Genomic DNA, 41,594 nt, shown 5'->3' on the forward strand with positions numbered 1-41,594 from the left:
CGTTTTGTACAAACGCAAATCATAAGTACCCAAAAAACATCCGTTTACGATAAATTCAATCCAAGTTTCAGGAAGCTTTCGTGCATCAATCGTTATTTCATTCGGCAATTTGCTTTTGTGCTGATGAATCAGCGTTCTAAAAGCACGAATAATTTCTGAAGAATTGGATTTTTTACCCAAACCCAACAAAATAACTTTTTGATTATCAGTCGAATAGAATGAATGTATTTCCTTCAAATCCGCCTTAAAATCTGATTGAAGTAAAAGAGCGTCAATTCCAAACGTTTCAGCAATCTGCGCTAATTCAACTGAAAGTTCTTCTGTTTGAAGTATCGGCAAAATAATAGCTTTATGTTCAGGCTGGAATTGAGCGACGAGTTTAACTTTAATATTATTCATGTTAATATTCAGTTATGGTGAAATGAAATTAGGTATCAACAAAAAGTGCCACCCTCAACAGGTGGCACTTCGTGATAACTCTTAATATCCAATGCTAATATTCATCTTCATTAAAGAAGAAATCATCTTTAGTAGGATAATCTGGCCAGATTTCTTCGATGCTTTCATAAGGTTGACCATCGTCTTCCAATTCTTGCAAATTTTCAACTACTTCAAGTGGCGATCCAGTACGGATAGCGAAATCGATTAGTTCATCTTTCGTGGCAGGCCATGGAGCATCTTCTAGGTAGGATGCTAATTCAAGTGTCCAGTACATATTATATGAATTTGATTACAATTAATTACTAATTTTAAAAATAAAATCCTGAAAATAAGATACTTATCAGCTTACTTTTTAGCTTTTTTTATTCCCTTTTTTCTCAGGATTGCAAAAGTATGCGTTTTTTATTTACGAAAAACTTTTTTCTGAAAAATCTTGTGTTGAATTAACTAAATTTATTTGAAAAAAGTACACTTAAAGCTATAATTATTTACAATTTTGTACCCAAACTCATTTATTATCCTGAAATTCAACAAAATACTTAATTCTTACTTTAAGAGATTAAATAAACATTAAATTTATTACAATGAAGTCCCCCAACCTTACTTTATCTAAAAAAACACTTGTAGAAGTATGCGCTTATTCTTTTGAATCGTGTATTGCAGCCGAAAAAGCCCAAGCCAACAGAATAGAACTTTGTAGTTCAATGTTTGAAGGCGGCACTACTCCTTCGGCTGGTTTAGTGAAAATGGTTACTCAAAAAGTAAACATAGAAGTACACGCTATGATTCGCCCACGTGGTGGAGATTTCTGTTATAGCAACGAAGAAATTGAAGTTATGAAAGCTGATATTCTTTCAATGAAAACACTCGGTTGTGCTGGCATCGTTTTAGGAATTTTACAAACAGACGGCAAAGTAAATATTCAACAAACCGCTGAATTAGTAAAACTAGCGGCACCTTTGCAAGTAACTTTCCACAGAGCAATTGATATGACGCCCAATTATGCTGAAGCATTAGAAGCCATTATTGAAGCGGGTTGTACAAGAGTTTTAACTTCGGGACAAAAAAATATCGCCATTGATGGCATCGAAGAAATTGCTAATTTGGTCAAACAAGCAAACGGTAGAATACAAATCATGGTGGGAAGTGGCGTAAACCTAAACAATGCCCTAACAATTGCTCAAACTGGCGTTGATGCTATTCATTTAACAGGAAAATCTACCAAAGATTCAGCCATGATTTATCGAAAAGAAGGCATCGCAATGGGCGGTTTGCCAGCAGTTCCTGAATATGAAATTGCCTATTCTGATAGCCAAAAAATACAAGCGGTTGTTCAATTACTTGACCAAGCTTATCAGCCAAACGAGTAAAGAATCTCCAATTTATCTTTCTTGAAAAAAGCAAGAAGAAGTATTTCTTTTCGATATACCTAATGATAAATATATTCGTTTTAGGCTTGATACAATATTATTCAACAACGGATAAACAGATTTTACTTAACTTTGAAGAAATAAAACCGCTGATATAGCCAAAACACTTTAGCAGTATTTTATTTCTTCAATATGCTACATACTTAATGATGACTTTCAATCTTCGATATATTACTTCTTTGCTCGTTACTTTCTTGGTAATTGCGCAGTTTTCGTATGCTCAAAAACGTGAATCTTCTAAGAAAAAAGAAGGAACATCGCAAGCACAATTGCTTGAAGCCGAATCGTTTTTTACGGAAGGGATGAAATTCTATATGATGGAAGATTATGACAAAGCTATTGAAGCTTACGAAAAAGCGTTGGCCATCGTTCCTGATAATAGTGGTATTTTATATGCTATGTCGAACAATTATTTAAAATTGAAAGACGAAAGCAAAGCCATTGTTTATGCAGAAAAAGCTTTTCAGCAAAATTCAACAAACGAAACTTATGGAGAATTGCTGGCTGATTTGTATGTTAGAAAACAAAAATATGATGCTGCAGCTAAAATCTATCAAAGTTTAATTGCGCTGAATCCTTCAAAATCTGAATTTTATGTAGCGCAGGCTGCCGTTTATATTTTTGATAATCATTTAGACGAAGCGATAAAATCGTATAATCGTGCAGAGAAAATCATTGGTATTAACGAAGAAATTACTCGCCAAAAACAAATGGTTTTGGTGAAAATGGGCAAAGTAGAGGACGCCATCAAAGAAGGTGAAAAACTTATTGCTTCAGACCCAGAAGAGATTGATTATAATATCGACCAAGCAGAATTGTTGATGTCTAACAAACGCAATGATCAAGCTATTCCATATCTTGAGAAAATATTAACAATGAATCCTGAAAATGCACAGGCACATATTATGCTGGCGCAATTGTATCAGGAAAAAGGGGAAATTGAAAAATGTAATCGTGAATTAGAATTAGCTTTTGCCGATGCCAGCCTTGATGTTACGACGAAAGCTCGTATTTTGATTGGTTACATGAACACGGCGAAAGATGAAAAATCAAAAGAAACTGCTTTCAATTTGGTAAAAATCTTGGTGAAGACCAATCCTCAAGACCCAAAATCTCATGCGATTTATGGCGATTTACTTTTCCAAAAAGGCGATGAAAAATCAGCAAGAGATGAATATGTGAAAGCCGCAAGATTAGATAAATCTATCAATGAAGTTTGGGGAAATATCATCAATATTGATTTTAAATTAAGACAAATCGACAGTGCCATCGTTCACAGCGAAGAAGCAATTGAAGTATTTCCAAATCAAGCAGCATTTTGGTATTTGAATGGCTCGGCATATTATCAAAAAAGAAATCATAACAAAGCCGCAGAATCATTAGAAGAAGCCAGACGACTCACGCCTGAAGGCTCTGAATTAGTTCAGCACATCAACGCACTTTTGGGCGATACATATAATAGTTTAAGCAAGTATCAAAAATCAGATGAAGCCTACGAAGCTGCCCTAAAAGTTGACCCAAATAATGACCATGTGTTGAATAATTATACCTATTTTCTATCCTTGAGAAAAGAAAAAATGGAATTAGCCGCAGAAATGGGCGCTCGACTTGTAGAAAAACATCCCGACAATGGGACTTATTTGGATACTTATGCTTGGGTACTTTATGTAATGAAAGACTACAACAAAGCTCGTATTTATTTAGAAAGAGCTGTTGTTCAAAATAAAAGTAACAGTGGCACGATTGTAGAGCATTATGGAGATGTGCTTTTTCAATTAGGAGAGAAAGAAAAAGCGGTAGAACAATGGAAAAAAGCAAAAACCATTGGCTCAACCAGTACTTTAATCGATAAAAAAATTGCAGAAATGAAATTAATAGAATAAGGATTTTAATCATCAAGCTATTAATTACATAATCTTAAAATATGAAACATTACTCATTAATTCTTTTAGCGTTTACATTTTTTATTGCTTCTTGTAAACGTCAGCATATCAGTAAAACTTCCGATATTCAAGTCATAGATTCGCTAAAATTAGCCGAATCTAAACCTATCAATGATTCGCTCGTTACACAACCTGTAATTACGCCACCAGTTGTAGCTACAGAAACAACAGACGAAGAAAAAGTAAAAATTGATGAAATTGACTTCAAATATTTAAAGGCAAAAGCAAAGGTTTCGTACAAATCGACAAAAGATAATCAAAGCTTTACAGTTGATATCAGAATGCGTAAAGACAGTTTAATTTGGATGAATGTTTCTGCATTCGGCATTACTGTGGCTACTGCACTTTTCAACGATAGTTTGGTGAAACTATACGATAAATATCATGGCGAATACAAGGAATATTCCTATTCAAGCTTTGCAGAAAAATTCAATTTCAATGTAAATTATGATATTCTTCAAGCCTTGGTGGTGGGAAACCGTCCTTTCAAAAAGAATAAATCAAGAGTAACTCGTAGCAATGAGTACTACTTATTAAAACAACAAGAAAACAAAGTATTGATTGATAATTACATTGGTGAAAATAAAAAGCTAAAAAAAATCCTACTTACTCAGGAAGATACAAGTAATAAATTAACTTTAGACTTTGATGACTTTACAACCTTGAATCAATTTTTGTTTCCTCAGTCAAGTTTAATTACTTTAGATTATCAATCGAAAGAAGATCAAAAAATGTATCAAACGCTTGTGAACATTAAACATACTAAGGTTGAACTACTAGATACTCCGCTGGAATTTCCTTTCAGAGTACCTGAAAAACTATTAAATAAAAATTAATCTTTTATCAAAAAGTTGAATTTACATATCAAGCATCATCAAGCAGCCCTGAAATTCGTTTCAGGACTGCTTCTTGTTTTGTTATATTTCGTTCCGAACCTATCGACTGCTCAGGATAAAAAGAGAAAATTAGAAGCAGCAAAGCGAGAAAACTTGCAGAAAATTCAGGAAATCAATAAAATCATTGAAAAGACTGAACAAAAAAAAGAAGCAAGCGTGGGCAAACTCAACGCATTAGGCGAAAGAATTGATAAGCAAGCCAAACAGATTGACATTATTTCTGAAAATCAACAATTACTTCAAAACGAAGCCGAAGAGTTAAAAAAAGCGACAGGAGAACTTTCGGGCAACCTCGAAAAACTAAAAGCAGAATATGCTAAAATGGTTTTTACTGCAGCAAAAACCAGTAATAAAGTCAATAAACTTAGTTTCTTGTTTTCTTCAAGTAATTTCAATCAATTAATTCGTCGTTATAAATATCTTCAACAATACTCTACCGCTCGTGAAAAACAGGCACTTTTAATTCAACAAGTACGCTCTGAATTATTGACTGAACAAGTAAAGATTTTACAAAAAAAGCAAGAGCAAGATGCTGTTTTGCGTGAAAAAATCACAGAAACACAAAACCTACAAGTATTAAAAGGCAAGCAAACTGAAGTTGTAACAGAATTAAGCCAGAAAGAGAAAAAATTAAGAGCGCAACTAGAAGCCAATAAAAAAGTAGTAGAACGTTTGGAAACAATGATTGCCAAAATTGTAGAACGTGAAATTAAACGTTCGCAAGAGCGTGAATTATTGGCAAATAAGCGTAGCCAAAGTAACAAAAAAGTACCTTCAAACAGACAAGCCATTGCTATGAATGTTGAAGAAACAAGATTGGCAAGTTCCTTTTCAGCCTTGCGTGGCAGAATGCCTTGGCCAGTTAATTCCGGTTTTATTGCTAGTCGCTTTGGCGTGCATAATCATCCTGTTTTAAAAGGAGTAAGAACCAACAATAATGGTATTGATATTCAGACAAGTGCAGGCAATGATGTAAGAGTAGTTTATGATGGTGTAGTGCAATCTGTCGTTTCAATTCCGGGTACTTATATGGTTGTAGCCGTTCAGCATGGCGACTATTTTACCATTTACAGTAAACTTTCAAATGTTTCGGTAAGAAACGGACAAAAAGTACAATCTGGACAAAAAGTTGGGGAAGTAGCTTCAGACACAGATGGAACTTCCGAATTAAATTTTCAAGTTTGGAAAACATTTGACAAACAAAACCCAGAAAACTGGCTTCGACAAAAATAGTTTTCAACACCTTAATTCAGCAGAATTGCAGTGTTTAAGCGAAAAACTTGGGCAAATAATTCATTAATTTCCATTATTTTAGGTAGTTTTGAAATTAGCCTTGAAAAGATTACACAAAAACCTTTAAAGTTCCAAGAGATTTCCTAATTTTGCAATCCGATTTTGAAGCTAGTAAAAAATGATTAGTTATTTGCTTTGTAAACTCATTATCAATCCATTATACAAAGACAAATAACCAACAACAAATAAAGATAAAAACCAACAATGACAAAGAAAGACGAAAAAACACCCCTCGAGTTTTTGGAAAGTGCAGAAGGATTGAAAACTGAGTTAGGAAACGATCTTGATAAAGTACAACACGTTGTAGATAACAATAAAGGATTATTTGCAGGTGTTGCTGGTGTATTAGTCGTAGTAGTATTAGGATACTTTGGCTATAAATATTATGCTACTATTCAGGATGAGGAAGGTCAAGCAAAATTATTCAATGCAGTTTATCAATTTGAAGCAGATTCAAATAAAGTAGCAGCAAAAGAATTGACTAAAGTAGCGGATGATTTCGGTGGAAATGCTGGAAACTTAGCCAACTTTTATGCAGGTGTTGCCAACTTGAAAGAAGGTAAATACGATGCAGCAATTGATCAATTAAAATCATTCAGTAGTTCAGATTTATTGGTGCAAGCTCGTGCTTATTCTTTAATCGGTGATGCTTATACAGAGAAAAAAGCATACAGTGATGCTATTGATTATTACAAAAAAGCGGCTGAATATAAAGCCAATAAGTTCTTTACGCCTACTTATTTAATGAAGTTGGCTGCTGCTTACGAAGCAAATAAAGAAGAAAAAGAAGCTTTAGCTGTTTATACAGAAATCGTAGAAAAATATTCAGAGTCATCTGAATCCATCAACGCTAAGAAATATAAAGCGGTGTTAGAAGGCTCTGTCTCTGAATAAAGAAATCAATCAATATATTGATACAGAAGGGATAAGAGCATAAGGTTCTTATCCCTTTTTTTGTACCATTTGTCCATAAGCTAAAGCTTAGTCAATAAAAATGCCTAAAGTTTATAGCCTAAAGCCCGTATAAATCATGTCTTCAGCACATAAAAATTTAAGTATTTTTTCCACTGAAAACTTACCAGATGTAAGTGATAAAAAATTTGCAATGGTAGTAGCAGAGTGGAACGAAGAAGTAACAAATGCACTAGCGGCAGGAGCGCACAAAACACTTTTAGCCTACGGAGCAAAAGAAGAAAATGTTATCCGAGTAAACGTTCCTGGTAGTTATGAATTGACTTTTGCAGCACAAAAGATGGCTCAAAAATCAGACATTGATGCGGTGATTTGTATTGGCTGTGTAATTCAAGGAGAAACAAAGCATAATGATTATATCAATAATGCTGTAGCTCAAGGACTTACCACTGTTAGTTTAAAATACGACAAACCTGTTATCTTTGGTGTACTTACTCCAAATACAGAACAACAAGCACTAGACCGTGCAGGAGGAATCCACGGAAATAAAGGCGATGAAGCAGCCATTACGGCGGTGAAAATGTTGGCGTTTTAAAGAGTATGTGTGTTTTTATAATCAAGGCATAAGATTGATTCTGTTTTTATTATTCACATTAATTAAATCGAAATTATGGTACCTGCTCAAAAACTCACGAATCTTCAATTAGAATTAGTAAAGTTGTTTAGCTACAAAATTGCTGATAGTCAATTAATTGAAATTAAACTGTTACTTGGCAATTACTTTGCTGAGAAAGCAAGTGAAGAAATGGACAAACTGTGGGATGAAAATAACTGGACTGAAGATACAATGAAAGAATGGGCAAACGAACATCTAAGAACGCCTTATGAATCATGAGAATTATCTTAGATACAAATGTTTTACTCGTTTCAATTGGAAAAAAGTCTCAGTATAGACCTATTTTTGATGCATTTCTAAAACAGAAGTTTACTCTTATTATTAGTAATGATTTACTGCTAGAATATGCTGAAATCATTGAGCAAAAGACAAATACTTTTATTGCAGACAACATCATTGAAATGTTGCTTGCACAGCCAAATGTAGAAAAAAATGAGATTTTCTTTAAATGGGGACTTTTAGAAAATGATTATGACGACAACAAGTTTGTAGATACAGCAATAGTCGGAAATGTAGATTTTATCGTCACGAATGATAAGCATTTCAACTCATTAAAAGACATTGATTTTCCCAAAGTAGAAATCATCGACATAGATACTTTTTTAGAAAAAATTAAAAATATTATTTAAGAAAACAATCGTTTAGAAAATGCAAGTATGGAAATTTGGGGGAACTTCCGTTGGGAAGCCCGAGCGAATGCACTCAATTAAAAATTTGATTACTGAAGATGGTAATCGTAAAATTGTCGTTTTGTCTGCCCTTTCGGGTACTACAAACGCTTTGATTTCTATCGGAGAATCCCTAAAAGCAAATAATGATGCAGAAGCAACTCTGAAAATCAATGAGTTGTATGCTCACTATGAATCTTTTATCAAGGAGCTTTATAGTACAGAAACGGGTTATGCAGAAGGAAAAGCAATCATTGAAAAAGAGTTTTCGTTCATTCGTTCTTTAGTAAATATCAAACCATTTTCGGTAAAACAAGAAAAAGAAATCGTAGCAGAAGGTGAATTGCTTTCTACCCAAATGTTTGAAGCATACTTGCGTGAAGAAGGTGTAAGTGCTGCCTTATTGCCTGCTTTAGACTTTATGTTGATTGATGCCGACAATGAGCCAGTTTTGAAATTTACTGAAGAAAATTTAGGTTCAATTTTATCTCAATTAACAGACAAGCAAATATTCATTACTCAAGGTTTTATTTGCAGAAACCCTCGTGGAGAAGTTGATAACTTGAAGCGTGGTGGTTCTGATTATACAGCCTCATTAATTGGCGGTGCTATCGTGGCAGAAGAAGTACAAATCTGGACCGACATCGACGGAATGCACAACAACGACCCACGAATCGTAAAGAAAACTTTCCCAATTCGTGAGTTGACTTTTGAAGAAGCAGCAGAATTAGCGTATTTCGGTGCAAAAATTTTACACCCAAGTACTATTACTCCTGCCAAAATGAAAGGTGTTCCTGTTCGTTTAAAAAACACGATGGAACCAGCAGCTTATGGTACTTTGATTGCCGATAAAACATCTGACCGTGAAATTAAAGCCATTGCTGCCAAAGATAATTTAACAGCTATTTACATTCACTCAACCAGAATGTTGAATGCCTATGGTTTTTTGCGTAGAGTATTTGAAGTATTTGAAAAATACAAAACGCCAGTTGATATGATTACAACTTCGGAAGTATCCGTTTCTGTAACCATTGATAACGACGAACATTTAGAAGAAATCATGGCAGAATTACGCCAATTCGCTGATTTAGAAGAATGTGATAAAGACCAAACTATCGTTTGTATCGTAGGAAATTTCTCTGCCGACAAAGAAGGAATTGCCTTAAAAGTATTAGAAGCCATGAAAAACATTCCAATCAGAATGATTTGTTACGGAGCTTCCGAGCATAATATTACTTTGTTGATTCATGGCAAAAACAAAGCTGCGGCTTTGAATGCTTTGAACGAACGTTGCTTTTTATATGAAGATGCGATGAAAGAAATTTTCTCCGCTCCTTAATAATAACGACATCGCTGAATAGCCGTGTTGTGAAACCTGTTTCCAGCACGGCTATTTTTTTTATCTTTGTGGAAATAAATTTTATACGTCATGAAAGCATTATCAGTAAATATTCCTGATGGAATTTATCTTGCATTCACGAATGCTTCTGAAAAGGAAAAAGAATCGGCTATGATAGCCATTGAAAATCTCCTAAAAATAAGATTCGTAGATTCTTTAAATCAAAACTTGTTAGAAAGCTCCGACGCTTTAAGACAAGAATCCTCCCAAAATGGATTAACGAATCAAATGCTTGATGAGCTTTTAAAAGAAATTGATAATGAATCACGTTCATAAATTCGTGTTTGACACCAATACACTTTTAAGTGCTGTTATTTCACCTGATGGAAAAAGTATTACAGCACAAGCATATCAAAAGGCACTTGGCAATGGAGTTTTATTGGCTTCTGAAGAAACTTTTGCAGAACTTGTCGATGTACTTTTTCGCAGAAAATTTGATAAATACCTCAGTGACGAAACTCGATTTGGTTTTTTAAGTAGTTTTAGAAAAGCAGCACTTTGGATTCAAATTGAAAACCCTGTTTTTGATTGTAGAGATTCAAAGGATAACAAATTTTTATCTCTTGCCATAGCAGCTAAAGCAAATTTTATCATTACGGGCGATGAAGATTTATTGGTGCTTCATCCATACCAACAAATTCCAATACTTAATGCAAGACAATTTTGTGAGTTAGATATAGAATAAACTTATGTTACAAATACAACAAATTAAAGAAAACAAAGCCACTACAATTGAAGGCTTGAAACGCAAATACTTCAAAGACGCCGAAGAAATTGTTGAGAAAGTATTAGTTTTAGACGAGAAACGTCGTGAAACACAAGTTGAGTTAGATACAACTTTAGCCAAATCGAACGCCTTAGCCAAAGAAATTGGGGGCTTGATGAAAGCTGGTAAAAAAGAAGAAGCTGAAACGGCTAAAGCCGAAACCAGTGCTTTGAAAGTTCGTTCTAAGGAGTTAGAAGAAGTTTTGAAAAGTACCGAAGCTGAATTATATGAAGTATTGGTTACATTGCCAAACTTGCCTCATAGCAGTGTTCCTGCTGGTAAAACACCAGAAGAAAATGAAGTAGTTTTAGAAAATGGAACAATTCCTACTTTACCAGAAAATGTACAACCTCACTGGGATTTAATTAAAAAATACGACATCATAGATTTTGAATTAGGTAACAAAATTACGGGTGCAGGTTTCCCTGTTTACAAAGGAAAAGGTGCAAGAATTCAACGTGCTTTGATTAATTTTTTCTTAGATGAAGCTATCAATGCGGGTTATACAGAAATTCAACCGCCAATTTTAATCAATAAAGAATCTGGTTTTGGAACAGGTCAATTGCCTGATAAAGACGGACAAATGTATCATGCTACCGAAGATGATTTGTTCTTGATTCCTACCGCAGAAGTACCTATTACCAATATGTACCGTGATGTGATTTTACAAGAAACCGATTTACCAATTAAAAATGCTGGTTATACGCCTTGTTTCCGCCGTGAAGCAGGTTCTTGGGGAGCTCACGTTCGTGGTTTGAATCGTTTACATCAGTTTGATAAAATTGAGATTGTTCGTATCGAAAAGCCTGAGAATTCTTACGCAGCTTTAGAGGAAATGTCTTTACATGTACAAAGTATTCTTCAAAAATTAGAATTGCCTTACCGAGTATTACGTTTATGTGGCGGAGATATGAGCTTTACGTCTGCCCTTACTTACGATATGGAAGTTTGGTCTGCCGCCCAAGGTCGTTGGTTAGAAGTAAGTTCTGTTTCAAATTTTGAGACCTATCAAGCCAACCGTTTGAAATTAAGAATGAAAACCGAAGGGAAATCTCAGTTATTACATACACTCAATGGCTCAGCTTTAGCTTTACCACGTATTTTAGCAGCGATTCTTGAAAACAATCAAACTGAAACAGGTATCAAAATTCCAAAAGTACTTGTTCCTTATTGTGGTTTTGAAGAGATTGCTTAACATAAATATTTTTCGCATTACCTTTTTATAGTCATGATTTACAAAAAATAATCATGACTATAAATCTATAATATAAGCCCTTACTTACCTTAATTAATCTACTTGAACCTAAACGTATGAAAACCCTCCGTTGCATTGTTCTTGAAGATGAAGAACCTGCCCAAAACCTCATTAAAAACTATTTATCACGAATTTCGTCGATAGAACTCCTTCAAGTGTTTGATAACGCCCTTGAAGCCTCCAATTTTTTAACCCACCAAACTGTTGATTTAATCATTACTGATATTTCAATGCCTCATTTATCTGGGCTAGATTTTATCAGGATGCTCTCACCAAGTCCACACGTAATCATTATGACAGCCCATGCTGATTATGCCTTAGAAAGCTATGATTTGGATGTAATTGATTATCTGAAAAAGCCAATCTCATTCGATAGATTTAAAAAATCTATCGAAAAAGTTGAACGTTTATACAGTGCTACAAACAATGAAGACAGTCATAATTCTTCAGACACTATGGTGTATGTAAAAGAAGGCAGTAAAATGATAAAGGTAAATTTCAATGAAATTATTTATGTAGAAGGGTTAAGAGATTATATCAAAATCATTACTGATAACGAACGACCAATTATCACACATATTACCATGAAAAAGATGGTAGAGATTCTTCCTCCTCAAAGTTTTATGAGGGTACACAAATCTTATATCATCGCTACCGACAAAATATCTGCCATTGATGGAAGTAACAGTTTGATAGAACTCAAAAACAACGTAATGATACCTATGGGACAAAACTATAAAGAAACCCTAATGAGTAAGATAAAACCTATTAATTAACATGGAAAAAATTACAGAGTTATTTTTAAAAATTTATCCTATTGAGGGGGTATCCATTAAGAGAAGAATTTTACTGCATTGTGTTTTTTGGGTGGTAATGTTTATGGGCTTGTGGAAAGTATGGACGATACCCGCTTCAGATTTAAGGTACAATTTCATAACTGTCTTGTACTTTGTAGTTCTTAATATGATTTATTTCTATCTATTAATGTATAAAATAATTCCCCTCTGGGAAAATGATTATCAGCATAAATATTTAGCTACAATCATAAGTATCATTATACTCATTGCTAGTATTGTAATTATTTTTCGTATTAGGGTTCAATTTATTTTTGATAATCATTTGATAAAAGATACTAAAACAAACCTTATACATTTGGAAAAAAAATTCAAAGACTATCTGTATCTTTTTAAATATCCTAAGTTTCTTTTTGCAGCCATACTTGGAAGCTTACTTAACACCTTACCTGCATTCTCTATCAAACTCACTCATTCTCTAATCAAAAGTATTTCTGAAAAAAAGCAAACAGAAATTGACTACCTTAGAACTCAAATTAATCCTCACTTTTTAACAAATACCCTTAATAATATTTATAGTCTTTCTATTACGGATGATAAACGGAATAGTGATGCCATTCTATCTTTATCTAGTTTATTAGATTATGTACTTTATGAATCGAATAAACCAACTATTAGCTTAGAAAAAGAAGTGTATTTTCTCTCTAATTTTATTGAGTTAGAAAAAATGAGAAATACAAAAAGGCTACAAGTAAACTTTGAAATAGAAGGTGATATTCGTGGAAATATTCCTCCAATGATACTTATTACCTTTGTAGAGAATGCCTTCAAACACTGCATTGGAGATTTATATTCAAACTGCTTTATCAAAATATTCCTCAGAGTTGATGATGATAATCTATATTTTGAAGTAGAAAATAGCAAATCTAACCTATCTATCAATAATCAAAGAAAAATATTCGGTGGTATTGGGCTAAATAATGTAAAAAAACGTTTAGCAAATCTTTTTCCTAGCACTCATTTTCTTCAAATAGCAAACCAAGAGAATCAATTCATAATTAAACTACAATTAAAACTGTTTTAAAAGACTATAATTAAACTACAATGAGTATCCCTTTTAATTAATATGGAAAATATTGCCAAATTATTTTTAAAAATATATCCTCTTGAACGAGTATCTGTTAAGAGAAGAATTTTATTGCATTGTATATTTTGGGGGGTAATGTTTGTTGGCTTGTGGCATACCTTTGGAAATTCCTTAGCAGGTATTGGTTACAATTTTATTACGGCTTCTTATTTATTAATTCTTAATATAATCTATTTCTACACAATAACTTATATTATCGTTCCACTATGGTCAAATTATAATAAGTATAAATATATTACTACTACTTTATATATTTCTGCATTAATCTTAAGTTTGTCTATACTTTTTTATATTAGAGCTCAATTTATTTTTGATAATGATTTGTTAAAAGATACTAAACTAGACTTTAGATATTTGAAAAGGTTTTACAACGATTATGCTTATTTTTTTAATTCTGGATACTTTATTTCTGGAATACTTGAAATATTTCTTACCGCTTTACCTGCTTTCTTTATTAAACTTACTCGTTCATTAGCCAAGAGCTTTTCAGAAAAAAAGCAAGTTGAAATTGATTATTTAAGATCTCAAATTAACCCTCACTTTTTAACAAATACACTTAATAATATTTACAGTCTTTCTGTTACGGATGATAAACGGAATAGTGATGCCATTCTATCCTTATCTAGTTTGTTAGATTATGTACTCTATGAGTCTAATCGACCAACTATCAGCTTAGAAAAGGAAGTGAATTTCTTATCTAATTTTATTGAATTAGAAAAAATGAGGAATACGAAAAGACTACAAGTAAACTTTGAAGTAGAAGGTGATATTCATGGAAATATTCCTCCAATGATTCTTGTCACTTTTGTGGAGAATGCTTTCAAACACTGCATTGGAGATTTGTACTCAAACAGCTTTATCAAAATACTTCTTAAAGTTGATGATGATAAGCTATATTTTGAAGTAGAAAACAGCAAATCGAATTTAACTATCAATAATAATCAAAGAAAAACATTTGGTGGTATTGGTTTAACTAATGTAAAAAAAAGATTGACAAACCTTTTTCCTAATACACATTCTCTTCAAATAGAAAATCAAGAGAATCAATTCATAATTAAATTACAATTAGGATTAATATAAGGGCTATACAAGTCTCAATAATAGATAAATAAGATTAAACCCTATCAATTATCATGAAAAAAATTGCTGAATTATTTTTAAAAATATATCCTCTTGAGGGGGTGTCTGCTAAGAAAAGGGGGTTATTGCATTGTGTTTTTTGGTTAGTGATGTTTATATTTTTGTGGCAAGCTTTAATGACTCCATTAGCTCCTACAAGCTACAAATTCATTACAACTTCTTATTTAGTAATTCTTGATATAATCTTTTTTTATGTAATAACTTATAGAACTATTCCTGCATGGACACAACATCGTAAACATAGATACATCTCTACAATTTTACACATATTTACATTAATTGTAAGTTTATTTATAATTTTTCATATTAGAATTCAATATATTTTTGATAATGATATACATAAAGATAGTAAAGTAGACTTTAGTTATATGATTTTATTTTACAATGACTATACATTCCTTTTCAAGTCTGGCTCCATTTATAGAGCTATTCTTGAAATATTTCTTACCGCCTTGCCTGCATTTTCTATTAAACTCACTCGTTCATTAGCTAAAAATATATCTAAAAAAAAACAAATTGAAATTGACTATTTAAGGGCTCAAATCAATCCTCACTTTTTAACCAATACGCTCAATAATATCTACAGTCTTTCTGTTACGGATGATAAACGGAATAGTGATGCCATTCTATCTTTATCTAGTTTGTTAGATTATGTACTCTATGAGTCTAATCAACCAACTATCAGCTTAGAAAAGGAAGTGAATTTCTTATCTAATTTTATTGAGTTAGAAAAAATGAGGAATACGAAAAGACTACAAGTAAACTTTGAAGTAGAAGGGGATATTCATGGGAACATTCCCCCTATGATTCTTATTACTTTTGTGGAAAATGCTTTTAAACACTGCATTGGAGATTTGTACTCAAACTGCTTTATCAAAATACTTCTTAAAGTTGATGACAATAAGCTATACTTTGAGGTAGAAAACAGTAAATCGGACTTAACTACTAATAATCAAAGAAAAACATTTGGTGGTATTGGCTTAGCAAACGTAAAAAAACGATTGATAAACTTTTTCCCTAATACTCATTCTCTTCAAATAGAAAATCAAAAGCATCTATTCATCGCTAAACTGCAATTAACATTAACCTAAAGGCTATACAAGACCTGATAATGAATAAATAAGATTAAACCTATCAAGTAACATGGAAAAAGTTGCAGAATTATTTTTAAAAATATATCCAATTGAAGGGATATCAGCTAAGAGGCGAATTTTATTGCATTGTATTTTTTGGTTAATAATGTTTATTGGTTTCTGGCAAACTATGACACTTCCTGTAACTAGTACAAAATACAATTTCGTTGTCATTTCTTATTACACACTTACCGACGCCATCTTTTTCTACATTTTTGTTTATCTAATTTCACCATTATGGGATAATGGTGACAGGAGTAGATACCTAGCTACAATTCTATATGGAGCAATCTTTGTAATTAGTTTGGCAATTGTTTTTAACATTAGGATTCAATTAATCTTTCATTACGATTTTTTACCTAAAGGATCTGAATACCCTTACTATTCGAGTAAATTTTATAACAGCTTTTGGGGTGTATTTGAATTTAACGTCATTATTTCTTTAATTCTTAAAACATTTTTAACCACTTTACCTGCCTTTTTTATTAATCTCATCTTTTCTCTCATCAAAAGCATTTCTGAAAAAAAGCAAGTTGAAATTGACTACTTAAGATCTCAAATCAATCCGCATTTTTTGACAAATACACTCAATAATATTTACAGTCTTTCTGTTACGGATGATAAACGGAATAGTGATGCCATTCTATCTTTATCTAGTTTGTTAGATTATGTACTCTATGAATCTAATCAGCCAACTATTAGTTTAGAAAAGGAAGTTAATTTCCTATCTAATTTTATTGAATTAGAAAAAATGAGGAATACTAAAAGGCTGCAAGTTAGCTTTGAAATAGAAGGTAATATTCATGGAAATATTCCTCCAATGATTCTTATCACTTTTGTGGAGAATGCTTTCAAACACTGCATTGGAGATTTGTACTCAAACAGCTTTATCAAAATACTTCTTAAAGTTGATGATGATAAGCTATATTTTGAAGTAGAAAACAGCAAATCCAACTTAACTACCAATAATCAAAGAAAAACATTTGGTGGAATTGGTTTAGCCAATGTGAAAAAAAGATTATCCACTTTATATCCAAACAATCATTCTCTTGAAATTCATGATAAAAAGGATACTTATGTTATTATTTTAAGGCTGGGATTAATGTAGAATTCTAAAACTATTTCGTCGAAAAATAAACATGGTTTGTCGATTAAGTACTCTCTACATTCCATTTGTTTACAAATTTGTTGAGGATTAGTTTCTACTCATACATCTTAACTCTCTCAACACCTTTCATTTAAACAATTAAATATCCTTTACACGCTATAAAATATTCAAGACATACATAATCTTTTTATTATGTAACAAGATATTAATTAGCCATTCATCATTTTTAATTGAGCTTGGCTTGTACACCTATTAAAAAATTAGCTTTAATGCCATTGGTATTAAAGCTAATTTTTTATGTGTAAAATAATTCAAATACTATCATTTACTCCATTTCTTGCTTCAGAAATGTCTCAAAACCTTCTTTCGTTTTAAAAAAATCTTCGCTTTTTTCCCATCCTGAATAAAACCTAAAGGAAGTCTTTCCGTTCACCAATTTCAAGTTGACAGTATAAGTATTTAAAATGCTAGCACCTTCATTGGGTGTTTGTCCGAACGACACTAAGTTACTTTTAGGGACTAAAATTGCCATGCCTAAATTATCATGATTCTCACTTTGTTGGTCATACGTATAAAGCCCAAGCGTTTTGTTTGAAGCAAGTTCATAAGAATTTTTGCTATGCAAATTCACGATTCCAGTCGTTAAAATTGCACCTTCCGGTGCATTTTTCAACGACACTTTACTTTCATAAAAGTACTGTCCTCCCCAAATACTTATTTCATCTTCAATTTGTACTGGTGCTAAGTTTTTAGCAATTTTCCAGTTTTTGTATTTTAGTCTAAAAACAGCCCTGATTGGCCCATTTGCTGCTTTTTCATACTGTACTTCTTCAAAATTATTATCTCCTAATCTTACCAAAGTATCTTTTCCAGAAGCATTTTTGAAGGTCAAAGCCAAAGCTCCAGCTCCTAACGATTTCCCTACTTTTAGTACATCCATTCCCCAATCTGCTTGGTTATGGTAATTGATGGCAGGGTTTACTCCTACTTCATCCAAAACCATTTGAGTAGTGGTTTTCCCCCAAATATCTTTGGCATTACGAGTATCAAAGTAAACTCTAAAACCAACTTTATCATTCTCCCAAGCTGGTCCTTCAGTTAAAAATGGAGGTAAAGGTTGTTTTGAAAAATCGGTAGCTGGTTGTGTTCCTTTTACAACATCTTTCTCTAAAATATCGCCGAAAGTATCATCAGCATTTTTTCTACGATGACGCACATTAGCTCTCACAACCGCTTTAATGGTAGCAGGTCTATCAGCTACTGAAATCTTGAAAACTTTAGTTTGTTTCGCAGAAAAAGATTGTAATAATACAATTTCATCCCATTTGCCATCAACATTCATATCGTCGTACTGAGCAAGAATTGGTTGCTTCGTTTCTGAAGTAAAAACTACATATTTTGATGTTGGAATTTTACCAAGCTTTTTTTCTAAAAAAGCTCTTTTCAAGACAATTAATTCATCTTTTTTCTCTCTTGACAATTCATTCTTAAAAGTCACAACACTGCTTTTTTGTGCATAACATATTGTTGATAAACTTAAAAGTCCAAAGCTTAGAACTGTTTTTAGTTTGCGTGATGACAAATGTTTCATATTAAAATATTTATATTAGAATTATTTCGCTTTTGCGAAGTAGTTATTCATGAATAACAATTGATATTGAATAGCATTATACCAATATGACCAGTTATGACCTCCCGGTCTAGTAAGGTAATCGTGAGGAATATTTCTGTATAATAATTGTTCATGAAGGTTTTCATTTACTTTATAGAAAAAATCTTCCGTGCCACAATCAATAATCAAAGCCAGTGAATTAGGCGTAAGTAAATGAAGTAAGTTAATTACGGTATTCTTTTCCCAACGTTCTGGCTGTTCTGAATATTTCCCAAGGCGTTTGGTCATATCCCAATTATTCGGGAAAGGACGAATATCTACGCCTCCGCTCATACTTCCAGCCGTTCCAAAAACATCTTGATGTTTCAAAGCAAGATACAAAGCACCATGTCCACCCATACTTAAACCTGTAATTCCTCTGGCTTTACGGTCTTTGATGGTTTTGTAATTATCATCAACCCATTTTACCAGTTCGGTAGATACATAGGTTTCGTATTGATAGTTTGGGTCAATAGGACTATCCCAATACCAGCTTGAAAACCCACCGTCTGGACAAACGATTATCATATTGTATTGATCAACTGCTTTTTCAAAACCTTTTGCTTTGGTTAGCCAGCCTGAATAGTTATCGCTATAGCCATGCAAAAGATAGACAACTGGCAAAGCTTTTTGGCTTTTATAATTATCAGGAACAATCACAGCTGCTTTAATATTTCTTTTCATGACAGCACTGTAAGTAACAACAGTGTCCACAACAGCAGCAGAACAAACTAGGTTAAAAAAGAGGAAAAAAGTCAATAATGTATTTCGTAGGATTCTCATTTTGTTAAATTGTTTAAATAAATTTTCGATTAACAAAAGTGAAAAAAACATCTTGATTTTGCAGTATTTCAATCAAAATAATAGCTAATTTTCGATAGCAGATCTTACTCTTCTGTTTTCAAAAAAGCCTTTTTGGGTAATTTTGCTTTTACTAATTCGTAAGACTCTTTGATAAAATCGTTCCATTCTTTATCCGTCAATACATCGAAACTCGTTACTTGTGCCCATTTGAATTTTGCTCCGCCATAAGGTGCAGGTACAATACCTTCTCTATCACAAAACTCTTCAAATAATTCATCTGCTACTTTGAAGTTCACCTTATCTAAATTCTTAGTATTAGATGAACAAAAAACCTTACCCATGACCATGAAACAGAGTTGGTCGCCATATTTTATGCCTTCTGAAGTATGTTGAAAAGACAAGCAGATTTCTCTAATTTTTTCAATATTCATGAGTTTGGTTTTTATTTTTCTAACCTAATTTTCAACTGACTGTTTGTATAATCTATCGTACTTACTTGCTTATTGACAATTACAGTTTCTGGCTTTTTATCAAGACTAAAAGTAGCGTTAATAATTGGCTGACCACTAACGTTTATATTAAACGTTTTGTCTTGCTTCTTTGCTATAAAAAATAATTTAGAAAGCGAGCTGTATAACGTTTTGTTTTCTTTACGCAAGAAGCTTCCGTAACCAATAAAGTAATCACTTATTTCATTGGGCTTATTTTCTGGGTAAGTAATACTTGTCAAATAAGCGTCTGTTGTAAATCCATTAAAGGTTTTGATACTATTTAAGTGCATCAATCGTCCATCTGCTTGTAGATTCAAATATACATCTGTTACTTTTCCATTTTGTTTGATGCGTACTCCAATCATCTCATCTCCTTTCAAGCGCTCTATTTCTGGAATATTTTTATCGTTTACCGAATCTTTTAAAATGATAGCAGTAATAAATTTTGTTTGTCGCATTGGTTCTGGCGAAGCAATACTATAATATTTTTCTTGTTCTTTTACATTATCTTCTTTTGGAGCAAGTATTTCAGACAAAATCATTTTCTCTGGAAAATCATGATTAAATCCTGTTTCTACCAAGGTTTCAGGAAAAAGTGGACGTACTAAAACAGCCGCTTTTTTATTCACAATACTAATGTCTCCACGTTCTTTTTTTGATTCTCCTTCTGGATGCAAAAGCCATTCAAATTTACCAGCTTCATAAGCTTTCACATCATCAATGACTAGAATTACTTTGCCTAGCCACAAAAAATGACGAAAATTCCTAGCATAAATACTTGACGTTGGTCCTGTACCATTCGCCATCACATATTTAATATCGCCTGCATCAAGCAATTCGCTCATCTCACCACGCAATGGCGACCCTCCGTATTGTTGTTCCTTTGGTTGATACTTTCCATTAAAAGTAAGTACATTATGAGCAGGGCTTTGGAAAAAATACTCTGGATATTCCTTTGTGCCATAACTGCTATTCCCCGCATCTTTAATCACAGCTTCGCCTTTATGAAACAATATAAATGAATTAGCATCTGCATGTGAGTGATTCCAAGTATGCCCTGACTTTATGCCTAGCATGGTAGCATTTTTCTCCCAAGAAGTCCGCATAGTCGTCCAATCCATTTCTTCAAAAATTTCGGATGTAGGTAAGTTCGGTAAAACAGGAGCTTTACTCATGTCTGGATGATACAGAATGCCCAAAGGTGCATTTTTGAACAAACCCTCACGATGTTGAAAATTTTCAATTTGATTCAAATACCATAAAGCATTTGGATTCTGATAGCCCAATGCCCAAAGTAATTTCACAGGGCGTTCGCCTGCAATATTTTTATGGCTATCCCCAAAATTCAATGAGTAAAGCATTCCATCACGTGGATAAGCCACGTGCATGAAGAAATTAGGAATGTTTTTCAATAGTGAAATTTCGGGTTGTTTTACTTTGGGAAGTACATTCTGGTGAGCTAAACGAAAGAACAAATATTCAGATACTCCGAAAGCAGCATAATTTACACTTTCGTACATTCCTCCTTTGGTGTCCCAAGTTTTTGGTTTTGACTGTAATTGGTCACCCGCAAAACCAAACCATTCTTTTGATGCTTGATTCATTTCTTCAATCCAAGCATTTACTTCTGGGGCGTCGTCTTTAATAGCTAATGACGCCACACCCGCCATATAGACACAGGCTGTCCACCAGTTATGCCCCATAGAGTTTAAACTATGAATACGGTTTTCGGGCAAAAGCCATTCGTTAACGGCTGGACGAATGCCCATTCGCATTAAACCGTCAACAATCGTCTTTCGTTCTTCTTTAGTCAATTCATTATAAACACCTTCTAAACCCATTGCTACATTCCAACAGTTTTCAGCCGTCTTTAAATCTGAAGACCAAGCAGGTTGGCGTTTTAGCATTTCTGGATTCGACCAAGTAGTGCGTGTACACAAATCCAGCAAAAGAGCTTTTGTTTTATCTGCATACTTTTTTTCACCTGTAACCAAATAGGCTAACGATAGATAATCAATTTTACCGTAATCTTTTTTTGTCAAAAGTGTATTTGCCTCCGAAAGTATATCGTTCCAATTATTCTTGAATTCTTCTTCCGTAGTAATCCTCTGTTTTAGTAAATCAACTCTGTCTTTGGTAAAGTATAGGTTTTGATGTTTTTGAGCAAAGCTTGTTATTGAAAAATAACAACAAATGGTAACGAGGAAGAGTATCTGTTTTACTTTCATTGGTTTTATACTAGTAATAAATTGTTATAACACTTATTTTTCAACCCTAAACCAATCGAAATCGGCATAGCCTAAATCGTTAATTTAATGGTTATTTCGAAGTTCTGATCTTAATAAGTAAGCCAAAACTGGACTTGCATAAAAAGAACTAAAATTATTTTTACCCATTTTCCCATCCAATATGTGTGTTAATAGAAAGCCAAAAACGCCATTTTTATAATCAATCCAAGGGTAAGCACCTGCCCAACTTGGGCTACTTATTAATGTAGGATTACCATTTTTATCAATTTCTTCTCTCCATAGTCCCAACCCGTAAATACTTTTATGTTTAGCATCACGTACTTTTTGAGGGAACTCTGGCATCGTTACAAAAGCATCACCAATTTGATCTGCTTGCATTTCAGCAATTGCTTTTTCGGATAAAATTCTTTTACCTTTGTAAACGCCTTTATTTAAAAACATCTGTAAAAAATGGGCATAATCATTCACAGAAGAAACTGCCCCTCCACCAAGCATGGGGCTATGCCCTCCACCTACTGAATCTACAGGAGTAAAGTGTGTATTAGACATTTGTAAAGGGCGAACGATTTTTTCTTGAAATATCGTTTCCCATGTTTTTCCAGTAGCTATTTCTGCCATTCTTCCAGCCACTTGCATAGCTAAACCTCCATATTTGAATTGACGTTTTAACGAAGAATCTGAGGGAGCCTCTATAGGTAATGGTAAAATATGTCTGACAGATTCTTCCAAAGTTTGGTAATCATCTCTGTGGTTTCCTTTGGGTTGATAATCAGGATAATTGGCAGTATGTGAAAACAATTGCCTAAGCGTAGCTTGTCCTTTGGCATCAGCAAATTCGGGTAACCATTTTATTACTTTATCGTCCCAAGATAATTCCCCTTCGTCTACTAACACTGCAATTGTAGCAGAAGCTAGCCATTTCCCCGCCGAAGCAATATAAGTACTAGTTTCGGGTTGATAATTTCCGAATGATTTTTGATGAAGCACTTTTTGGCGATTACCAATAATCAAATTCGCCCCATGATAATATCCGCTATCTACCCAAGTTTGTACTTGTTGGTCGATTAAAGAAAAGCCTTGAGAAAGGGCTTCAGTCTTTCCTGAAAATATTAAACATATTATCAACAAAAACTGAAGCTTGTTTTGTATCATTTTCATCCTTTTACAGAAATATGCAATCACCACTACAAACACTATTTCACTTTATACATCTTGAAGGCAAACAAAAAGATAACACCGTAGCATATAATCGGTAAATAGTAAGCGTGTGCTACATTTTGATTAGCGACTAAACCCATTAACAATGGAAAGAAAGCACCACCTACGACACCCATCGAAATAAATGAAGAGGCTTGCTGAGTATGTTTTCCTAAGCTTTTTAGTCCTAAGCTAAAAATGGTTGGAAACATGATGCTGAAGAAGAAATTGATAAACATTAAGGCAATGTATGAAGTCCAGCCCCAAGCTTGAGCCACAATTAAACAAGAGATAATACTGCCTAATGCGAAGAATGATAACAAAACATTAGGTTGAATAAATTTCATTAAATAAGTACCTACAAAACGGCCTAATGCCATCATTGCCATAAAAATAGTCATGTATTTAGCAGCAATTTCATCACTAAAACCCATTACGTCATGACCATAATTAATAAAGTAAGCCCAAGTACCAGCCTGAGCTGCTACATTAAAAAACTGTGCAATTACCGCCCACACAAAATGACGATTCTGCCATAAAGTTTTTTCAGTAGTATTAAATGATGGATTTTTAACATCATCTTCAAGAATCTCGTGTGCATCAGTAAAAGCAGGTACTTTCACAAAAGCAAAGGCAATAGCGATACAAGCAATCACACAACCGATGGCTGTATAAAGTGTTTTAACAGAATCTAAATCGTTTGAATGTTCAGCCCTTCCACTGAATAAAAAGTAGGAACCTATGGCTGGTCCAATGATAGCCCCAACAGCATTAAACGATTGTGAAAAGTTAAGTCTTCGGTCGCTGGTCTGTTGATTTCCTAATGATGCTACAAAAGGGTGAGCAACGGTTTCTAGCGTAGCCATACCACAACCTAAGATAAACAATGCCCCACGAAACATAATAAACGACGTAGCATTGGCCGCTGGAATAAACAAAAATGTTCCTATTGCAAAAAGTGACAAGCCAAACAATACGCCATTTTTATAGCCAAACTTTTTCATAAATATTCCTGCAGGAATACTCATCACAGCATACGCACCAAAAACCGAAAGCTGAATCAGTCCTGATTGAGATTTAGAAACATTCAATACATTTTGAAAGTGTTTATTCAATACATCGCTCATAGAATGGGCTATTCCCCAAAGCATAAAAAGTGAGGTAACGAAAATGAAAGTAACTAGGTATTGCTTTTCGGTTAGTTTTATCTTTTGAGTCATTATTGAAATTTATTTTAATTGTTTTTTCCATAGACCAACCGCACCCATTAAGGCCGCTTGTTCATTCAGAGAAGATTTGATAAGTTGTATTTTATGAGTGTTTTCTGATAACATTTTTTCAACTTCTGGAAAAAACAAAGGCGAAGCACCTGCAATATTTCCGCCTACTATAATTAACTCTGGATGAAAAATCTTGGTAAAATCATCAATAAACAGGCATACATTTTTGGCAAATTCTGTGAATACTTCTTGTGAGGCTTCATCATTTTCAAAGCTTTCTACTAATTGCTTGGCACCATCAACCGTTTTTCCTGTTAATTCATGGTAGCGTTTTACAAACCAACGGGTAGAAATATAGTCTTCTGCAACACCTTCTAGTAATTGATGGTTTATTCCCATTGCCATGTCTTTGGCATCGCCATTTTTGTAGATTGATGTACCTAAGCCTGTACCCATGGTGATGCCTATGGCTTTTTCGTAATGCTGACCCGCTCCAAAAAGCATTTCACCTTCTAAAAATGCTTCTGAATCATTTCTAAAACTAATATTCTCAATCGGTATCGATAGTCTTTCGGAAAGCTCATTTCTGATATTTAAGCCATACAAACTTTCGTACTTATTAACATTCTTCATCAAGCATATTCCATTTTCATAATCAAATGGACCAGGCATGGCTATACCCAAGTAATAGGTTTTTACTTGATTGCTAGTTTGGACAATGGCGTTTGCCCAAGCTGTTAAAATTTCTTCTGACGAAGCATGAGGATTCAGCTTACTTCTGACGATTGATGAAGTAATGATTTTCCCATCTTCAATATTTACTTGTGCCGCTGTGATGTGCGAGCCTCCGATGTCAACTCCGATGTACATAAATTTAAAGATTCTTATAAAATCAGTGAAGATTTTGTGTAAACTTCCATCTTCACTGAAAATTTTTAGAAAGGGTTTCTTTTGATATTATTAAAATATTTTGACGTTTTGGCGAAGGCTTTAATCAGCCTAAATTGGCTTCGTTAATAAGCAGAACAACTACCAATTACTTAGTCGATTTATTATTTTAGCGGAGTAAGCCAAATGGCTTGCCCACCAGATGGTAAAAGTTTAGCATCCAATACAGTAGCGCTATCTACTGTAATGCGTTGGATACCAACTTTTGTAGCACTGGTTAAAGTGCTATCATCGGCATAAATATTGGCGGTATATTTAATGCCTTTGGGTAAAAAATCTAACTTTATTTTTAGTGTTCTTCCTTCGTTACTTGTTAATGTACCCACAAACCAATCTTTCCCATTTCTACGGGCTGTGGTAATATATTTCGATATTTCTCCTTGAATTACCCTTGTTTCATCCCAGGTAGTTGGAATTTTATTCCAAAACTCCAATTCTGGTTCATCATTACTAGCTTTTGGTTGGTCGTACCAAAACAAGGTTTGTAAAGGGCTATAATATACCGCTGCCATTGCCAACTGATGGGCATGAGTAGTCTTGATTCGTTTATCAAAATAACAAATGGTATAGTCTGCTGCCCCACCAATGTATCTTGTAAAAGGTAGTGTTACGTTGTGTGTAGCATCTGGCATTTCTTCGTTTCCTCTTACACCTTCGGCTGTCATCAGGTTTGGATAAGTACGCATTTCTCCAGTCGGGCGCCAATCGTCATGAATATTCACCATCAACTGGTTATCAGCGCATTTCTTGATGGCCTCCTCTACCCAAGTAGTCCAGCGATGGCTGCCAGTTTGTACAAAGCCAAATTTCACTCCTTTAATTCCCCATTTTTTATACAATGGAAAAATCTCGTCTGCTTGTTTATATAGCGACTGGAGGTTTACATACAACCAAATTCCCACACCTCGTTCTTTGCCATAAGCCACTATTTCGGCCATATCCATTTTGGCTTTTACTTGCGTAGCATCAGTATCCCAAGTAAGGGCGGGGCCATACCATTTCCAGTCGAACAATACATATTGCAAGTTTCTTTTTACAGCAAAATCAATAGCAGTTTTGGCTCCTTCGGTAGTAAGGGTCATTTCTCTGATGATTTTCCCAGGTTTAATCCAATCCGTATTCGCTATTTTATTAGGCGTATTCAAGTTTAGGATAATGTCATTATTCTCAATCAATTTTCCTTCACTTTCTGCTATCATGATTACTCGCCAAGGCGTACCGAAATAAGTAATACCATCAACCCCACCATATAATGCTGTTTGAATAGTATTCTTTTTGGTTTTACTGATAATGAATTTAGCTCTCGCATAATCTACCATTTGTGCCTCCGCTAAACAAGCCCACAAACCATTAGTCAATCGTAAAGGCATAGGTCTTTCCCCAGCATCTACCCAATTTTCAAGGGGTAATTCAGCATATTTGCCTTGCGCCCATTGTGTATAAAATGCTGTTGTTCCTGTTGGCAAAGCAAATTCTGTATTTTCAGCCGTAATTTGGTAGTAAGAACCTTTAGGATTCTCAGGGAAATAATAACGAATGGCGATGCCCGCATCATAGGCACGTACTTGTATTTCTAAAGTATAGTCGGCGTTGCTAGCTTTTTTGAAAGCAAGATTTACTGCTTGATAATAATCTCTAATCAGCGAACGCTCGCCATATAGAGGCTTCCAAGTAGTATCTTTCTGGCTGGTTTTAATACCCACAAATTGTAAGTCTTCACACCACTTTTCGGTTTTATCTACTTTCAGCGCCATTGCCAATTCTGAAAGGTGATTATCCAACTGAATATCTAGCTCAGATTCCAATATTACTGCTTTGCCTTTGTAGCTTACCGTATAAAAAATAGCTTTCTTGCCCTTTTCATCAATCTTTTGATAAACCGTACAAAGGATATTTCTATCGGGTGAAGTAATCGTTGTTCTGGTACTATCTATGATACCTTTCTGTGCGAGCAAGGTATGGGTAAAAACCAAGGTAAAAATTATTGCTAAAATCTTTTTCATCATTAATCTTCTATAAAGAGTATTTATAATTATTTCTTTTGATTCATTTTCTTGTATCGCAACAAGGCTTCGATGTAATAATAATCGGCATAAATAATTGAAGCATCTACTTCACCACCAATTGGCATATTTCCTGTCGAATGCAATAAAAAGGCATCATTTACTGCGCCACTTTGATAATTTGTTGTTGAAAGACTTTCAAGCATTTTCTTGGCTTTTGAATAATAAAGCACAGCCTTCTTTTTATCTTTTACCAAAGTAGAAAGTTCAAGCAAAGCAGAAGCCGTAACCGCTGCCGCAGAAGCATCACGAGGAGTATTAGGAATACCAGGCGCATTAAAATCCCAAAACGGAATTAGGCTTTCGTCTGGTAAACTTTTTAAATATACGTCTGTTACTTTCTGAGCAAAATCTAAGAATTCAGGATGTTTTGTTTCACGATAACACATCGTAAAACCATAAATAGCCCACGATTGCCCTCTTGCCCACATGGTATGGTCGGCATAGCCTTGATGAGTAATTCCTTTGATTTTTTTACCCGTCAAGGTATCATACAAAACCACATGATATGAAGTATAATCGTCTCTGAAATGGTTTTTCATCGTCGTTAAAGCATGTGTCTTTACTATTTTATAGAGGTTTTTATTTCCTCCATTTTTGGATGCCCAAAACAACAATTCTAGGTTAATCATATTATCAATAATGGTATTATGCGCACCAAATTTTTGTACTTCTCTGGGCCACGAAAGTATCGTCCCAACTTTTGGATTATATAAAGTTGCTAATACATTCGCTGTGCTTAGCATTACTTTTTTATAAGAGGGGTTTTTCGTTAGTCTGTAACCGTTGCCATAACTACAAAAAATTTGGAAGCCCAAATCGTGGTCGTAAGCTACTTTTTGTTCGGATAATGGCAATAATTGTTTGTCGAATCTCTCGGCTTGAGTTTTGAAAAAAGGGTTCTTCGTTCCTTCATACAAGTACCATAACGAACCCGACCAAAAGCCACTGCACCAATCTTGGTAATCAACCAATCGCCAATCTTTTGTATTCTTATTAATGCTTCTTGGAATATTCAATTGTCCATCCGTTGGCAAAGCACTAATGGTTTTACTCGCCTGTTTAGCACAATAATCAATATTTTGCTGAGCCAAAAACTGTGCTCTTGTCTGTAAAGCTAAAGTGACAAAAAGGATTGATAATATGATTGCTTTTTTCATTGATTTGTAATTAACATACCCTGCTTTCAATAATAATGACGTTTAGTTTCGGTTAGAATACTGATTGATTATTTCTTGTCATGTAGAGATTTAGTGAAAGGAGTATCGAAATTAGATTTGCTTAAATGATTAAGCAAATCTAATTTAAAAAAAATATATCACAAAATATTTCTATTGTTATATTTATCAAAGAATGATAATTCAGGTTAAGGAGAAAAAAAGTACTTTTTGAAGGGTATATTTTAGCAATTTTATAGACAAGCAAAAATAGAACCCATTTTTATTACTTTTTAGCAATAAAAAGGCTCAAATATTAATGAAAAAACGAAAAGGAGCAACACAGTAGGTTAATCAGTTAAGCAATCTCTTCTTTCGATGAAGAATCTCTAATAATAATAGAAGCAGGCATAATGAACTCTTGGGCATCGTACTTATCCGTATTTTCCATGTGCATTAACAAAGTATTGATTAATTGTTTGGACATTTCGGTAATGGGTTGGGCAACTGCCGAAATTGAAGGCTGGTGAATTCTAAACAAATCATTATCATCAAATACCATGATACCGATGTCTTTTCCAATTTTGATTCTTTTACGATTTAATAATTCTATACCGCTGATTGCTAAATAATTGGTTGCAAAAAAAAGTGCATCTACAGATGGATTCTCTATTAAAAATTGTCCAATTTCCTCCGTAATATTGTTTACTTTGGCAGAAGAGTATTCAAACTTCTTGATGATTGAAGGAATACGTTTTTCATAAACGGCTTTTTCATAGCCCAATAAACGGTCAATCATTTGTGCTTGTGAAGAATCAAGCGTAATCAAAGCGATGTTTTTATAATCTTTTGAAATCAGGTGCTTTACAGCTTTGTAGGCACTATCAAAATTGTCCATTCCCACATAACTAACATCGATATCTGTACAATTTCTATCAAAAAGCACAACAGGTAAACCGCTATTAATCAACTGAGTAATATCATTTTCAAGTCCTTCTGTTGGTGTAATGATATAGCCATCTACATTTCTTTCTCTAAAAGTATTGATTAATTCTTTCGCTTTTACGGGGTTATTTTTGGTGCTACTGTAGATAATTTTATAGCCATTTTCATAAGCGATGTTCTCGATATTTCCAGCTACACTGGCAAAAAAAGGATCGGCAATGTCTTCAACAATTAATCCAATTACGTTGGTTTTGCCTGTTCTTAAACTTTTAGCGAGGTGATTGGGCTTAAAATTGTTTTCTTCAACATACGCTAGCACCCTTTTCGTAAGTTCTTCGCTAATACGTTTTTCTTTGGCTTTGCCATTAAGGATATAAGAAACAGTTGCAGTTGAAATTTTTAATGTTTCGGCAACAGCCTTAATAGACATTTTTTTCATCTCAGTATAGTTAAATGGATTGCTTATAAAATTGGATAAATATAAGACAAGTTAAACGATTATTTTAATTTATCGAGAAGATATTACCGATTAATCAAGGGAATAGAGATTTATACGAGATGGTCAAACTGAAATTGTTCGAATATTCATCATATTACGCCATTTCTATCAATCAATTTCCTTCTGATTTACTCCCAAAAAGATTAAAATTCTTGATTAAATAACGGAATGATTTAGCAGAGAAGTTATCAAAAACAATGACCGTCAGTCCTTTATATCTCAGTACAAAATATCCTGCAATCAATATAAATGCCTCCACAGAAACGTATGCCAGTACTGAAGCGTAATATTGAAGAAGATTGATAAAAATAAGATTGATAGCAACACTGACAATACCAGCAATCAAAGTAATATTCAGAATGTATCTATCTAATTTCAAACTTAACATGGTATGTGCTTGAAACAAACTCAAACTGGATAAAATTGGAATGATGCACAAGTATTGAAATACGCCTATTGAGTCAACAAATTTCTCACCGAAAATAAAGGAAACAATAAATGGTGCTACTATATACAGAAAAACTGTTCCTAAAACTGTGATGAAGAATACTACAGGAATAATGTTCTGGACTAATTCTAAACCCTTTTGGAGATTAGCATTCATTTTGTTCGCAATCTCAGGGAAAATAGATTGCGATATCGGGTTAATACAAACAGTAACAACAATAGTAATAAGCCTAACTGCCGCTGAGTAAATTCCGACACTCCTATCGTCTAACAGAAAGCCAATCAAAAAAACATTCGTAGTAGTGTATAAATTAACCACGATTGTAGAGACAAAATAGAAACGCTCTTCAATCAATAATTCAATAATTCGTTGAAGCTTAATGAAGTAAAAGTTAATATTGTAGCGTTTCATGGCAAGATAAAATGCCCATAAACCAGCTAAAATTTGTCCTAAACTTGTCAGAATGTTAAACCAATAAAATGACTCAACATCGTTCACAACAAAGAAAATAGCGATTGAAGAAACTAACTTAAAACACAAAGCAATAAGCGCAGCCGTCTGGATTTCTTGAATACCATGAAAAAACCAAGTCGGGAAAAATACCCAACCCAAACAAAAACTAAAAGAGTAAAAATGAAGAGCAAACTCTGAACGAAGTGTTGGTATCGATAAAGTACAAATAAGAAATACAACAGTACTAATAACGAACAAGAAAATCTTGGTAGAAATAATTTCATTAAACGTTTCAACTAATTCTTTGGGCTTATCCTTAACTACCGAAATACGCTTTGTACCAGTAATATCAAAGCCGTAATTAATCAACAACAAAAAATAATTGATGTACGATTGAGAAAAGTTTACTTTACCTGTATAAATAGGACCAATAGCCCTAAAAACATAGGGTATAACAACTAAAGGCAGTACATAACTAACTAATTGAAGGAGTAGTAAACCTCTAATATTCCTTAATACAACATTCATTTTTATAAATTTGACAATATAATAGCGGTCTTGTGGAGAATTGCACCATCAAAGGTAAGCAAAACAACTATAAACACTTATACATCTTGTGATAGATTTATCATATCTATAGTCCTTTATTGCTATATATTGTTACAAACTTAGTGTAAAATATTATGATTGAGAGGAAGTCATCGTCATAATATCGCTATGTAATTAAGAAAGCCTAAAACAATTTTTTCCAGTGGTTAGGGAATAAAGCTCTTAAAGTAATCAGTGCTTTCTGAAGATGGTTAGACACCGATTGATTATTAATATTCATCAAATTAGCAATATCTGTATTACTTACTCCTTGGTAAAACTTCAAGAAAAGTACTTCTCTTTGGCGTTTTGGTAATAATTCAATGGCTTTTCTCATCCTTTGCTCGTTTTGTGAATATCGTTCATATTCGATTAAGCTACTTTCTATTGTTTGCTCATCTGTAAGCTCGTCTTCACTATCAAAATTATCGTAGAGTACATTCCATTGATTTTTACGTAACTGTGAAATCAAATTATTTCGAGTAGCACGAATCAAGTAAATCGTCATTACATTGATTTCCCCAATTACATTACGTTTTTCCCAAAGGTATAAAAACAAGTCCTGAATCACATCCTTGACCAATTCTCTATCTTTTGTCAGATTCAGCCCATAGTTAAACAATGTTCTATAATGGCTCTCACAAAGTTGGGCGTATGCTTCCCTGCTACCTAACCTAGCTTGATTCCATAATTCGAGATAAAAATCATTCGATTTTGATAACGTTTCGAGCTGTTTATTTTCCATGGTTGCTTAATTGATTAAGCAAATATAATAATAAAAACATTAAATAAAATAATTTTATGATTTTTTAGCAAAGAATTTATATACTCCTCTCACAACATGCTTTATTCTTGAACTTAAAGGCTCAATAATACTTCTCACTTGCACGAATGGCACAAAAAAACCTCTGCAAGATTTACTCACAGAGGCAAAAACAATTTTAATACTTGTTATGAGGTTAAACAATGTTTCGTAAACCGATTATTATTATTTGGCTTTGACGAATTTGCTAACATTAAAGCAACTTTCTAATACAAGAGTATCACTTTCTATTTTTTGGACCGTCCAACCGTCGCAAGCAATAGCGATACAAGCAACATTAGGACATGGATTAAAATCAGAGAAAATAATTTTACTATCCTTCAAAGTATATTTATTTCCAACCCAACCGCAACAGTCAGCACCGGGTTTTCCATCACTTAAAAATTTTCCGTCAGCCGTAAACTCTATGGTCGGTAAAGCAACCAAAGTGTTGATTGTTGTCCACTTTGCATCTACTTCTTTACCTTTTTGGATATAAGTAGGATTCCATTTTCCGACCAATTTATCCGCAGAAATTTTTGCTGAATTTTCTTTTGATGGATTTACTTCTTCTACCGATTGACAAGCACTAGCCATCAACAGTAGTCCTGCACATAATGTTAATAATTTCATGTTATTTCAAAGTTTGAATTTTATAAATTGTTTTTAGCAAAGACGTAGAAATTATTCTGATGGTTGGAACGATAGATATTTATTTCACTCGTACAAATTTAAGTTTTGTAGCACATTGTCTTAATATTAATGTATCGTCACCTGCTTTTCCGTAATCCCAATAATTACAACGGAGGCAATAAACTGTAGAACAATCCATTTCCAATTGGCTAAATGTGATTTTACTACCCGTAGTAACATAAGCATTACCTGCAAAACAACAACTTCCACCGAGTTTTCCATCTACAAAAAACTTTCCATTATTAGTAAATTCCCAGATAGAAGGTGTTACGGCAGCAAAAGTTGGATTAACACGCCAAGCACTCCAAGTACTGTCTTGGTTCATGGATTGTGTCAAGCCAGTGGCTACCCATTTTCCTACCAAACTATTCGGATTTATTTCTTCTTTTGATTTACAAGAGAGTAAAATCAAAAAAAGAAAAGTTGTTACTAGAAAATACTTTTTCATGTTCTTCAAGGTTATTTTTACTTAGTTCTGTAAAATTCCCTTCTCAAAGAATTTTCTTCTAATACTAAGGTGTCTTTACGATTTGTTTCAAAAATGTACCCATCAGGAACACAAGTTGGCGATTTACAAGCGCTCGCTACATTCAAAAAAGAAATCTTATTATCTATGGCTTTGTATTTTACACCATTAATACAACAATCATTATGGTAGCTTGAGCCCGTCAAATAGAAACGATTATCATTTGTAAATTTACAGCCTGGCATTGCTGTAAAACCAATCAAAACATACCATTTGCCCCAAGTACCATCTTTATTTCTGGATTGATACCGATCAGTTGGCGACCATTCTCCTACCAAAGTTTTAGGCCCAACATCCTCTGATTTACAGGCAATCAAACTAAAAAAACAGAATATTGTCAATACAAGTGTCTTTTTCATCAGTTTATTTGTTGGTTTTTAAACGATTGTTTTTAAAACAGAATGTCCAACTCAGCAAAGACACCATTCTTCTCCAAAACGTTGGAATATTGAAAATACTTTTCTTAGTACTTAATCCTTCCAAAAGCCAGTCATTTATTGTACTTTTGCAGGAATTTTCCTAACCTATTATATTAAAAACATCTCAGCAGATAATTTTTAACAAAGCAATTAACGAATTATAGTCCATAATGAATTTTAAAGAATATAAAAACCTTGACTACGGTCAGGTTGCAGACGAAATCCTTAAATTTTGGCAAGACGAAAAGATTTTTGAAAAGTCTATCGAAACCCGTGAGGGCAATCCAACTTTTACTTTTTATGAAGGTCCACCTTCGGCAAATGGTACTCCGGGTATTCACCACGTGATGGCTCGTGCGATTAAGGATATTTTCTGTCGTTATCAAACTTTAAAAGGCAAGCAAGTAAAACGCAAAGGCGGTTGGGACACTCACGGTTTGCCAGTGGAATTGCAAGTAGAAAAAGAATTAGGCATCACCAAAGACGATATTGGCAAGAAAATTTCGGTTGAAGAATATAACAAAAAGTGCCGTGAAACAGTAATGAAATTCACTGACCAATGGAATGATTTGACCGAAAAAATGGGCTATTGGGTGGATTTAGATAATCCATACATTACTTACGAAAACGATTATATTGAATCAGTTTGGCATTTGTTGAAAACCCTTTATGAAAAAGGTTTACTCTACAAAGGTTATACCATTCAACCTTATTCCCCAGCGGCAGGTACAGGGCTTTCTTCGCATGAATTGAATATGCCGGGAACGTATCAAAATGTAAAAGATACTTCGTTGACGGCTCAATTTAAAGTAAAATTGACTGGTAAATCTGGATTCTTGTTTGATTCTGCCGATAGTAGCAATATTTATATTTTAGCTTGGACGACGACTCCTTGGACTTTACCCGCAAACTCAGCTTTGACGGTTGGAAAAAACATTGATTACGTTTTAGTAAAATCTTTCAATCCATACACTTTCGAGCCTGTAAATGTAGTTTTGGCGAAAGATTTGGTCGGAAAATACTTCAACGAAAAAGGAAAAGATGGCGATTTTTCGAAGTATAATGACGGAGACAAAATCATTCCTTGGAAAATCGTAATCGAATTCAAAGGCAATTTCTTGGAAGGCATCGAGTACGAACAATTAATGCCTTACGTTCAGCCAGAAAGTCCAGCATTCCGTGTAATTATCGGTGATTTTGTTACGACCGAAGACGGTACTGGTGTTGTTCATACTTCACCAACTTTTGGTGCGGACGACTTTAGAGTGGCACAACAAAGTGGAATTCCTTCGATTTTTGTCAAAGACGAAAATGGTAAAGATGTTCCAATTGTAAATCGTCAAGGTCGTTTTGTGGCTGAAATTACTGATTATGCCAACGAACCTGTAAAAGAAGCTTATTTATCGGAAGCAGAAAAAGAAGAGCAACGCATCAAACAAGGAAGAGATAAGTATTTATCAGTTGACGAACGCATTGCGATTCAATTGAAAACTGAAAATAAAGCCTTCAATGTTCAGAAGTTTGATCACCCTTATCCACACTGTTGGAGAACCGATAAACCAATATTGTATTATCCATTAGATTCTTGGTTTATCCGCACGACGGCAGTAAAAGATAAAATGATTGCCTTGAACAACACGATTAACTGGAAACCTGAATCCACAGGTACTGGTCGTTTTGGTAACTGGTTGGAAAACTTAGTTGACTGGAACTTGTCACGTTCAAGATATTGGGGAACTCCGCTACCAATTTGGCGTTCGGAAGATAGCGAAGAAGTATGCGTTGGTTCTTTGAAAGAATTAGAAAATGGCATTACACACGCTTTGAAAGACGATGTATTATCAGCAGAGCAGCGTGCAGCCAACGAGAAATTCTTGACTTTGTTGAAAGAAGGAAAAGAAGATTTACACCGTCCGTTTGTGGATGAAGTATATTTAATTTCGGCTTCGGGCAAAGTAATGACTCGTGAAACGGACTTAATCGACGTTTGGTTTGATTCTGGAGCAATGCCTTATGCACAATGGCATTATCCATTCGAGAACAAAGATATTTTTGATGAAGCTTATCCCGCAGATTTTATCTCGGAAGGTGTTGACCAAACTCGTGGTTGGTTCTTCACGTTGCACGCTATTTCGGCAATGATTTCTGATTCTGTTGCTTTCAAAAATGTGGTTTCAACAGGTTTAGTTTTAGACAAAAACGGAAACAAAATGTCTAAACGCTTAGGCAATGCCGTTGACCCATTTGAAACCTTGAAGAAATACGGTGCAGACCCAACTCGTTGGTACATGATTACCAATGCACAGCCGTGGGATAACCTTAAATTTGACTTAGCAGGTATTACAGAAGTACGTAACAAATTCTTTGGAACGCTTACGAATACTTATAATTTCTTTGCTTTGTATGCCAATTTAGATGGCTACACGCCAACTGGCAAGCTCGACAAAACGATTGCTACTGAACTTGACCAATGGATTTTATCAAAATTACAAACCTTGATAAAAGAAGTGGACGAGTCTTATAATACTTATGAGCCAACCAAAGCAGGACGTGCCATCCAAGAATTTGTGGGCGACCATCTTTCAAACTGGTATGTGCGTTTGGGTAGAAGACGTTTCTGGAAAGGCGAAGTAACGGCAGATAAACAATCGGCTTATGAAACCTTAGCATTTTGTTTGAAAACGGTTGCTCAATTGATGTCACCAATTGCACCATTTTATGGCGATTGGTTGTACAAAAACTTAACAGATACCGAAACAAGTATCAACGAGTCTGTTCATTTAACGAACTTCCCGAAAGTACAACATGAATGGATTAATACAGAATTGGAAACCTCAATGGATTTGGCACAAAGAATTTGTTCTTTGATTCACTCATTGAGAAAAACTAATCGTATTAAAGTACGTCAGCCGTTATCTAAAATCTTGATTCCGATTTTGAGCGAACAAACTCGTGAACAAATTCGCCATGTGGACGAACTTATCAAGACAGAAGTAAACATCAAAGCCGTAGAATACTTAAACGATGCTTCGGGCGTATTGTCTAAAAAAGTAAAACCAAACTTTAAGGCATTAGGTCCAAAATTCGGAAAAGATATGAAAGCCGTTGCCTCAGTAATTACTTCCATGACAGCCGACGATTTGAAAGCTTTGGAAGAAAGTAAAACGATTATTCTTGAGAATTTCACCATTACTTTAGAGGATGTTGAAATACAAACAGAAGATTTACCGGGATATTTAACGGCATCTGATGCTGGTATTACCGTTGCTTTAGACATCAACATTACTCCTGAGTTGAAACAAGAAGGTATCGCTCGTGATTTTGTTAATCGTATCCAGAATTTACGTAAAGATTCAGGATTTGAAGTAACTGATAAAATCAGCATTCAATTATTAGATTCAGATGCAGAAGTAACCGCAGGCGTTGTAGCTTTCAAAGACTTTATCAGTCAAGAAGTACAAGCACTTTCATTGGAAGTAGTCAGCGAATTAGCCGACGGACAAGAAGTAGAATTTGAAGAATTGACTTTAACGGTCAAAGTAGCAGTTGTGTAGTTCGGATTTCCAACCCGAATATAAAAATAAATAAGGGAAGCTTTCAAGTCTGAAAGCTTCCCTTATTTATTTGGCGTTTACGAATACTAAAACCAATAAAACATGGCTAGGGAATCCCAGCCATGTTCGTCATTTCACTGTATTTATCAACCACAATCCATTATTTACAATCATTAGCAGTATAACTTGCTAAAACACTTACTCTACCAGTTGAAGCATTATAACTTGTATTTCCAGTTATGCCTATACCGCCAGAAGTAACGATGGTAGATGAATTCTTTCCAAACGTAACTCTTCCTGAATAACTTTTACCATCATAGTAGGTATAAAAAGTATATGATCTTCCTTCTCTTAAAGTAGTACTTGCCTTACCGCTTCTCGCATAAGTTGACGCCCATCGTCTATCAATACTATCATAAAAATCTACCCAAGTTGATGGTTTAATATTTAGTGTCTTATTACTACATTTTACTGTAAAATCTATATCTATATTAATATAAGGTGGTATATTAGGTACAGAGACATTTACATTAACTGGAGTAGATGAGCAAGGGTCAAAAGCTGCGGAACGACCAATTAGAGCTGAACTGTTTCTTGAAAAAATGTCAAGCTGAACTCTGAAATTATTTGGGGCTCTTCCAGCATTGATAAAACCATTATTCAAATTACCATTTAAAACATCAAAATTTGAAATTGATGTATAGTATGAGCGACTACCATTTGGAGCTACTAAATATAAATAGCCATAAAAATCGTAACTATTTGTATAAGTATTGATATTGGAAGCTACTCTAAATTTTAGTGTGGTACTCCTATTACTACATCCTCTATAATACCAATCTAAATTCCAATAAGATAAGTGTGCTGCTTTAAAAGTTGCGGTCAACTTACCATCAGCTCCTTTTGTTACAATTGCTTCTCCTTCTTCTTTCCACTCTCCTGTCTCACTATCATAACTCCATGTAGGAATTTTATCTCCTTCATGTACTTTTTGACCTGTTTCTGGGTTTTCAAGTTCTGTGCTAACTCCTACTTTTACATCAATTGGTTTTGAAAAGCTTGTAACCTTTTTACCTTCTGCTTCCATATCAACCGCAACAAAACCACCAGTAATAAATGAACCTTCAGTAGTAGTTCCATTCTGCATAGCAACATTCTCTGCAGCAAAACCTCCCGGAAAACTAGTCAATGCTTCCTGAGTTTCAGTACCATATTGAACAACTTGTGTTTTTACAGTTGTTGCGTTAATAACATTTCCTGTTGCATTTTTTACTTGCGTTCCAGGTGCTATGGTAATCTGAGCCGTCTCAGCTTTATCGGCAGTAGCGGGTACATTAATTGTTGAGCCAGTCGTCAACGATAATACACTTGTTGCTGCTGCTGTACCATGCGGAGGACTAGCGACACTTGTTAGGGGAACGTCAAATGCTAAAGTACTATCTGCACTAACAACAGTAATCGTTTTACTGGTTGATACATAGCCCACTCCAGAAACAGCAACCGTAAATTCAATAGGATTTGCTTCGGATGGCTTAACATTCTTATTTAATACCAAAGGAAGTACATTGCCAATTACAGTATAATCTTTCCCGCCTGCATCGTCTAATACTAAACTTTTATCTGGCCCAGAAATCGTTACAGTTAAACCTTCTGGTACTTTTGTTGCATCTGCATTACCATCTACAAACCTGAGCAAAATTGGAGCTTTATAAATGTCTGTATTTACGGTTAATTCTACGTCTTCGAATGGATTGATTTTCTGACAGGCAAAGACGACAAAGAGTCCAAAAATTGTATAAAATATAGGACGGATATAGTTACGATATTTTAGTTTCATGATTTCTTATCTTTTAGGATTAAAGTTATTTACTTGTTTATGCGTACTGCCAATCTAAGATTTAGCATTGGCCAATAACGCCAGTCGTTCATGTTGCCTTGTACTTTTGCTTCTTGTTCATTCATACTACTTAGGCGTTCTGTGCCTGTTAATGATACTACTGGTTCTTTCAGGTAATATGTTCCTACTTCAAAACCAAAACCTATTCGTTTTTTGGGAACAGCTCTTCCAAAACCGATGCCCACAAAAGGTGCAATTCCTTTACCGTAATCTAGCCCAAACCTGAAACTTCCTACTTCTTCAGGAGTAAAGACTGTCTCGCCAAAAGTATAATTCTCTGTTGGGGTTGCTAATACTCCTAATTCGCCTTTCAATACATAACTCACACCTCCAATTAGTTTAAAGCTACTCTTTTCAAAAGGGAAATATTCTAATGATAAACCAACAGCACTCATATCGAAATTTCCATCTAGCTCAACCTTCTCATCCGAAATATCCAATTGCGTATTCGTGTTGTATTTGAAGTAATTGTAATTCAACTTAACACTCAAATGGCTGTTGTATTGGTAAGAAACATCAAAACCGGGTGTTGTTCCTATGCCCAAACCAATCGCAAATTTCCCGTCATTGGGGGCTTTAATTTTAACTTTTTCCTGACAAAAGGCACTCCCACCGATTGTACAGATAGTCACTAAAAGCAATAGTAGTTTTTTCATACTGTAATATTTATAAAGGTTTATTATATTTTATGAACATTCCTTTTGAGTCATCCTAAAGTATGGACGTGCCTATCACCCATGCGATTTGCATGTTTTATCGAAAAACAATCGACTTTATTACCTTATGATGCTGTGTTAAATTTGAAGGATATACTTGGTGGAATCGATGTATAGCCTAAAGTCTTTATCCTGAAAAGATTATCGAAAATACTGAAAAAATAAAAATGACTATCATTCTGTCAACCATAAGCCCTTGAAAACTTATTATACGGTCATTTTTTTACTCTTTCATCATAAAATAGCTTGAAATGGATTTTATAAGTATCTTAAATTCTTACTTTTCAACAACTTTTACTGCAAATTAGCGATGCCAACATCGCTAATCAATACCCATTTCTGGGTATTTTACGAAAAATCTTTAAATTAAATTAAAGGCTCTAGCAAATTGACAAAGTTCAAAATAGGAATTAGTATTGAGTTTTTTCTTGATATTTTTTCGATGTGTTTCAACTGTTCCTATCGAAATAAATAGCTTTTCTGCTGTTTCTATTGAGCTTACTCCCATTGCCAGTAATTTTAAAATTTCGCATTCACGTTTGCTCAGGCTTGAAAATAACTGGAAATTATTGCGCAGAAAATTGTTTTCTTCTAGCAATCGCTCTGCCTTAAACGTCATGTGGTGCATGGTGTCGATAGGAAATGCTATCGTAATGGCTAAAAGTGGTTTTCCTTCTTCATCACGAGCAAAGACCATTGTACTTGCCATGTGCCATTTCCAAGGGGCATTAATCCGAAAACGCACCTGCTGAAAACAAGTACAAATTTCATCAGCAATATTGCGCTCCATCAAACTCAACACTTTAGGGGCATAATCTTTAGAATCTTCTGGATTAAAATAGCGGTAATAATATTCTTCCGAAGATAAACTGGTAATTTCTTCTAAAGTCACGCCAAGTTCGCCAAGCCCTCTTGGAGACATCCAAGCAACTGACCAATCTCGAAGGTCGTGCAAAACAACTACTCCCGGTAGTTTACAAGCTACTTTAGCAATTTCAAGAATATTCTTATCTATTATTTCCTGATTTGTATCAATCATCGAGTTCAGATTAAGTTTAACGTTATAAATATAATCGCTAGAGGGTAAAGGATTGGGGTCAAACTGCCATTTATCTCCAAAAAACTTATTATTCGGTTAAATTTTCCGTAAATGCTAAAAGATGAGTCAAGAATCTTAAGGGAGTGTTCATTAAACTGTGTCATTTGATTTATTGAGTTAGGGGGCTAGCCCCCTAACTCAATAAATCAACTTGTGAAATTCTGTCTTCAAATG

Annotated in this window: 38 protein-coding genes (1 of these 38 only partly in view); 18 read left to right on the plus strand and 20 right to left on the minus strand. The window is 34.2% G+C overall.

What is annotated here, in order from left to right; genetic code table 11:
- Together ABID42_RS06005 and ABID42_RS06010 are read right to left on the minus strand one after the other, a co-directional pair.
- A protein-coding gene (locus ABID42_RS06005) for a leucyl aminopeptidase family protein (RefSeq protein ID WP_367282867.1) crosses the window boundary here: on the minus strand, positions 1–399 show its 5' portion. 1,059 nt of this gene lie to the left of the window's left edge; the window shows 399 of its 1,458 coding nt (coding positions 1–399); the start codon lies at positions 397–399; its stop codon lies off the left edge, out of view.
- A gap of 94 nt (positions 400–493) precedes the next feature.
- Positions 494–715, minus strand: coding sequence for a DUF2795 domain-containing protein (locus tag ABID42_RS06010; RefSeq protein WP_092018230.1), 222 nt, complete (start codon positions 713–715; stop codon positions 494–496).
- A gap of 310 nt (positions 716–1,025) precedes the next feature.
- On the opposite strand from ABID42_RS06010, the gene ABID42_RS06015 reads away from it, so the two are divergent.
- The 17 genes from ABID42_RS06015 to ABID42_RS06095 all read left to right on the plus strand — a co-directional run bounded on the left by ABID42_RS06015 (position 1,026) and on the right by ABID42_RS06095 (position 17,001).
- A complete protein-coding gene (locus tag ABID42_RS06015) occupies positions 1,026–1,811 on the plus strand; it encodes a copper homeostasis protein CutC (RefSeq protein ID WP_367282868.1) in 786 nt (261 codons plus the stop codon).
- Between the two features lie 206 nt (positions 1,812–2,017).
- Entirely contained in the window at positions 2,018–3,754 is a 1,737-nt protein-coding gene (locus tag ABID42_RS06020) for a tetratricopeptide repeat protein (protein ID WP_367282869.1), read from the plus strand.
- Between the two features lie 41 nt (positions 3,755–3,795).
- Positions 3,796–4,650, plus strand: a complete 855-nt coding sequence (gene lolB1 / locus ABID42_RS06025; protein WP_367282870.1) for a lipoprotein insertase outer membrane protein LolB1 — start codon at positions 3,796–3,798, stop codon at positions 4,648–4,650.
- A gap of 15 nt (positions 4,651–4,665) precedes the next feature.
- The gene (locus ABID42_RS06030; protein ID WP_367282871.1) at positions 4,666–5,943 is read left to right on the plus strand and encodes a murein hydrolase activator EnvC family protein; all 1,278 of its coding nucleotides are present in this window, start codon (positions 4,666–4,668) and stop codon (positions 5,941–5,943) included.
- Positions 5,944–6,207: 264 nt separating this feature from the next.
- Complete coding sequence (locus ABID42_RS06035) at positions 6,208–6,897, plus strand: tetratricopeptide repeat protein (RefSeq protein ID WP_367282872.1); 690 nt, start codon at positions 6,208–6,210, stop codon at positions 6,895–6,897.
- A gap of 136 nt (positions 6,898–7,033) precedes the next feature.
- The gene (ribH, locus tag ABID42_RS06040; RefSeq protein ID WP_367282873.1) at positions 7,034–7,510 is read left to right on the plus strand and encodes a 6,7-dimethyl-8-ribityllumazine synthase; all 477 of its coding nucleotides are present in this window, start codon (positions 7,034–7,036) and stop codon (positions 7,508–7,510) included.
- A 75-nt stretch (positions 7,511–7,585) separates the two neighbouring features.
- Complete coding sequence (locus ABID42_RS06045) at positions 7,586–7,810, plus strand: DUF8507 family protein (RefSeq protein ID WP_367282874.1); 225 nt, start codon at positions 7,586–7,588, stop codon at positions 7,808–7,810.
- On the plus strand, positions 7,807–8,220 hold the full coding sequence (locus ABID42_RS06050; RefSeq protein ID WP_367282875.1) for a putative toxin-antitoxin system toxin component, PIN family: 414 nt from the start codon (positions 7,807–7,809) through the stop codon (positions 8,218–8,220). The genes ABID42_RS06045 and ABID42_RS06050 overlap by 4 nt, the downstream gene beginning before the upstream one ends.
- 19 nt (positions 8,221–8,239) lie before the next feature.
- A complete protein-coding gene (locus tag ABID42_RS06055) occupies positions 8,240–9,598 on the plus strand; it encodes an aspartate kinase (protein ID WP_367282876.1) in 1,359 nt (452 codons plus the stop codon).
- A 90-nt stretch (positions 9,599–9,688) separates the two neighbouring features.
- Positions 9,689–9,934, plus strand: a complete 246-nt coding sequence (locus ABID42_RS06060) for a hypothetical protein (RefSeq protein ID WP_367282877.1) — start codon at positions 9,689–9,691, stop codon at positions 9,932–9,934.
- Positions 9,918–10,343: a putative toxin-antitoxin system toxin component, PIN family gene (locus tag ABID42_RS06065; RefSeq protein ID WP_367282878.1), complete on the plus strand. Its 426-nt coding sequence runs from the start codon at positions 9,918–9,920 to the stop codon at positions 10,341–10,343. The genes ABID42_RS06060 and ABID42_RS06065 overlap by 17 nt, the downstream gene beginning before the upstream one ends.
- Before the next feature lie 4 nt (positions 10,344–10,347).
- Positions 10,348–11,619, plus strand: coding sequence for a serine--tRNA ligase (gene serS, locus ABID42_RS06070; RefSeq protein WP_367282879.1), 1,272 nt, complete (start codon positions 10,348–10,350; stop codon positions 11,617–11,619).
- Positions 11,620–11,735: 116 nt separating this feature from the next.
- A complete protein-coding gene (locus ABID42_RS06075; RefSeq protein WP_367282880.1) occupies positions 11,736–12,455 on the plus strand; it encodes a LytR/AlgR family response regulator transcription factor in 720 nt (239 codons plus the stop codon).
- A 1-nt stretch (position 12,456) separates the two neighbouring features.
- A complete protein-coding gene (locus tag ABID42_RS06080; protein WP_367282881.1) occupies positions 12,457–13,557 on the plus strand; it encodes a sensor histidine kinase in 1,101 nt (366 codons plus the stop codon).
- A 42-nt stretch (positions 13,558–13,599) separates the two neighbouring features.
- Positions 13,600–14,700, plus strand: coding sequence for a sensor histidine kinase (locus ABID42_RS06085; RefSeq protein ID WP_367282882.1), 1,101 nt, complete (start codon positions 13,600–13,602; stop codon positions 14,698–14,700).
- 53 nt (positions 14,701–14,753) lie between these two features.
- Complete coding sequence (locus ABID42_RS06090; protein WP_367282883.1) at positions 14,754–15,851, plus strand: sensor histidine kinase; 1,098 nt, start codon at positions 14,754–14,756, stop codon at positions 15,849–15,851.
- A gap of 52 nt (positions 15,852–15,903) precedes the next feature.
- Positions 15,904–17,001 (plus strand): sensor histidine kinase, encoded by a 1,098-nt coding sequence (locus ABID42_RS06095; RefSeq protein ID WP_367282884.1) that lies wholly within the window; start codon positions 15,904–15,906, stop codon positions 16,999–17,001.
- A 325-nt stretch (positions 17,002–17,326) separates the two neighbouring features.
- On the opposite strand, the gene ABID42_RS06100 is transcribed toward ABID42_RS06095, so the two are convergent.
- The 15 genes from ABID42_RS06100 to ABID42_RS06170 form a co-directional block, all read right to left on the minus strand.
- Positions 17,327–18,592, minus strand: coding sequence for a DUF4861 domain-containing protein (locus tag ABID42_RS06100; RefSeq protein ID WP_367282885.1), 1,266 nt, complete (start codon positions 18,590–18,592; stop codon positions 17,327–17,329).
- A 21-nt stretch (positions 18,593–18,613) separates the two neighbouring features.
- Positions 18,614–19,435 (minus strand): alpha/beta hydrolase, encoded by an 822-nt coding sequence (locus tag ABID42_RS06105; RefSeq protein WP_367282886.1) that lies wholly within the window; start codon positions 19,433–19,435, stop codon positions 18,614–18,616.
- Between the two features lie 104 nt (positions 19,436–19,539).
- Positions 19,540–19,887: an MmcQ/YjbR family DNA-binding protein gene (locus ABID42_RS06110; protein ID WP_367282887.1), complete on the minus strand. Its 348-nt coding sequence runs from the start codon at positions 19,885–19,887 to the stop codon at positions 19,540–19,542.
- An 11-nt stretch (positions 19,888–19,898) separates the two neighbouring features.
- Entirely contained in the window at positions 19,899–22,175 is a 2,277-nt protein-coding gene (locus ABID42_RS06115; RefSeq protein WP_367282888.1) for a heparinase II/III domain-containing protein, read from the minus strand.
- Positions 22,176–22,259: 84 nt separating this feature from the next.
- The gene (locus tag ABID42_RS06120) at positions 22,260–23,348 is read right to left on the minus strand and encodes a serine hydrolase domain-containing protein (RefSeq protein WP_367282889.1); all 1,089 of its coding nucleotides are present in this window, start codon (positions 23,346–23,348) and stop codon (positions 22,260–22,262) included.
- Between the two features lie 41 nt (positions 23,349–23,389).
- Entirely contained in the window at positions 23,390–24,613 is a 1,224-nt protein-coding gene (locus ABID42_RS06125) for a sugar MFS transporter (RefSeq protein ID WP_367282890.1), read from the minus strand.
- A gap of 9 nt (positions 24,614–24,622) precedes the next feature.
- Positions 24,623–25,483 (minus strand): ROK family protein, encoded by an 861-nt coding sequence (locus tag ABID42_RS06130; RefSeq protein WP_367282891.1) that lies wholly within the window; start codon positions 25,481–25,483, stop codon positions 24,623–24,625.
- A gap of 182 nt (positions 25,484–25,665) precedes the next feature.
- Positions 25,666–27,564 carry a glycoside hydrolase family 97 protein gene (locus ABID42_RS06135; RefSeq protein ID WP_367282892.1) on the minus strand — a complete coding sequence of 633 codons (1,899 nt, stop codon included), beginning with the start codon at positions 27,562–27,564 and terminating at the stop codon, positions 25,666–25,668.
- Positions 27,565–27,593: 29 nt separating this feature from the next.
- Entirely contained in the window at positions 27,594–28,784 is a 1,191-nt protein-coding gene (locus ABID42_RS06140; protein ID WP_367282893.1) for a glycoside hydrolase family 88 protein, read from the minus strand.
- A 355-nt stretch (positions 28,785–29,139) separates the two neighbouring features.
- Entirely contained in the window at positions 29,140–30,165 is a 1,026-nt protein-coding gene (locus ABID42_RS06145; protein WP_367282894.1) for a LacI family DNA-binding transcriptional regulator, read from the minus strand.
- Between the two features lie 172 nt (positions 30,166–30,337).
- A complete protein-coding gene (locus tag ABID42_RS06150) occupies positions 30,338–31,654 on the minus strand; it encodes an oligosaccharide flippase family protein (protein WP_367282895.1) in 1,317 nt (438 codons plus the stop codon).
- A 205-nt stretch (positions 31,655–31,859) separates the two neighbouring features.
- Positions 31,860–32,459 (minus strand): RNA polymerase sigma factor, encoded by a 600-nt coding sequence (locus ABID42_RS06155; RefSeq protein WP_323258684.1) that lies wholly within the window; start codon positions 32,457–32,459, stop codon positions 31,860–31,862.
- A gap of 243 nt (positions 32,460–32,702) precedes the next feature.
- Positions 32,703–33,149 (minus strand): hypothetical protein, encoded by a 447-nt coding sequence (locus ABID42_RS06160; RefSeq protein ID WP_323258685.1) that lies wholly within the window; start codon positions 33,147–33,149, stop codon positions 32,703–32,705.
- Between the two features lie 79 nt (positions 33,150–33,228).
- Positions 33,229–33,657, minus strand: a complete 429-nt coding sequence (locus tag ABID42_RS06165; RefSeq protein ID WP_367282896.1) for a hypothetical protein — start codon at positions 33,655–33,657, stop codon at positions 33,229–33,231.
- Positions 33,658–33,674: 17 nt separating this feature from the next.
- Entirely contained in the window at positions 33,675–34,094 is a 420-nt protein-coding gene (locus tag ABID42_RS06170) for a hypothetical protein (protein ID WP_367282897.1), read from the minus strand.
- Positions 34,095–34,324: 230 nt separating this feature from the next.
- On the opposite strand from ABID42_RS06170, the gene ileS reads away from it, so the two are divergent.
- Positions 34,325–37,708, plus strand: coding sequence for an isoleucine--tRNA ligase (ileS, locus tag ABID42_RS06175; RefSeq protein ID WP_367282898.1), 3,384 nt, complete (start codon positions 34,325–34,327; stop codon positions 37,706–37,708).
- A 160-nt stretch (positions 37,709–37,868) separates the two neighbouring features.
- Here ileS and ABID42_RS06180 read toward each other — a convergent pair whose 3' ends face one another.
- The 3 genes from ABID42_RS06180 to ABID42_RS06190 all read right to left on the minus strand — a co-directional run bounded on the left by ABID42_RS06180 (position 37,869) and on the right by ABID42_RS06190 (position 41,360).
- The gene (locus ABID42_RS06180; RefSeq protein ID WP_367282899.1) at positions 37,869–39,545 is read right to left on the minus strand and encodes an astroprincin family protein; all 1,677 of its coding nucleotides are present in this window, start codon (positions 39,543–39,545) and stop codon (positions 37,869–37,871) included.
- 29 nt (positions 39,546–39,574) lie between these two features.
- Entirely contained in the window at positions 39,575–40,261 is a 687-nt protein-coding gene (locus ABID42_RS06185) for a hypothetical protein (protein WP_367282900.1), read from the minus strand.
- A 421-nt stretch (positions 40,262–40,682) separates the two neighbouring features.
- The gene (locus tag ABID42_RS06190) at positions 40,683–41,360 is read right to left on the minus strand and encodes a helix-turn-helix transcriptional regulator (protein WP_367282901.1); all 678 of its coding nucleotides are present in this window, start codon (positions 41,358–41,360) and stop codon (positions 40,683–40,685) included.
- Between the last annotated feature and the right edge of the window lie 234 nt (positions 41,361–41,594).

The organism is Arcicella rosea (assembly GCF_040543805.1).
GTDB lineage: Bacteria > Bacteroidota > Bacteroidia > Cytophagales > Spirosomataceae > Arcicella > Arcicella rosea.

Excerpts from the sequence above, each read along its gene's own strand:
- ABID42_RS06145 (WP_367282894.1), bottom strand. The coding sequence starts at position 30,165 with ATGAAAAAAATGTCTATTAAGGCTGTTGCCGAAACATTAAAAATTTCA.
- ABID42_RS06045 (WP_367282874.1), top strand. The coding sequence starts at position 7,586 with ATGGTACCTGCTCAAAAACTCACGAATCTTCAATTAGAATTAGTAAAG.
- ABID42_RS06155 (WP_323258684.1), bottom strand. The coding sequence starts at position 32,459 with ATGGAAAATAAACAGCTCGAAACGTTATCAAAATCGAATGATTTTTAT.
- ABID42_RS06055 (WP_367282876.1), top strand. The coding sequence starts at position 8,240 with ATGCAAGTATGGAAATTTGGGGGAACTTCCGTTGGGAAGCCCGAGCGA.
- ABID42_RS06060 (WP_367282877.1), top strand. The coding sequence starts at position 9,689 with ATGAAAGCATTATCAGTAAATATTCCTGATGGAATTTATCTTGCATTC.
- ABID42_RS06125 (WP_367282890.1), bottom strand. The coding sequence starts at position 24,613 with ATGACTCAAAAGATAAAACTAACCGAAAAGCAATACCTAGTTACTTTC.
- ABID42_RS06130 (WP_367282891.1), bottom strand. The coding sequence starts at position 25,483 with ATGTACATCGGAGTTGACATCGGAGGCTCGCACATCACAGCGGCACAA.
- ABID42_RS06100 (WP_367282885.1), bottom strand. The coding sequence starts at position 18,592 with ATGAAACATTTGTCATCACGCAAACTAAAAACAGTTCTAAGCTTTGGA.
- ABID42_RS06165 (WP_367282896.1), bottom strand. The coding sequence starts at position 33,657 with ATGAAAAAGTATTTTCTAGTAACAACTTTTCTTTTTTTGATTTTACTC.
- ileS (WP_367282898.1), top strand. The coding sequence starts at position 34,325 with ATGAATTTTAAAGAATATAAAAACCTTGACTACGGTCAGGTTGCAGAC.
- ABID42_RS06135 (WP_367282892.1), bottom strand. The coding sequence starts at position 27,564 with ATGAAAAAGATTTTAGCAATAATTTTTACCTTGGTTTTTACCCATACC.
- ABID42_RS06095 (WP_367282884.1), top strand. The coding sequence starts at position 15,904 with ATGGAAAAAGTTGCAGAATTATTTTTAAAAATATATCCAATTGAAGGG.
- ABID42_RS06110 (WP_367282887.1), bottom strand. The coding sequence starts at position 19,887 with ATGAATATTGAAAAAATTAGAGAAATCTGCTTGTCTTTTCAACATACT.
- ribH (WP_367282873.1), top strand. The coding sequence starts at position 7,034 with ATGTCTTCAGCACATAAAAATTTAAGTATTTTTTCCACTGAAAACTTA.
- ABID42_RS06065 (WP_367282878.1), top strand. The coding sequence starts at position 9,918 with ATGAATCACGTTCATAAATTCGTGTTTGACACCAATACACTTTTAAGT.
- ABID42_RS06035 (WP_367282872.1), top strand. The coding sequence starts at position 6,208 with ATGACAAAGAAAGACGAAAAAACACCCCTCGAGTTTTTGGAAAGTGCA.
- ABID42_RS06140 (WP_367282893.1), bottom strand. The coding sequence starts at position 28,784 with ATGAAAAAAGCAATCATATTATCAATCCTTTTTGTCACTTTAGCTTTA.
- ABID42_RS06150 (WP_367282895.1), bottom strand. The coding sequence starts at position 31,654 with ATGAATGTTGTATTAAGGAATATTAGAGGTTTACTACTCCTTCAATTA.
- ABID42_RS06160 (WP_323258685.1), bottom strand. The coding sequence starts at position 33,149 with ATGAAATTATTAACATTATGTGCAGGACTACTGTTGATGGCTAGTGCT.
- ABID42_RS06185 (WP_367282900.1), bottom strand. The coding sequence starts at position 40,261 with ATGAAAAAACTACTATTGCTTTTAGTGACTATCTGTACAATCGGTGGG.
- serS (WP_367282879.1), top strand. The coding sequence starts at position 10,348 with ATGTTACAAATACAACAAATTAAAGAAAACAAAGCCACTACAATTGAA.
- ABID42_RS06190 (WP_367282901.1), bottom strand. The coding sequence starts at position 41,360 with ATGATTGATACAAATCAGGAAATAATAGATAAGAATATTCTTGAAATT.
- ABID42_RS06075 (WP_367282880.1), top strand. The coding sequence starts at position 11,736 with ATGAAAACCCTCCGTTGCATTGTTCTTGAAGATGAAGAACCTGCCCAA.
- ABID42_RS06090 (WP_367282883.1), top strand. The coding sequence starts at position 14,754 with ATGAAAAAAATTGCTGAATTATTTTTAAAAATATATCCTCTTGAGGGG.
- ABID42_RS06085 (WP_367282882.1), top strand. The coding sequence starts at position 13,600 with ATGGAAAATATTGCCAAATTATTTTTAAAAATATATCCTCTTGAACGA.
- ABID42_RS06010 (WP_092018230.1), bottom strand. The coding sequence starts at position 715 with ATGTACTGGACACTTGAATTAGCATCCTACCTAGAAGATGCTCCATGG.
- ABID42_RS06120 (WP_367282889.1), bottom strand. The coding sequence starts at position 23,348 with ATGATACAAAACAAGCTTCAGTTTTTGTTGATAATATGTTTAATATTT.
- ABID42_RS06080 (WP_367282881.1), top strand. The coding sequence starts at position 12,457 with ATGGAAAAAATTACAGAGTTATTTTTAAAAATTTATCCTATTGAGGGG.
- ABID42_RS06015 (WP_367282868.1), top strand. The coding sequence starts at position 1,026 with ATGAAGTCCCCCAACCTTACTTTATCTAAAAAAACACTTGTAGAAGTA.
- ABID42_RS06115 (WP_367282888.1), bottom strand. The coding sequence starts at position 22,175 with ATGAAAGTAAAACAGATACTCTTCCTCGTTACCATTTGTTGTTATTTT.
- ABID42_RS06105 (WP_367282886.1), bottom strand. The coding sequence starts at position 19,435 with ATGAGAATCCTACGAAATACATTATTGACTTTTTTCCTCTTTTTTAAC.
- ABID42_RS06180 (WP_367282899.1), bottom strand. The coding sequence starts at position 39,545 with ATGAAACTAAAATATCGTAACTATATCCGTCCTATATTTTATACAATT.
- lolB1 (WP_367282870.1), top strand. The coding sequence starts at position 3,796 with ATGAAACATTACTCATTAATTCTTTTAGCGTTTACATTTTTTATTGCT.
- ABID42_RS06050 (WP_367282875.1), top strand. The coding sequence starts at position 7,807 with ATGAGAATTATCTTAGATACAAATGTTTTACTCGTTTCAATTGGAAAA.
- ABID42_RS06020 (WP_367282869.1), top strand. The coding sequence starts at position 2,018 with ATGATGACTTTCAATCTTCGATATATTACTTCTTTGCTCGTTACTTTC.
- ABID42_RS06170 (WP_367282897.1), bottom strand. The coding sequence starts at position 34,094 with ATGAAAAAGACACTTGTATTGACAATATTCTGTTTTTTTAGTTTGATT.